This window comes from Azospirillum sp. TSH100, assembly GCF_004923295.1.
Classification (GTDB): Bacteria; Pseudomonadota; Alphaproteobacteria; order Azospirillales; family Azospirillaceae; genus Azospirillum.
The window spans coordinates 2511077-2568747 of record NZ_CP039634.1; the positions used below are offsets into that span (position 1 = coordinate 2511077).

Sequence of the window (57671 nt, forward strand, 5' to 3'; positions counted from 1 at the left end):
ATTATTTTGCTTTGCTTGAATCGTTTCTTTCCAACCACTGCGTTTGCACGCGAATGACCTTCTCCGTGGCGGAGAAGGCCTGCCGACGGGTGAGGACCAGGATGACGCCGCTGGTGGCGGCGATCAGGAAGAGCGGCCCGATGATCCAGGCCAGCGCCGCCAGTGCGAAATAATAGGCGCGCATTCCGCCGTTCAGCGCGGTGATCGCCAGGGTGAGCGCCTCGCCGATGGCCTGCGAGATCGCCTTGCGGTCGTCATCCGGCACCGGCGGCATCGGCGCCGAGCCGATCAGCGCACAGCAGTAATTGTACTGGCGCAGCGCCCAGGTGAACTTGAAGAAGCCGAAGGTGAAGATCGCCACCATCAGCAGCATCTTCATCTCGAACATCTGGTGCGAGGTCTGGACGGTGAAGGAGAGGTCGGAGACGACCTGCTGCGCCCGCTCGGCCGCGCCGAAGCTGCCGATCAGGCCGGCCAGCACCAGCATGTTGGTGGAGGCGAAGAAGGTGCAGCTGTGCATGGTGTGGCCGAACAGCTGCGCATCCATGATGCGGTTCTCGCGGTTCAGCATCCGCTCGATCCAATGGCGGCGCACGATCTTCAGATGCTGGTTCACCATGTTCCGGCCGGTCAGCAGATGATCCTGGATCACGGTGAAGCCGACCCAGGAGCCGACGAACCAGACGAAGGCGATGATGTCGAGCGTGGTGACGTCGGGCGGCATGGCGGCGGCATCTTGTCGGGTGGCGGAGGCCAGCAAGCGTGTACGCCGACAGCCGGCCGGTGTCCACCTGTGGCTATCCGCGGGATCCCGTCATTCCGCGCGTGTCTGCACCGCCTTCAGCACGTAGACGCGGATGGCGCTGGACAGGTTGCCGCTGCGGGTCTGGTCGATCTCCTCGATCAGGGCGTTGACCGACAGGCCGCGCGATTGCGCCACCGATTTCAGGGCATCCCAGAACTCTTCCTCCAGGGAAACGCTGGTGGGATGGCCGGCGATCAGGACCGAACGCTTCTTCATGGTCACTCGACGCATCGCAAGGGGGGATGGGGGTGGTCAGAGGAAGGCCGGAACGGCCGGGAAACTCACCCCCACCCTAACCCCAAGCTTAGCCGGGACCAACCATCCGTTCGGGGCGAACCCATTGATCGAATTGCTCATCCGTCAGGAGTCCGAGTTCACGCCCGGCCTCCTTTAGGCTTGTCCCTTCCTTGTGGGCTTTCTTGGCGATCTTCGCCGCATTGTCATAGCCGATGTGGGGGTTGAGCGCCGTCACCAGCATCAGGCTGTCCGACACCAGCCTGGCGATGCGCTCGCGGTTGGCCTCGATCCCCACCACGCAATTGTCGGTGAAGCTCATCGCCGCGTCGGCCAGCAGGCGGATCGATTGCAGGACGTTGAAGGCGATCACCGGCTTGAACACGTTCAGCTCGAAATGGCCGGTGGCGCCGGCGACGGTCACGGTGGTGTGGTTGCCCATCACCTGGGCGCAGACCATCGTCATCGCCTCCGACTGGGTCGGGTTGACCTTGCCGGGCATGATGGAGGAGCCGGGCTCGTTCTCCGGCAGCGACAGCTCGCCGATGCCCGACCGCGGGCCGGAGCCGAGCAGGCGGATGTCGTTGGCGATCTTCATCAGCGACACCGCCAGCGTGTTCAGGTGGCCGTGGACGTCGACCAGCGAATCGTGGGTGGCCAGCGCCTCGAACTTGTTCTCCGCGGTGACGAAGGGAAGGCCGGTGAAGGCGGCGACCTCCTCGGCGAAGGTCTCGGCGAAACCGGCCCTGGCGTTCAGGCCGGTGCCGACCGCGGTGCCGCCCTGGGCCAGCCGGTAGAGCTGCGGCAGCGCGCTCCTGACCCGGCCGATGCCGTAGGAGACCTGGGCGGCGTAACCGGAGAACTCCTGCCCCAGCGTCAGCGGGGTGGCGTCCTGGAGATGGGTACGGCCGATCTTGACGATGTCCTGGAAGGCATCGGCCTTGGCGTCCAGCGCGGTGCGCAGATGCTCCAATGCCGGGATCAGGCTGCGCACGATCTCGTCGGCGGCGGCGATGTGCATCGCGGTGGGGAAGCTGTCGTTGGAAGACTGCCCCATGTTGACGTGGTCGTTGGGGTGGATCGGCGTCTTCAACCCCATGACGCCGCCCAGCTTTTCGATGGCGCGGTTGGCGATCACCTCGTTGGCGTTCATGTTGGTCTGGGTACCGGAGCCGGTCTGCCAGACCACCAGCGGGAAATGCTCGGCCAGCCGGCCGTCGATCACCTCGTCTGCCGCCTCCATGATGGCGGCGCCCAGTTTCGGATCGAGCACACCCAGCTTCAGGTTCGCGGCGGCGGCGGCGCGTTTCTGGATGCCCAGCGCGCGCACCAGCGGCACCGGCATGCGTTCGCCGCCGATGCGGAAATTCTGCAGCGAGCGCTGGGTCTGCGCGCCCCAGTAACGGTCGGCCGGAACGTCAATCGGGCCGAAGCTGTCGGTTTCGGTGCGGACACCGCTCATGGTCTGACCTTTCCTGATGCCGCTGTTGGTCGCGGACGGGCCGGGTTGCAAACAGCCCCGTCCAGCCTGATCTTTGGGGTGGAGCCCGGAACGGCAAGGGCCGGTCACACGCAGGCCAGGGCTCCGTTCCAAGCGGGAGCTTGGGCGACTCGGCAGGGATCCTTGATCTTCCCTCGAATTTGTTCTTGTTGCGTTCGCTTTTCTTCCGTACGCTTTCCCGAGCGATCCGCCGCAGGGACGGCGGCCATCGACAGCGATTGGGGGAACAGGATGGACGATCTGGCACACGACCATATCCGCGCCTTCATTGCCCGGACGCGCGTCGCGGAGATGAAGAGCCGCGGCTGGCGGGTTCTCGGCCCCGGCGAGGAAGGCTCCCTGCTGATGGAAGGCCCGATGCTGGCGGGACGGGCCGCAGTCGTTGACGCTCCCATCGGCGGCCTGTTCGACGATCTGATCGCCCGCGCCCTGGAACGTGCCGATGCCCGCGACCGCGTCGCCGCCCGCCGTGCGGCGTGACCAACTTTTCCCGACCAACTTTTCCTGGCCAACTTTTCCTGGCCAACTTTTTCGGGAATAAGCATTTTCAGGGAGTTGCACTTGCCCAACCGGGTTGGCGGGACTGCACCCTTCGGTAGTCCCTCCCCCCAATTCCCTCGGGCGGTCTGAGCAACCGGACATAGCGGTGCGTGTTATCATGCTGCATGCTACCCGCCAGGGCATCCGACGATGGCCTGATGCGGCAGGGATCGGAAACGTCGCCCTAGACGTTGGAGGTAATCCGGTGGAGAGGCCGCAACCCGTGCGGCCATAGATCGGAAGTACCCCCGAAGATACCACCTGCCGCATAGTCGCGTTAGGAAGTCTTTAACTGGCCCGATGGCTTGATTGGTCTATCGGGAACGCTCAGGCCAAGGGAGATTTACATGATCGGCGCCGTCAACTCCAAGAAGATCAACGCTTCTTCAGCGGCCCATATCGCGCTTCTCGACCAATTCATTCGATTGACGCAAGACACCATCGTCGAACAGGACGATGCTTTTGTCCGCGACAGCCTGGTCGATCTTCTGTCCAACCTGCGAAACGAGCGTGCCGACTATGCCGAGATCATCGGCGCGTCCGCATTGAACCGCGCCGTCTGATCCATCGGCGGATCACGTCGTCCTACTCTTCCCCGGCACCGACTTCCGCCGCGAGATTGGACAGGGCGTCCCCGGTCAGCCGGTAGGGCAACCATTCCTTAATCTGGCGGAAGCCGACCCGGTCATAGAAGCCACGCGCCGGATTCCAATCCAGAACGCTCAGATCCACCCGGCGATAGCCGCGCTCCACCGCGCTCTTCGCCACCGCGGCCAGCAGCTTGCGGCCGACGCCGTAGCGGCGGGCGTCCGGCGTGACATAGAGGTCCTCGACATAAAGGCCCGGCCGCCCCTCCCAGGTCGAGAAGTTGCGGAAGGTCAGGGCGAATCCGACCGGCGCGCCGTCCAGTTCGGCGATCAGCGCCTCGAACACCGGCTGCGGCCCCCAGCCGTCGCGGCGGAAATCCTCCTCGGTCGCCTTGACCGCATCGGCCTCGCGCTCGAACTCCGCCAGTTCGCGGACGAAGCGCAGGATGGTGGAGCAATCCTCCTCGACGGCGGGGCGGATGGTGACGGTCGGCATCGGCGATGAGCTCCCTCGGCAAAGCAAAATCGGCAGGGCGAAATCGGCAGGGTGAAACGAAACGGGGAGCGGACCATAGCCCGCTCCCCGCACTTTCGCATCCCCGTTGAACGGATGCCGTCAGTCGTCGCCGCCGCCCTTCAGGTCGAGCAGGCTGCGCAGTTCCTGCACGCGGCGTTCGGCGCTGTGTTCGGCCAGCACCCGCTTGCGCGCCCGGCGACCGAGGTCGGTCAGGTGGTTGCGCGGCAGCATCATCGCCGTGGTCACGTCGTCGGTCTGGGCCGCCACCAGAATCTCGCGGCCGGGTTCAAAAAAGCTGTCCAGCCCCTCCCACTGGTCGGCGACGATGGCGGACCCGCAGGCGGCGGCCAGGAACAGGCGGTCGGACGGACACCAGCCGATTCTGCGTTCGTCGTCCCGGGCCAGCGTCAGCGCGAGGCTGGCCGAGGCAAGCACATCGGCATACCGCGCCGGGTCAAGGTCGGGGAAGGTCAGGATGTTGGGCGCGCGCGGCACGCCGTCCGGCAGATCGGCGCCGACCAGTGCGAAGCGGCGGCGGGTCAGCCGCTGGGCCGGGTCGATGAAGAAGCTGTCCAACCCCTCGCGGATGCCGTCGGGGCCACCGACGATGCAACAAAGGTCGGCGAGATACTCGCGCTTGAAGTCGCCGGGCTTGTCGACCTCCGGCACGACCCAGGGGTAGAGCGGCGCCACCGACTCGGCCCCGGCCTTGGCGCGGTAGCGGTCGAGCGCCGGCCCGCCGCAGGAGGCCAGCACCATGTCGAAACCGGCCAGCCCGTCGGCCGGCAGATGGGCCACCGCATCGCCCGCCTCCAGCGCGGTCAGGCTGACCGCGGCCTCCGGATCATAGAGCACGCGGCGCGGCGTTTTGGACTGGCGGACGAGGTCGGCGGCAAGGCGGGCGTCCGGCCCCTGCGCCACCACCAGCGCGACCCCGGCGTCGTCGGCCTGCGCCGCCGCCTCCACCGCCACATCGTCCCAGGCGCCGTAGGACAGCACGTCGCCGCCGGGAATGGTCCAGGGGATGACGGGGCCGGGGCCGGCCCGTTCGACCGCGACGACCCGATGGCCGCGGATCGCCAGCCCGTGGATCAGCGCACGCCAGCGCATGCTGTGCCTGCCCCCCTGGCGATACCCGTTGGTCAAGCCGAAGATCACGATTTTCATGGCGTCGGCACCCTTGGCGTTCCGTGGCGGGAGGCGGCCTCTTCAGCGAAGCGCCTCCAGATCAACGCGATTGAGGAAGACGGTGTTCCGGCTTTCAATCCCGTCCCGCCGGCCCCGCCGGGCATGCAGTCTGCGGGGACACGGTGCCGGAAAGCGGAGACCCGCCGGACGGGAATTGTGAAAGCGTTGCATTGGAATTTGATATGGACCGGCCGGACGGCCCTGCAAGCGTATGCCCGCCGCAATAGGGGTTTCCACCGCAGGGCTGCCCATTTGGCGCCAGGCCCGCCCATTTGCCGGTTGAGCCTTGCCGCCGGGCGCCTTAGGGTCACGGCCCGGCTTCCCTTCCGATCACGGTCGAGCGCATGCGAGTCCCGTTCCGTCATCCCGCCCGCCTCCTTCTCGCCACCCTGCTGATGGCCGGCTGCCAGAGCACCGGCGCCACCGCTCCGGTCGCCACCGGCGCCGCGGCCCCCGCCGCGTCGGCACCGCTCCAGCCCGTGGCGCAGCAGCCAGCCTCCTTACCCGAATGGCTGGCGGCACTGCGTGCCGAGGCGCTGAGCCAGGGCATCCGTCCGCAAACCTTCGACCGCGCCTTTCAGCGGGTGAAGCTGTCCGACCGCGTCGTCGAACTGGATGGCGCCCAGCCCGAGTTCACCCGGCAAGTGTGGCAGTATTTGGACAGCGCCGTGAATGAAAAGCGCGTCCAGGATGGCCGGCAGAAGTTGCAGGAGCATGCGGCGTTGCTTTCCCGCATCACCCGCCGCACCGGCGTTCCGGGAGAGATCCTGGTCGCCTTCTGGGGGGTGGAATCGGATTTCGGCAAGTCGACCGGCAACTTCTCGGTCATCGACGCGCTGACGACGCTGGCCTTCGAGGGCCGGCGCGCCGCCTATTTCCGCTCGGAGCTGCTGGCGGCCCTGCGCATCCTGGACTCCGGCGACATCCCGCCGGAGCGGATGACCGGCTCCTGGGCCGGCGCCATGGGCCAGACCCAGTTCATGCCGACCGTCTTCCTGCGCAACGCGGTGGACGAGGACGGCGACGGCCACCGCGACATCTGGGGCAGCATGCCCGACGTGCTGGCCTCCACAGCCAAGTTCGTGCTGGCCAATGGCTGGCGCCCCGGCGAGTCCTGGGGGCAGGAGGTGCGGCTGCCCGACGGCTTCCCCTATGATCAGGCGGAGCTGAGCATCACCAAGCCACTGTCGGACTGGCGCCGGCTGGGCGTGCGTCCGCTGGACGGCGGCGAACTGGGCGGAGAGGGGACGGCCTCGATCCTGGTGCTGGCCGGGCACCGCGGGCCGGCCTTCCTGGTGCGCGACAATTTCCGCGCGATCATGCGCTACAACCCGTCGACCAGCTATTCGCTGGCCGTCGCCATGCTGGCCGACCGCATGACCGGCAAGCCGGGCGTCCGCGGGTCCTGGCCGCGCGAGGAACAGGCGCTGAGCAAGCACGAGCGTGTCGACCTGCAACAGCGGCTGGCGTCGCTGGGGCTGGAGCCGGGTGCCGCCGACGGCATCGTCGGGGCGAACACCCGCAACGCGGTGCGGCGGTTCCAGGCGTCGGTCGGCGAAATCCCCGACGGCTTCGCCACCAAGGCGCTGCTGGAGCGGCTGCGGCAGCGGTCGTGAGGGTGAGACGAGCCGGGGCGGTGGCTGACACTACCGCCCGGCCATCCCCTCACCCCCGACACTGCCACGCAGCAACCCCCAGGCCGCCGGCAGCAGGACCGCCGCGATCCCGGCGCCGACCAGCGCGTCGGGTGCGCCGTCCAGCAGAAGCCAGCTCGCGCCCAGCCCGATCAGACCGGCGCCGAGCGGCAGCACGTCCTTCCGCGCACACAGCCAGATCGCCCGCAGGGTGAGCGTGCCGCGACGGCCGGCGAACAGCAGGGTCGCGGTCGCCACCGTCACGCCGATCGCCAGCAGCAGGGCGAGGCTGGCGAGCGACACGTCGGGGATCGCCATGCCGGCGATGCTGCGCCCCGCCGTCACCACCAGCGCCACCGACGCGGCGGCCAACGCCACCCCATGCAGCATCGACAGGCGGGTGCGCCGGTCCGGCCGGCGGCCCAGCCCGACCAGCGTCACCGCATGGCCGGCGGCGTGGTTCAGCACCAGCAGAGCGGCGGCCCACAGGGTGACAGCCTGCGTCGCATTGGCGGCGGCGAGCAGCAGGGTACCGAGAAGGCCATTCACCACCATCGCCATCCGCATGGTGTGCTTCAGATCCTCCGACCCGCCGGACGGACGCGACGCACCTCCGCCACAGGAGCCGCCGCCACAGGCTCCACCACCGCACCCGCCATCCATCGCACCGCCCCTCCCCATCGATCAGGGGAAATCATAGGGGCGGCAGGCGGGGGCGTCCACAGTCATCAGGATTTTCTGATATGCAAAGACCCCATCCCTGCCGCATCGAAAGAGGTGGGCCGCCGGGCGGGCTACCCTTTCGAACGGCGGCACGGCTAACCCGGCCCACCGAACGGTGCAGGGGCTGTCTCATTGGGCGCTTACCCGTCCCCCTCCATGAAAAGCGGACCGTCGAGGCGGATATCGGGACAGACACAGCCGCATCATCGGAACCACTCCATGACGAAGCGCCCCGCCTCCCCCCTCAAGATCCTGATTGTCGACGACAATCCGCTGTTGCAGCGGGCGTTGAAGGACATGCTGGGGCTGTGGGGCGTCGGCCAGATCACCGCGGTCGGCAGCGGGCAGGAGGCCAAGGACGCGCTGCGGCGCGAGGTCTTCGACCTGATGGTGACCGACTGGGTGATGGAGCCGGTGGGCGGCGCGCAGCTGATCCAATGGATCCGCCAATCGCCGGGCAGCCTGCGGCCCACCATGCCGATCATCGTGCTGACCGCCAACGCCGATCTCGCCACCGTGCGCAGCGCCTGGGATGCCGGCGCCGATTCCGTGCTGGCCAAGCCGGTGCCGGCCGCCACCCTGGCCCGCCGCATCGACGCGGTGCTGAACCGCCGCGACGGCGCCGTCCGCACCGGCGGTACGGAGCCCCGCGGCGACACCGCGCGTCCGGCCGCCAGCGGCGCAGCGCAGTTGCCGCCTCCGGCGCGCACCTCGATCATCCCGCCGACCGCGCTTCCGGCCTCCACCCTGCCGCCGGACCGCAACGCCGCCGCCATGCGCAGCGAGGATCCGAAACGGGTGCGTCTGCTGCTGGCGCTCGACAAGCTGGAAGCGGCGATCGACCGGCCGGACCCGATCGGCAGCCGGCTTCGCCACGCCCTGTCGGACCTGCAAGTCGCCACCGCGGGCGATTCCGCCGCCTCCTCCGTCGTCGCGTCGCTGTCCACCTGCGTCACCTGGGTGGAGCCGGACATCGAAGGCTATGTCGACGCGCTCCAGGCCCATGCCGCCGCCCTGCGCTGGCTGGCGGGATCGGACGGCGGCACCCAGTCGATGGCGGTGGCGCTGTGCCTGATCCGCACGCTGCGCGCCAGCGTCCGCACCCTCGCCGCCCGCGGACAATCCGACTTCGGCAATTGGCCGGAAGCCGGCAACCCGACTCCTCCGGGAAAATCCCCCCTCACCGGCCGCTGAGTCCGCCCCCATATCGTCTGGACAAGGTCTGGGCGAAAGGGGCACGGAGCGGGAATTTCCGCAAGGCAGGGCATTCCATACGCTCCGTTACGGAAGACCGGCGGTTGCCGCGCCGTTCCTTGCTTTTTGCAGGACGGCCCGCCGCAGCCGTTGCGATATAAGACAGCCTTCATTACCTTTTTGCCCAGCGAACAAATCGGCTCCCCAGCACTCCGCAACGGAGCTTGCCAGGCTGCCGACCGATGGGAGGGAAAGAAGAATGGCGGCCTCAACCGTATCGCTGGCAACTGTCTCGTTGGAAGACAAGTACGCGCTCGAACAGGGCCGTGTTTACCTCACCGGCACCCAGGCGCTGGTGCGCCTGCCGATGATGCAGCGCCAGCGCGACCTCGCCGCCGGGCTGAACACCGGCTGCTTCATTTCCGGCTATCGCGGTTCGCCGCTGGGCGGCTTCGACCAGAATCTGTGGAACGCCCGCAAGTTCCTGGAAAAGAACCACATCCGGTTCCAGCCCGGCGTGAACGAGGAGCTGGGCGCCACCGCCGTCTGGGGCAGCCAGCAGGTCGGCATGTTCAAGGGCGCCAAATATGACGGCGTCTTCGCCATGTGGTACGGCAAGGGCCCCGGCGTCGACCGCTCCGGCGACGTGTTCAAGCATGCCAACGCGGCGGGTACGTCGAAGCACGGCGGCGTGCTGGTGCTGACCGGCGACGACCACAACTGCAAGTCCTCCACCTTCCCGCACCAGTCCGAACACGCCTACATGCACGCGATGATCCCGGTGCTGAACCCGTCGGGGGTGCAGGAGATCCTGGATTACGGCCTGATCGGCTGGCAGATGAGCCGCTATTCCGGCTGCTGGATCGCCATGAAGACGATCGCGGAGACGGTGGACACCTCCGCGTCGGTCTACATCGATCCGCACCGCGTCTCCCCCGTCGTCCCGACCGATTTCGAGCTTCCGCCGGGCGGCCTGAACATCCGCTGGCCCGACCCGCCGCTGGAGCAGGAATACCGGCTGATGAAGCACAAGCTGTACGCCGCCCTGGCGTTCGCGCGTGCCAACAAGCTGGACCGGGTGGTGATGGAGAGCCCGCGACCGCGCTTCGGCATCGTCACCACCGGCAAGAGCTATCTCGACGTCCGGCAGGCCTTCGACGAACTGGGCATCACCGAGGAGATGGCCGCCGATTGGGGCATCACCGTCTACAAGGTCGGCATGCCCTGGCCGCTGGAGCGCGACGGCGTCCGCCACTTCGCCGAGGGTCTGGAAGAGATCGTCGTGGTCGAGGAGAAGCGCGCGGTCATCGAGAACCAGCTGAAGGAACAGCTCTACAACTGGAACCCCGACGTCCGCCCGAAGGTGGTCGGCAAGTTCGACGAGCAGGGCGAGTGGATCCTGCCGAGCGCCGGCGAACTGACCCCGGCGCAGATCGCCGTGGTGATCGGCCGCCGCCTGCAACGCTTCATCGAGAACGAGACCCTCGCCCGCCGCATCGCCTTCCTCGACGCGCAGGAGAAGCAGAAGGCCCATGTGGCGCGCGTGGTGCGCAAGCCGACCTTCTGTTCCGGCTGCCCGCACAACACCTCCACCGTCGTGCCGGAGGGCAGCCGGGCGCTGGGCGGCATCGGCTGCCATTACATGGCGACGTGGCTCGACCGCTCGACCGACACCTTCACCCAGATGGGCGGCGAAGGCGTACCGTGGGTCGGGCAAGCCGCCTTCACCGACGAGAAGCACATCTTCGCCAATCTGGGCGACGGCACCTATTTCCATTCCGGCGTGCTGGCGATCCGGCAGGCCATCGCCGCCAAGGTGAACATCACCTACAAAATCCTCTTCAACGACGCGGTCGCCATGACCGGCGGCCAGCCCTTCGACGGCTCGCTGACCGTGCAGTCCATTGCTCATGTCCTGCGGGCGGAGGGCGTGCAGCGCATCACCGTCGTCAGCGACGAGCCGGAGAAATACGGCATCGGCAACGGCCTGCCGCAATTCACCACCGTCGAGCATCGCGACGACCTCGACCGCGTGCAGAAGGAGATGCGCGAGGTTCCCGGCGTCAGCGTCCTGATCTATGACCAGACCTGCGCCACCGAGAAGCGCCGCCGCCGCAAGCGCGGCAAGATGGTCGACCCGGCCAAGCGCGTGGTGATCAACGAGCTGGTCTGCGAAGGCTGCGGCGACTGTTCCGCCAAGTCGTCCTGCGTGTCGGTGATCCCGCAGGAGACCGAGTTCGGCCGCAAGCGCCAGATCGACCAGTCGAGCTGCAACAAGGATTATTCCTGCACCAAGGGCTTCTGCCCCAGCTTCGTGACGGTCGAGGGTGGACAGCTGCGCAAGCCGAAGCCGGCGGCGGCGAAGTCGGCGGACGGCGCTGGGCTGCCCGCCCCCGCCATGCCCGCTTACGACAAGACCTGGAGCCTGTATGTCACCGGCGTCGGCGGCACCGGCGTCGTCACCATCGGCGCGCTGCTGGGTATGGCCGCCCACATCGAGGGCAAGGGCGTCGGCGTGCTCGACATGACCGGGCTGGCGCAGAAGGGCGGCGCCGTCACCAGCCACATCCGCATCGCCAACAAACCGGAGGATATCCACTCCGTCCGCATCGCCGCCGGCGGAGCCGACGCGGTGCTGGGTTGCGACCTGATCGTCGCGGCGGCGGGCGACGGGCTGTCGAAGATGACCGCCGGCCGCACCCGCGCGGTCATCAACACCCATGACAGCATCACCGCCGACTTCATCAAGAAGCCGGACATGGTGATCCCGGTCCGCGATCTGGTCGGGGACATCCGCAAGGCCTGCGGCGGCGAGGGCAATGTCGACGCCTTCGACGCGACCAAGCTCGCCACCGCTCTGCTCGGCGACAGCCTGTACGCCAACCCCTTCCTGATGGGCTATGCCTGGCAGAAGGGCCTGATCCCGCTGAGCGAGGAATCGATCCTCAAGGCGATCGAGCTGAACGGCGTGGCGGTGAAGCTGAACCTCGACGCCTTCCAGTGGGGCCGCCGCGCCGCCGTCGATCTGGCATCGGTGGAAGCCGCCGCGAAGCCGCAGGAGGTGGCGCCGACCGCCCAGTCGCTGCTGCTCGACCAGCGCCGCCCATCCGCCAGCCTGGACGAGGTGATCGAGCGCCGCCACCGCTTCCTGGTCGATTACCAGGACGCCGCCTATGCCGCCCGCTTCCACGCGCTGGTCGACTGGACCCGCCGGACGGAACAGCAGAAGGTCCCCGGCTCCACCGCGCTGACCGAAGCGGTCGCCCGCGCCCACTTCAAGCTGATGGCCTACAAGGACGAGTATGAGGTGGCGCGGCTCTACACCGACAGCGGCTTCGTCGAAAATGTCCAGCGGATGTTCGAGGGCGACTGGAAGCTGACCTTCCACATGGCCCCGCCGGTGATGGGCGAGACCGGCGAGGACGGGGCTGAGCCGAAGAAGAAGAGCTTCGGCCCGTGGATGCTGCCGGTCCTGCGCCTGCTGGCCAAGGGCAAGCGCCTGCGCGGCACCCGCCTCGACCCGTTCGGCCGCACCGCCGAGCGCCGCCAGGAGCGCGCCTTGATCGCCGAGTATGAGGCGGTGGTGGGCGAACTGCTGAACGGCCTGACGGCCGAGCGGCTGGAGCTTGCGGTGGAAATCGCGAAGCTGCCGATGGAGATGCGCGGCTACGGCCCGGTCAAGGCCCGCAACGTGTCGGTCGCGAAGGCGAAGGAAGCCAAGCTGCTGGAAGCCTTCCGCGCCCCGGTCGCCGCCCCGCAGCCGCTGGCGGCGGAGTGACGGCGTCGGGGTTGCCGATCAGGTGAGGCGATGCAGCGCAGCGCCCTCCCCGCCTTGTGTGGGGAGGGCGTTTTCGTTTCAGGGTCGCTTGGAACCGGCGGTCATCTTCCAGATCGCGACGAAGAACAGCGCGGTGCCGAGCAGAGCGGCATAGAGGACGACGGTCGGATGGAAGATGAAGCCAATCGGCAGGATCAGGAGCAGGACAGCCGCGCCGAGCAGCCCGAGCAGGAAAATGCCGGGGTTGAACCGTTCGTAGACCGGTGCGTTCAGGTCGATGTGGATGGCCATGATGCGCTCCATTCCGATGCCGCGATGCGCGGCCTTGAGTGAGGAATATGAGCGAAGGCTAATGTTTAGGGTTGTCGCCGGCATTGCGAATTCGCAACGGATTCGTCCTGCTCCCCGGCCTGCTTTCGGCCTGATCGCGGAAAGATCGGTCCGGCCGGACAAGGGCACGCCGATCTGCCGTATTTTTCCTATCGCATAGCCATATCGTTCGCTTGCCCACTGAGTTGCGCATGATAAGACAGGCAGGACCGAAGCGGGACGCCCGTCCGGCTGGCCGATGGAGAGACCGGGTGGCAGAGCAGCAGACGGCGCTGGATGTATCGGCGCAAAGCGAGGACCGCTATCGCGCCCTGTTCAACGCTCTCGAAGACGGGTTCTGCATCATCGAGTTCAGTGAGGATGCCGCCGGCAACCTTACCGATTACATTCACGTCGAGGCCAACGACGGCTACGAGCGGCAGACCGGCATCCGGAACATCGTCGGCATGGCGGTGCGCGATCTCGCCCCTAACGAGGCGGACGGCTGGATCGAGCTGTATGGCAACGTCCTGCGCACCGGTGAGCCGATCCGGTTCGAGCGCTATTTCGCACTGGTCGAACGCTATATCGAAGTGTCGGCCGCGAGGGTGGAACCGGTCGACCGGCGTCAGGTCTCCGTCCTGTTCCGCGACATCACCGCGCGGCGCCGGGCGGAAGAGGCTCTGCGGGTCAGCGAGGCGCTGGCGCGGGAGAATGTGCAGCGCGTCCAGCTGGCGCTGGCGGCCGGCGCCATCATCGGCACCTGGATTTGGGACCTGCCCAACAACCGCTTCACGGTCGATCAGGCTTTCGCCGAAGCCTTCGGCCTCGACCCGTCTCTCGGCCGCGATGGGCTGAGCCTGGAACAGGTGACAGCCAGCGTCCACCCGGACGACAAACCCGGCCTGATCGCCGCGATCCAGGAGGTCGTCGCCCGCGGCGGCGCCTATGCCCACCAGTATCGGGTGAAGCGGGCGGACGGAAACTATTACTGGCTGGAGGCGAACGGCCGGGTGGAGCTTGGCCCGGACGGCAAGGCGTCCAGCTTTCCCGGCGTGCTGCTGGATGTTCAGGAGCGCCGTGCGGTGGAGGCGGAGCGCGACCGGGCGGCGGCGGCGCTGCGCGCGCTGAACGAGACGCTGGAGCAGCGCGTCGCCGAGCGCACCGCCGAGCTGATGCGGGCCGAGGAGCAGCTGCGCCAGTCGCAGAAGATGGAGGCGGTCGGGCAGCTGACCGGCGGGCTGGCCCACGATTTCAACAATCTGCTCGCCGGCATCTCGGGCGCCCTGGAACGCATCGCCGCCCGCGTCGACCAGGGCCGCGTCAACGAGCTGGACAAGTTCATCATCGCCGCCCAGGGCGCGGTGCGGCGGGCGGCGGCGCTGACCCACCGGCTGCTCGCCTTCTCCCGCCAGCAGACGCTGGCGCCGAAGGCGGTCAACATGAACCGGCTGGTCGGCGGCATGCTGGAGCTGATCCAGCGCACGGTGGGGCCGGGCATCCAGGTGGAGATGGTCGGAATGTCCGGCCTGTGGGCGACGATGGTCGACCCCTCGCAGCTGGAGAATTCGCTGCTGAACCTGTGCATCAACGCCCGCGACGCCATGCCGGGCGGCGGGCGCATCACCATCGAGACCGGCAACCGCTGGATCGACCATGAGGGGGCGCGGCAGCAGGACATGCAGCCCGGCCAGTATGTCTCGCTCTGCGTGTCGGACAACGGCACCGGCATGACGCCGGATGTCATCGAGAAGGCGTTCGACCCCTTCTTCACCACCAAGCCGATCGGCCAGGGCACCGGGCTCGGCCTGTCGATGATCTACGGCTTCGCCAAGCAGTCGGGCGGGCATGTGAAGATCTATTCGGAGGTTGGCGCAGGCACCATGGTGTGCCTGTACCTGCCCCGCCACCGCGGCGAGGCCGAGGAGGAGGAACCCCGCGAGGAAACGGCGGTCAGCCCGCCGGCGCGGGTCGGCGAGACCGTTCTGGTGGTGGACGACGAGCCGAGCCTGCGGCTGATGGTGATGGATCTGCTGAGCGACCTGGGCTATGCGGCGATCGAGGCGGCGGACGGCGCCGCCGGCCTGCGGGTCCTGCAATCGGAGGCGCGGATCGATCTGGTGGTGACCGACGTCGGCCTGCCCGGCGGCATGAATGGCCGCCAGATGATCGATCTGGCCCGCGTCGGCCGTCCGAAGCTGAAGACGCTGTTCATCACGGGCTTCGCCGAAAACGCGCTACTGAACAACGGGCAGTTGGAACCGGGCATGTCGGTGCTGACCAAGCCCTTCGCCATGGACGTGCTGGCGGCACGGATCAGGGAGCTGATCGCGGGGTGAGCGGCGGTTTGCCGCCCGCCGGTCAGACCGGCAGGCCGCACCCCTCGCCGTGGACCGTACGGTTGCGGCCGCTGCCCTTGGCGCTGTAGAGCGCCTTGTCGGCGCGGCTCAGAATGTCGCTGACCGACGTGTGGCGTTCGTCCAGACAGGCGATGCCGATGCTGATCGTCACGGTTATCGAATGGCCGGCTCCAAGATCGATCAAGGTGTCCGCAACCGCCTGCCGCAGGCTTTCCGCGACCGCGAACGCGCCGTTTCCGTCGGTTTCCGGCAGGATGATGGCGAACTCCTCGCCACCGATGCGGGCGAAGGTATCGGTTTCCCGCAAGCGCCTCCGAATCAGCCGGGTGATGCCGATCAGCACGGCGTCGCCGGCATTGTGTCCGTGCGTGTCGTTGACCGTCTTGAAATGGTCGATGTCGAGGATGACGAGGCTGAAGTCGCGTCTGTAGCGGCGATGGCGCGCCAGTTCGGTCTCCGCCACCGAAATGAAACGGCGGCGGTTGGGAATCCGGCACAATGGATCCGTTTCGGCCAGAACGACCAGTTCCTCCTCCCGCCGCTTCAGCGCGCGATGAGCCTCCGCCAACTCCTCATGCGCGGTCTTGAGTTCCGCGTTCATCGTCTTGACGGTCGCGTATTCCCGGAAAACCGTGTGGATCGCGACGCGGGCCGCCAACGCGGCAAGAATCAGCAGGATGGTTCCGCCCAGGCCGATCAGGTATCCCAGCAGGGCAGCCGAATTGGAACGGGCGAACGCCGCCTCCTGTTCGACCATGGCCACGACGAACAGGCCATATTGCCGCAACTTCTGATAGCCAGCGATCCGATGAACACCGTCAATGTAGCTGGTCACCTCGAACACCCCGGACTCGGGGGCTTGCGGATCCATGTATGGACGCGGCTCCACAACCTTTCCAAGATATTGCTCGTCGTAATTTCCGCCGAGCACCCGGGACAGCAATGTCCGATCCTGGCGCAGAAGCGCGATCACGTCCTTCCCGGCCATGGAAATCGACTCCGAGAATCGTCCCAGGTAATAGGGATCGATCGAAAGAACGATCACCCCGTCGAACTCGCCACGGTCGTTGAAGATTTTGCGGGTGAACTGGATCGACCATTTCTGCGAGACCCGGCCAAGCAGAGGTCTGCTGATGAACAGGAAATCCCCATCCTGTTCGAGATGGACACGGAAATGTTCCCGGTCCGAAAGATCGACGCCGTTGGTGACTTTTTGCAGATTTGAAAAGACAAGGCGACCATCACGACCGATGACCGCCACTTGGAACAGAAGATCCGGGCTGAGTACCGAGAATATCTCCTGTGATTTTGATATAATTCCCGAATTCTCTCTGACATACTCGCGCCGCAGCATCTGTGCAGCCTGATCGATCTGGCGAATTGTTCTTATAAGATATTCGTGATAGGCCTTCGCCATCATCCTGGCGTTCGTTTCCGCAACCTGCCCATCCAGATCGCGATAGGTGCTGATGTTGTGGAAGACGAAGCTCCAAAGCACCATTGTCGAGACGACGAAGGTCGCCGTCAGAGCGCCAAGCCAGACATTTCGATGACGACGACCTCTCTCCACGGATTTCAAACCCTCAAAATTCACCAACGAGAATCGGAGAAGACTGTTGACCAATAAGACTTTCGATAATCGAACCAAGTCTATTGGTATTAGACAGAAAGCCGCGATTCAGTTTCACGATGGATACATTGTTTTTATATTTTGTAATTTTTAAATCCGTCTCTTATAGGAAAAAGCCAGATCCAGATCGTTCCGAATCTAAAGCAACGATGATTAATTCCAACTCTTTGCAATGAAGGATCGGGTCTTGCCTGGACTGCCGGGATGATTGGCTGAAATCCCGTGGGTCAGGACCAGAACGGTCGGACATGAACAATCAGGGGATGTGCCCCCCCCCCTGGAGGTTGACCGCGCGGACGCCCCACGCCGTCAGATCACCGATGTCATGCGTCGAGCCGCACCGGAAAGCGCAGCAGGAACCGCGCGCCCTTCTCCCTGCCGTCCTCCAGCGCGATGCTGCCGCGCATGGTGCCGGTCATGATGTTGGCACAGATGCTGAGCCCCAGCCCGCTGGCGCCCAGGCCGCGCTTCGTCGTGAAGAAGGGGTCGAAGATGCGGGACCGGATGTCGGCAGGAATGCCCTTGCCGTCGTCGGCATAGTGCATCTCGATCCAGCCGGCCGGTTCCTCGCGGGCGGACAGCAGGATGCGGCCGGTCTCGCCCTCGTCATAGGCGTGAACCAGCGCGTTGATGATCAGGTTCGACAGCACCTGTGCGAAGGATCCGGGATAGCCGTCGACGATCAGGCCGGCGGGGATGTCCAGTTCCACCGTCACCCCGGTGCCGCGCAGGCGGGGACGCAGGCTCAGCAGCACCTCGTCGACATAGGCGGCGAGGTCGAAGGGGCGGCGCTCGCCGCTCGCCTGATCGGAGGCGACCTGCTTGAAGCTCTGGATCAGGCCGGTGGCGCGCTCGATGTTCGACAGGATCATCCGCGTCGATTCCCAGGCGACGTTGAGGAATTCCTGGAAATCGCTGCGGCGGATCCGGTTCTCCTCGAACAGGGTGCGGATGCGGCCGACCTCCTCGCCCAGATGGGAAATGGCGGTCAGGGTGACGCCGATCGGGGTGTTCACCTCATGCGCGACACCGGCCACCAGCTGGGCAAGGGACGCCAGCTTCTCGGCCTGGATCAGGCTGGCCTGGGCGTCGCGCAGTTCGGCCTCCGCCCGCTTCCGCGCGGTGATGTCCAACGCCACGGTGACGATGTGGGTGACCTCGCCGCCCTCGTCGGTCAGCGGCATCTTGGTGGTCAGCCAGTCGCGCATCGCGCCGTCGCCATCGGGCGCGCGGTCTTCGTGAAAGGGGACGCCCTGGCCGCTGTCCACCACCAGCCGGTCGAAGGCGACGGCGCGGTCGGTCGCCGGTCCGGGCGGCGGCGCGGCGGCCGGACCATAGGTGTCGCGGTAGAAGCGGTTGGTCAGCCGCACCGTGCCGTCGCGGTCCTTGACGTCGATCAGCGCCGGAATGGCGTCGATGACGCCGGTCAGGATCTCGCGGCTCTGGCGCAGTGCCTCGTCGGCGATGACGCGGTCGGTGATGTCGGTGAAGGTCCGCACCTGCCCGCCGTCCGGCAGCGGCACCACCCGCACCTCGATGAAGCGGCCGTCGCCCTGCGGGCGGGCATAGACGAACTCGCGCTCCGGCCGGCCGATGCGGTCCATCAGGTAGCGGGTCTTGGCATCGAGATCGTCGCCCAGATCGGGGGCGCCGGCCGGAAGATCGACCAAGCCGCTGGCGATCTGGTGACGCACGACATCGGACAGCGCCGGGTTGCCGCGCATCACCTCCTCCGGCACGCCCAGGATGTCCAGCGAATTGCTGTTCCAGGCGATGTAGCGAAGGTCGCGGTCGAGCAGGACGATGCCCTGCCCCATATTCTCCAGCGTCAGGCGCAGCATATGGCGCTGAAGCGCAAGCTCGTCCTCCGCCCGCCTGCGCTCGGTCACGTCTGAGTAGGTGCGGACGAAGCCGCCGGCGGAGGTCAGGCGGGTCCGCACCTCCAGCACGCGGCCATCGGGGCGGCGGTGCTCATAGAGCGGCGGGTCGGCCCGGCGGGCCCGATCCAGATGGCGGTCGGCGATGGCGTCGGGGTCACCGGGGCCATACTCGCCGCGACGGGCGAGAAACTGGATGATGCGGGCATAGTTGGCACCGGGCATGTAGCCCTGCGGCACGTCGAACATCTCGTAGAGCCGGCTGTTGATGACGCGGACCGTAAGGTCGGCATCGACCAGCATCACGCCCTGGTCCATCTGCTCCAGCGCCAGCACCGCCAGATCGTCGCCGCTCAGTGGCTCCGGTCCGGGGGCGTCGGCCGGAGGGAGAGGGTTCGTCGGCAAGTCGGGGATCCGGGCTGGCAAGGTCGGCGCGCCATCCATCGTCAAGCGGGCATCATTCCGCAGTTCCGCAATCGCGTGCCCCACTGTAACAGCCCCAACCCCTCCTGCCGAGCCTTCGTCTGCGCCATGGAGTCGCAAGATCAGGACATTTGTGGGACATTTTAAGTATTTCGGAACCTTTGCCGCGCTACCCTCTTTCGAATCGTGGGAGGTTTGTGCAAGATCGTCCGATGAGCGATACTGTGCCCCCCTCCCCTTCCCTGGCTGTTCTGAGGTAACCGCCCCTTGTCCGGACTGGCCGCCCTTCCCGCACCGACCAGCGCGATGCCCAGCTCGGGCCTTGCGAAGCTGCGTCAGATGCTGGCAAGCGACGCCGCGGCGGTCCAGCCGATCCGCCGTGTCCCCGGCGAGGAGGAGCGCAAGCGCGGCAAGGACGGCACCGAGGCGACCGGCGACGCCCTGCAGGGCAGCGGACGCGCCGATGCCGAGTCGACGGCGACACGGACGAAATCGGCGGCGGGTTCGGCGGGCGGCTTCACGATCGGCGGTGCGGCGGAGGACGCCGGCCCGGTCATCGGCGGCCCGGTGCCGCTGACAGCATTGCCCAACGCCGGCTATGTCGCGCAGAGCATCCACCAGGAAGCGATGGGCAGCGGACTGACCATCGAGCCCTGGTCCGAAGCCATCGACGCCTACCGCCGCGCCGATGCCGGGGTGAACACGCCGCTGGTGACGCAGATCGCGGTCTGAGGTTCCCCCTCCCGGTACCGGAAGGGGGAAAATCCCCTATCGCTCAGTCGTCCCCACCCGCCGGCATCGGACCATGCGGAATATCCGCCTTGCGGCCGCGGAACAGGTTGCTCATGAAGTGGCCGAAATCCTCCATGTAGAGGTAGAGCGACGGCGTGATGTAGAGCGTCAGCACCTGCGACACGCACAGGCCGCCGACCACCGCGAGGCCCAGCGGCTGGCGCAGCTCCGCCGCGGCGCCATGGGCGATGGCGATCGGCAGGGTGCCCATGATCGCCGCCATCGTCGTCATGATGATCGGGCGGAAACGCAGCAGGCAGGCCTGCTCGATGGCCTCGCGCGCCGACGAGCCGTTGCGCCGGGCCTCCACCGCGAAGTCGATCATCATGATCGCGTTCTTCTTCACGATGCCGATCAGCATCAGGATGCCGATGATGGCGATGACGCTGAGTTCGACGTTGAACAGCATCAGCGTCGCCAGCGCCCCGATCGCCGCCGACGGCAGGCCGGACAGGATGGTCAGCGGGTGGATGAAGCTCTCATAGAGCACGCCCAGCACGATGTAGATCACCAGCACCGCCGCCGACAGCAGCAGGGCCTGACCGGCCTGGGCGTCCTGGAACACCTGGGCGGTGCCGGCGAAGCCGGTGGTGATGGTGGGCGGCAGGCCCATCTCCCGCTCCGACGCGCGGATCAGGTCGACCGCCTGCCCCAGCGAGGCGCCGGGCGCCAGGTTGAAGGACAGGGTGACCGCCGGAAGCTGGCCCTGGTGGTTGACCGCCAGCGGACCGGCGGTGCGCTCCACCCGCGCGAAGGCGTCGAGCGGCACCAGCTTGCCGGTGGTGGTGGAGCGGACATAGATGCGCGACAGCGAATTGTCGTCGCCCTGGTATTTCGGCTCCAGCTCGATCAGCACCTGATAATCGTTGCTGGGGGTATAGATGGTCGAGACCTGCCGCTGGCCGAAGGCGCTGTACAGGGTCGAACGGACCTGATCGACGCCGAGGCCCAGCGTCGCCGCCTTCTCGCGGTCGATGTGGACATAGGCCTGCGGGTTGTTCAGCTGAAGGTCGCTGGTCACGTCCTGCAGGATCGGGATGCCGCGCAGGCTCTGCTCCAGCCGGCCGGACCACTGGTACAGCTCGTCCAGATCGAGGCCCTGGATGGTGTACTGGTAGAGGCTCTTGGACGCGCGGCCGCCGATGCGGAGATTCTGCACGGGCTGCATGTAGACGGCCATGCCGGGGATGCCGTTCACCTGGCGGCGCAGCTGCTGGATGATCTCCGTCGCCGATGCGCGCTGGTCGCGCGGCTTCAGCGTGATGAACATGCGGCCCTGGTTGCCGGTGCTGCCGCCGACGCCGACGGAGGAGATGACGTCGACCACCGCCGGGTTGGCCTTCATGATGGCGGCGACCTGCTGCTGCCGCTCGGCCATCGACGGGAAGGCGATGTCGGCCCGCGCCTCCGTCGTCACCTGGATCTGGCCGATGTCCTCGGTCGGGAAGAAGCCCTTGGGAATCGCCTGATAGAACAGCGCGGTGCCAATGACGGTGGCGATCATCACCACGCCCATCAGCGGCCGGTGGCGCAGGGTCCAGCGCAGGGTGCGGGCATAGCCGTTCAGCAGGGCGGAGAACCCACCCTCCAGCATGCGGCCGAACCAGCCTTCCTTCTGGTCGTGGTTGTGGGTGAGAAAGCGCGAGCACATCATCGGCGTCAGCGTCAGCGACACGAAGGCCGAGGCGCCGATCGACATGGTGACGACCAGGGCGAATTCGTGGAACAGCCGCCCGACCACGCCGCCCATCAGCAGGATCGGGATGAAGACCGCAACCAGTGACAGGGTGATCGACAGGATGGTGAAGCCGATCTCGCGGGCGCCCTTGATCGCGGCCTCGAACGGCTTCATCCCCTCTTCGACATAGCGGACGATGTTCTCCATCATCACGATGGCGTCGTCGACGACGAGGCCGACCGCCAGCGTCAGCGCCATGAGCGAGATGTTGTCGACGGAGAAGCCCAGCAGATGCATGCCGCCGGCCGTCGCGATCAGCGAGATCGGCACCGCCAGCGCGGGGATCAGCGTGGCGGACAGCCGGCGCAGGAACAGGAAGATCACCAGCACGACCAGAACGATGGTCAGGCCCAGCGTGAACTGCACGTCCTCCACCGCCTGACGGATCGATTCGGACCGGTCGTTGACCACCTGGATGGCGGCGGCGGCGGGAAGCTGGGTCTGGAACACCGGCACCAGCTCGCGCACGCGGTCGACCACCTCCACCGTGTTGGCGTCGGGCTGGCGCTGGACCGCCAGCATGATGCTGCGGGTGCCGTTCAGCCAGCTGGCGGTGCGGTCGTTCTCCACGCTGTCCAGCACCTGCGCCACGTCGCCGAGACGGACCGGCGCGCTGTTGCGGTAGGCGACGATCAGCTGGCGGAAGGCGGCGGCGTCGGGAAGCTGCGGGTTGGCGGCAATCACCAGCTGCTGCTGCTGTCCGGTCAGGGTGCCGACCGGTGTGTTGGCGTTGGCGGCGGCCAGCGCCTTCTGCAACTCGTCGATGCCGATGCCGCGCAGCGCCAGGGCGTTGGGGTTGACCTGCACCCGCACCGCGTATTTCTGTGAACCGTAGATCTGCACCTGGGCGACGCCCGGCAGGGTGGCGACCTTCGGCTGGATCAGCGTTTCGGCGATGTCGTTCAGCTTCGCCAGCGGCAGGGTCGGCGAGTTCAGCGACAGGAACAGGATCGGCTGGTCGGCCGGATTGACCTTGCGGTAGCTGGGCGGGGTCGTCATCTCCGCCGGGAGCCGGCGCTGGGTGCGGGCGATGGCCGCCTGCACGTCGGCCGCCGCCGCGTCGATGTCGCGCTCCAGCACGAACTGGATGGTGATGCTGGTGTTGCCGAGCGTGCTGTTCGACGTGATGGTGTCGATGCCGGCGATGGTCGAGAACTCGCGCTCCAGCGGGCTGGCGACCGAGGCCGCCATCGTCTCGGGCGAGGCGCCCGGCAGGGTGGCGGTGACGCTGACCACCGGGAAATCAACCCGCGGCAGCGCCGCGGTGGGCAGCTGGCGGTAGGCCGCCAGACCGCTCAGCACCAGGGCCGCCGTCAGGAGAATGGTCATCACCGGACGGCGGATGCAGAGTTCGGAGAGGTTCACGTCGCACCCCCGGCACCGGAGCCCTGGGCGACGGCCCCCTGACCGGCGGCGGGCTTGCCGCCGGCCTTCTCGGTGATCTTGGCGCCGGGGAACAGGCGCGACTGGCCGTCGACAACCACCCGCTCGCCCGCCGTCAAGCCGGAGGCGACGACGCTGAGGCCGCCATGGCTGCGCTCGACAGTGACGGGGCGGACCTCCACCGTCTCGTCGGCCTTGACGACATAGACGAAGCGGCCCTTCTGGCCGGTCTGCACCGCCAGATCGGGGATGGTCAGGGCGTTCTGCTCGACCCGCAGGGTCAGGACGGTGTCGACGAACTGGCCGGGCCACAGGCGGGTGTCGGCGTTGGGAAACTCGCCCTTCACCAGGATGGTGCCGGTCTGCTGGTCGACCTGGCTGTCGACGAAGGACAGCTTGCCCTCCGCCTTGTCGCCCCCCGGATTTTGGCCATGGCCGCCGGCGATGGAGGCGGTGACCGGCAGCGATCCGCTGGCCATCGCGGCGCGGATCGCCGGCAGATGCTTTTCCGGGACGTTGAAGGAGACGTTGATCGGGCGCAGCTGGGTCAGGGTGACCAGCGGGTTGGCGTCGGCAGCGCGGACCATGGCACCCACCTTGGCGTTCACCGTGCCGGTGCGGCCATCCATAGGGGCGGTGATGCGGGTGAAGCTGAGCGAGACCTTCGCCGCCTCGATCGCCGCGAGGTCGGCCTTGACCGTGCCCTCCAGCGCATCGGCGGTGGCGACGGCGGCGTCGTAGGTGGTGCGCGAGATGGCGCTGGTCCGCACCAGCTCGGCATAGCGCTTCACGTCGCCCTTGGCCTTTTCCAGATTGGCACGGTCGCGCTCCAGATTTGCCTGGGCCTGACGCAGCTGGGCGTCGAGCGAGCGGCTGTCGAGGGTGAACAGCGTGTCGCCGGCCTTGACCTCCTGCCCTTCGGTGAAGGCCACCGTTTCGACCGCGCTGTCGACGCGCGGCTTGATGGCGATGGCGGCGATGGGCTGGACGCTGCCGATGGTGACGATCTGTTCCGGCACGGCCTGCGTCGCCACCGTCTGGGTCACCACGGGGACGGTGCGGCCGGCGCCGGCCGGTGCCTTGGGCGCTTCCGCCGAGGCCGTCTTGCTGCCCGCCCCGTCCTTGTGCGTCGCATACCAATAGTACCCGCCGCCGCCGATCAGGGCGGCAACCAGCAGGACCCAGAAAAACCGTCTCATCCTATGGGACTCCAAACGCCGGAGCCAGGGGCCGGCACAGGCTTAGATGAAGGGGGGCAGATTGGTGATGCCGGACATCAGGATGTCGATGACGGAGCGTTCCAGCGCCTCGCGCGGGCGGTCGCCCAGTTGCATGATGCCGCCACGGACCATGCCGATGATCAGCAGCGGAACGATCTCCAGGTCGATCTTGCGGAACTCGCCGGATTCCATGCCGTCGGCCAGCACCTGCTGGAAGGCGGTGGCGGTGCGCTGGCTGCGGCGGCGCAGGATGCGGCGGGTGCGGTCGGCCAGATCCGACTGGTCGCCTCCCAGAAGCTTCAGCGTCTGCAACTGCTCGCTCAGGGTCCCGACCAGGGCGGAGACCATGGCCGACAGGCGTATGGAGGCGGAAACCTGCTGCGGCGCCAGTTCGGCGTTCAGCTTGTGCTCCAAGCCGCCCAGCGCGCGTTCCAGCGATTCCAGATACAGCTCTTCCTTGGAGGGGAAGTAGCGATAGAGCGTGGCCTTGCCCACGCCGGCCCGCTTCGCCACCTCCTCCACCTGGACAGAGGCGTAATCACGGCCTGCGAACAGCTCCGCCGCGGCGGTGAGGATCACCTCGCGCCGCCGAGCGCGCCAGTCGGGTATCTCTTCCGCATCAAGGGGCATGAATGGAACTCACGGGTTTCAAAAACTGACGATAGTCGAGTTCCTTAGAGTGTCAAGGAACCAGTCGCCAATAAAAATGAATTCGGCGTCATCTGAGGAAAACCGCGGAGTTCCGGCGCGGTTTGGCCCCTGCGCGCCGGGAAAACGGCCTGCCCGGGTCAGTCGGCAGAATGGTTGCGGGCGGGCTCCGCCGTGACCGGAGCCCGCCCGCAACAACAATGCAACAATACTGCGCGCAATCCTTCAGTTCGTGACCGCCTTGCGCGCCTTCGGACGGTTGTTGGTGCGTTCCCAGGCGTCGGCAAGGTTGAGGAGATTGCGGAACGCCTCGCCGTCCGCCAGCAGGGAGGTCTTGAGCGCGGGGGCCAGCGGCTTGGGATCGTTGTAGTCGTCCACCGGCATCTTGCCGCTGCGCACCTCGTCCAGCACCGCGTCGATGCTGGTGGCGGCGTGCATCGGGGTTTGCAGCAAGGTCAGCTTGTTCATCTTGCGATGGCCTTCCGGCTGATGGCAGACCGTGCAGTCGGCGTTGCGGAAATTGATCGCCATCTTGCGATAGGCGGCGTCCAGCGCCGGCAGATGCGGGTTGTCGGCACTGTAGGCCTCGGAGAACAGCGTCACCACCGGCTGGGCCGTGCCCTTGTCATCGCGCCACATCCATTCGCCGACGAAGGTCGGACGATCGACATGGGTGTACGGACCGCGATTCTCTTCGGTGCCGGCGTTGGAGCGCGAGGCGTAATAGACCCGCCCGTCCTTGTCGAAGTAGAAGCGCAGCTCGTTGGCCGTCTCGTAGGCATCCCATTTGTCGTTGGCGTTGTTGTCGCCGTCGGTGTGCCAGAACGGGTACGGATAGCGGCCCGGCGGCAGTTCATTGCGGAAATAGGCCTGCACGGCGATCCCGCGGGAACCGTCGGGCGCGGTGAAGACGCTGGACTTGCCGGTGTACATGTACAGCGACATATAGAGATCCTGGTACAGGTCGCCACGGAAGACCGAGGTCTTCTTGTCCTTCATGCGCTTGCCGACCTGATCGCCGCCGAACTGGAACGTATAGTCACGCATGCTCGCCTCGGCCCCCTGGCCGATGGCCTTGCGGCAGGCCTCGTGCGCGGCGGTATCGGCCGGCGATGCCATCGGGCAGGCTTTCGCCAGCGAGGCGGCAAGCGCCGCGGCGTAGGTTTCAAGGCTGTCGGCGGCGAGCGCGGGGCCGGTGGCGGGACCAGAGGCGGAGGCGAGGACGAACAGGCCGGCGGCGCACAGGCGGCGCAGCGGAGCGACGGACGGCATGGGCAGAGCTTCCTTGGAGCGCGGGTCAGGCGGAAACGCCGGGGAGGCGGCGGCTTGGCATCATCGAGCGCAGCACGCCGTCGCGGCGGATGATCGCGTGGTAGCCGATCGCGGCGCCGGCATGGGCGACGATGAGCGCCAGCAGCCCGTAGGCGATCCAGCTCTTCCAGGCATAGACCATCCAGGCGAAGGTCCGGTCGTACAGCGCGAGCGCCGGCATCTTCATGCCGAACAGGCTCAGCTCCATGCCCTTGGCATCGACGAACAGCCAGCCGAGCAGCGGCGTCACCACCAGCAGCAGGTACAGGGCCGCATGCGCACCGGTCGCCGCGAGACGCAGAAACGCCGGATCGTTCCCGTTGTGGCGCGGCTGGCGCCCGGCGGTGAACCTCCAGACGAGACGCAACGGCACCAGGGCAAGCACCGTAAGCCCGAGCGACTTGTGCAGGGCGATCGAGCCCTTGACCAGGCCGGGGAACAGCGCCAGCACGAAGATCGCAAGAACCAGGATGACGGTAATCCAGTGGAAGGCAATACTTACCGGATCATAGGATTGATCGGTCGTTGAATGGGCATTCGACGGCATGCTTTCCTCCTCTTGAGGATACGGACAATCAAGGCTCGAAGTCATCCTGGGCAAGGAGCCGGTCATCACCGTTCCGGGTTGCCGGTCCGACGGCGCCGTCGTTCATTCTGAACGGATCGATTGCAGGCAGACTTTCGGTCAGCAAGAATAAGTCACTGACATGGAACCTCCTTTAGCCACGCAATCGATAGTGCGCAAGACAGTTCGTGCAAAAATGATTACCCCTTTGGTGGCGTGAACGCATCCGTCGAACACGAAAAAGGGCGCGAGGCCCGACCCTCTCAGGCGGATTTGCCTGGAAGGTCGGGCTTCGCGCCCCTTCAACGGAACCCGATGCCTTGCGGTCAGCTCCGCGTGCTGGAGGAACGGCCGATGCCGGTGGAGCCGGTCACGCCAGTGGTGGAACCGGCCATAGAGCCGGTGCCCGCCGACGCCCCGGCCGGGCCACCGCTGGCGCTGGTGCCGGTGCCGGTGTTGCTGCCGAGCCCGCTGGCGGTGGTATCGGACCCCTGATGGTCGCCAGTCGTCCCGCCCATCGACGCGGAGGGGGCGCTGCTGCCGGCACTCGCCATCGCCGACGCGCCGGCGCCGGTGGAACTGCCCCAGCCCGTATCGGCCCGGGTTCCGGTCTGGCTGCGGACCCGCAGGTTGTTCTGCACATGCGACACGCCGGAGACGGATTCGGCGACATCCTCGGCACGGCGCTTGGTGTGACGGTCGGCGACCATGCCGGTCAGCGTCACCTCGCCGCCGCTCACCGTCACCTCGATGTCGGAGGCGTCGATGTAGGCGTCGTCGGTCAGACGGTCACTGACATCCTCGCGCACGCGCTCGTCGGAGCGGCTGTAGCCGCGCGGGCCACGGCCGCGATGCTGGGAGGCGCGCATCTGGTCCTCGTGCCGGCGGCGCTCGGCATCGTCGTCACCAAACCAGGAGGCGATCTCGTCGCCGGCCTGTTCCCAGAAGCCGCGCTGATCGCCGCGGCCACGGTTTTCCTGCGAACGGTATTCCTGGCTGCGGTACAGGCCGCCGCGATCCTCGCCCCAGGAGCGGCCGCGATAATCGTCGCGCTCGTAGCCGCCGCCGTAACTGGTGGAGGAACTGCCGCCGAAATCGCGCCGGCTCATGCCAGCACGGCCCCAATCACCCCGGTCGCGGCCGGACTCGTAGCCACCACCATAACCGCCGCCTTGGCCCGCCCCCTGCGAGCCGTAGTCCCGCGCCGCGTAATCACGGTTGCGCTGGTCGCCACTTCCATAGCCGCGGTCGCCGTAGGGGCGCACTCCGTAATCACGGTCGCGGTAATCGGCGCTGCCGACATCGCGACTGGTGTAGTTGCCCTCGGTCCCGGCATTGCCGGCCCCGGCATAGCCGCCATAGCCGCTGGAGCCGGACCGCCCGCCATAGCCGGCGCCATAGCCGCCACGGTTCATGTCGCGCCCGCCACCGAAGCTGCGATCATAGACGCGCTCCATCTCACGGGAATTGTCGCGACGGTTGTCGTCGGAATAAGCATCGCGGCCATAGCCGCCCGACTCATTGCCGACGCGCCCGCCATAGCCGGACTCTCGCCAGTCGCGGCCCTGGTCGTCCTGATGACGGTGGGGCTGGCTGCGATACATGCTCTCGTGACGGCCGTCGTCCTGCTCGTAGACGCCGCTCCGCTGCGGAGCCTCGCCCCAGTCGCGGTGCCGGTTGGGTTCGCGGTCGTCATCGCGCCAGTCACGGCCTTCGCCCCGCCACCGATTTTCATATTGCGCCATCGTGGTCGGCTCCCTCTTTTCCGGATTCTTGGATTGGCGGGCAGCGTCACGCATGGTGTGGACACACCCGTATGTCCCGAACAACAGGGGCGGCCAAACGGCGTTCCGGAATTTTACCGGCCGGTCCCAGGGAAAATCAGGAGTTCTGGCACGGCGTTTGCGAGGTGAACCGCGGTTGGTTCCACGCATCACTTACGGCTTCGGCGCTTCATGCACCGAAGCCGTTTTCTTTTGCGCCCTATTATTGGGCAGAGACTTCGATCTGCTTAATTTGTCAGCGACTGGTCGAGCAGACGGGCGACCGCCGCCCCCAACTCTTCGTTGAGGAACGGCTTGTAGATGATCTCATCAGCATTGAACATGCGGGTCATCTTCAGCAGATAGCCGGCGGGCATGTTGGGCGCGCCGCCGGACATGGCGAGGATCTTCACGTCGGGCTGGGCGCTGCGCGCGGCCTTGATCAGTTCGATCCCGTCCACCTCCGGCATCAGCACGTCGGTCACGATCAGGTCGAAGCTGCGGCGGTCGAGCGCGCGGATCGCCGCACGGCCATTCTCCGCCTCGGTCACCTCGAAACCACGCCCCTCCAGATAACCGGCAACCGACAGCCGCACGGCTGGAGAATCCTCGACGACCAGGATGTTGGGCCGAATGGCACTTCCCATCATGCACCCGGCTCCTTTTGGGAACCGCCTTATCGAAAGGCCGGCCGCAGCCGGCGGAAGTCTGCTCGCCTGTGTCATCCCTCCAACGCCGCGACGGCCGCAGCCGCGTCGGCATGGATTTGGAACAGGGACGAAAAGCCGCTGACGTCGAACATCTCGCGGATATGCGGCGCCATCGCGGACAGGACGATCGAGCCCCGCTTTGCCCGGGCCGCCTTGGCGGCGACCAGCAGGGACCGAAGTCCGGCAGAACTGATGTAGGAAAGCTGGGCCATGTCGACAACGATCCGCGTACCATCCCCGCCGATGGCAGACATTAGAACGCTTTCAAATTCGCCTGTACTGCCGCTGTCGATGCGTCCCACCGGGTGCAACACGACGACACCATTTGATGCTTGCTCGGTAATGTGCATACCCAGCCTCGCCTATTCCTACCACGTTTGAGTTTATAGCATGCCGGCAGACGCCCGACGACGCATTCACGACGCGGCGGGAAAATGTCGTCAGCGGGTCTCGCGCCGACGGCCGCAGAGCGCATACCAGCGCAGCGTCGCCCCGTCCACCGCCCCGGCAGCGGCAGCGGTAGCGGTAGCGGTAGCGGCAGGGGTACCGGCCGCCACCGAGACACGGCCCCAGATCTGGCCGCGCCCGAACAGGTCCGGTCGGGCGGTCAGTTCCTCCACCGGCACCAGTTCGGCGGTGGCGGGGTCGAAGACCGGATCGGCGGCGAAATCGCGATGGACCAGCAGCCGCACCAGATCGCCGCCGACGCGGACCAACCGCTTGGGATAGAGCCCGTGCCTGGCGAGATGGCTCCAGCTTGCATGGTTGCGGGCGCTGACCGTGGTGACGAGATGCCGGCGGCCCAGCGCGTCCGCCACCTCGATCCGCCAGTCGATCAGCCGGTGGTGCAGGCCGCGCCCGCGCTCCGCCGGATCGACCATCGCCGACGACAGATGCGCCACCAGCGGCAGCTCCGCCTCCGGCAGGTCGAGGTCGCGGCCGCGGTTGGGATCCTCGGGGCCCGGCAGGCCGAGGGCGCCATAGGCGACCAGCGTCGTCCTGCGGAAGATGCCGGCGGCCAGCCCGCGGTCGCCCAGATGGTCGGCGACGAAGCTCCCGACCTCTCCCGCCATGCGGTAATAGTCGGGGTCCTCCAGCATCGCCACCACCCGCACGCGGAAGTCGGCGAGCAGGCCGGCGTCGTCCGGATCCAGCAGGCGGACGGTCAGCCCGGCCGGCAGGTCGGCCGCCATCGCCCGCAGGCGGACGGCGGCCACCGCGCGGGCGGCGGCGGCGCCCAGGGGAATGGCGCCGCAAGGGAGGGTGGCGGGGGGCGGAACACTCATGCGTCGCAGCTCAGGACCGGTTGGCCGTTCAAGACGGGGAACTCATGATTCGATGATTTCCGCGAAGTTCAGCAGTCCGATGGGCGGGTAATATTCCAGAGCCCGCACGGTTGCCATGTTGATGATGACCGAGAAGCGCTTCAGCGTTTCAACCGGGATATCGGCCGGATCGATCCCGTCGATCAGGATCTGCGCCGCCTTGAAACCGGTGAAGCGGCCGATGCCATAGGCGCTGCTCGCCAGCGCCAGCATCGCCTTGTCGGTGCGCACGATCAGCTCTGTCGCCGAGAAGGTCGGCAGCCGCAGGCGCAACGCCTCCGTGGCGACGACGGAGCGGTTGTGGAAGGCGATGAAGGTGTCGGGACCGATATACAGCACCTCCGCCCCGCGGGCGGCCACGCGGGCCAGCGTCTCGGGGACGGCGGCGGCGATCGGTTCGCCGCGGCCGTTCAGCGGCACCGGCTCCTCCACCAGTTCCAGCCCGCGCAAGGCGCTCTCCGCCCGCAGCCCTTCGATGGTGAGGATGGAGTTGCGTTCCTGCGGATTGTAGACGATGCCCAACCGCCTGATCGGCCGATAGGCCTGGATGGTGTTCAGCTGCACCGCGATGGGCGCGATGTGGATGGTGCCGGTGACGTTGCGCCCCGGCCGGTCGAGATCGGGCACGATCTTCGCGTCCACAGGTGCGGCGACGAAGGTGAAGACGACGGGAATGTCGGTGATGTGGCGGCGCGGGTCGGCATCGTCGAAGGGGCCGACGATGCCGCGGGTCTGCGGCGTGCCGAAGCTGTAGACCAGATCGGGCCGGGTGTCCCTGATCTCCTCGACGATGCCCGGCAGCCTTGCCGGATCGCCGCCGGTGTCGCGGATGGTGTAGTCGACCTTCAGGCCGCGGCGGGCCAGATAGTCCTTGAATCCCGCCTCGTTGTCGCTCTCGCCCCGGCCCAGCACCATGGTGATGCGGAAGGTCCGGGCCGACACCTCCCCTGGCACCGCCGCCGCGAGCGGAAGGGCCGGTGGCATCAGGCCGCCCAGCCCCCCGGCGGCGGCGAGGCCCAGCAGCGAACGGCGGCGGAGGCGAGGACCGAGGCGGGCACGGTGGAGATCGTCGTCGGAACCCGTCATGGTCATGCCTCCTGCGGCCGGACGGCTGGGGCGGCCGGCCGGCGGGTGCGGAAAAGGATCCAGAACAGCAACGCGCTCGCCCCGCACAGCAGGCCGATGCCGAGCATCGCCTCGCGGTAGGAGGTGGCGACCGCCACGCCCATGGCGGCGACGGGACCGAGCGCGCCGCCCAGCCGTTCGATCAGCCGGTACCAGCCGATCGCCGCCGTTTCCGGCAGGCCGCCGTCGCGGGCGATCTGCGAGACGAGCGTCAGCTGCGGCGCGCCGACCAGCGCCTGCGACAGGCCGAACAGCGATATCGCCAGAGGCGCGCCCCACGGCGCCTGGGTGACGAGAATGGGCAGGCAGCTGGCCAGCGTGCCGATGCCGCCGGCGGCGATGAAGCCGCGCCGCGCCTGCCAGCGGTCGGACAGGCCGGCCGCCAGCGGCGACACCAGGATGAAGGCGACGAAATACATCATCTGCACCCGGCCGATCTCCGCCTTGCTGGCGCCGTCGGCGGTCAGCATCAGCGGCACGAGGCAGAAGAGGAAGGCGGTCGCGGCGATCTTGGTCGGGATGGCGCTCAACACCATCAGGGCGGAAAAGCGGAGGTCGCGGAACAGCGGCAGGGCGCTGCCCAGCGCCGGACGCATGCCGGCACCGTCCGGCCGGCGTGCGGTGGACCGGCCGCGCAGAAGCAGCAGGCTGACCGACAGGCCGGCGCCCAGCGCCAGGACCGCGCCCAGCAGGAAGGTGGCGCGGAAGCCGATCCGGTCGGCGATGATGCCGCCGCCCACGGGTCCGCAGACGCCGGCGGCCAGCAGCGCGCCGATGAACATCGCCATGCCCGCCGCCTGGTTGCGCGGCGTGGTGTGGTCCACCACGATCCCCTGCGCGGTGATCAGCACCAGCCCATAGCCCAGCGCCGTCAGGCAGCGCCACAGCATCAGTTCGTAGAGGGAGCCGGCACCGGCGGTCAGCGCCAGACTGACCGCGCCCAGCAGGGCGCCGATGGTGAAGGAGCGCGCCCGGCCCCAGCGTTCGGAAAGGCGCGCTCCCCCCGGCTGCGATAGCGCCCAGACCAGCATGAACAGCGTGATCGGCAGGCTGACGACCATGTCGGGCGTCAGCCAGGGCAGCTCGCCGGCGAAGGACTTGGCATAGGCCGGCAGAAAGGGGCGCGACAGCTCCTCCGACAGGCAGAACAGGAAGACCGGCAGCCGCAGGAAGACGAGGTTCAGCGGCGGCGGTTCGGCGGCCCCCGCCTCGCGGAAACGGAAACGGCCGGCGAGTGCGGCCAGCCCGGCCTCCGCCCGGCCGACGCGGGGGTCGTCCGCCCCCAGCCGGCGGCGCAGTTCCGCCACCTGGGCGGCCAGCCCGGCATGGCGGTCGTTCACCCGGTCGAGCGCCGCCCGCAAGCCGCTTTCCACGGCGCGGTCGCCGGTGGTCTCCGCCGGATCGGACGCCTGCGGCAATGCGGCGCGGAAATCGCCCTCCTCCACCCGATCGGCCAGCAGCCGCAGGGTCAGGGCCCGCCGCATCGCGAGATTCACCACCAGTTGCAGAACCTCGAAGATCAGCAGCACGGAGACGATGACCACCGACAGCACGTCGAGCGCCAGATCGGTGGAGGCCTTGGCGAGAAAGGCGGCGTCGATGCCGAGATGCAGCATTCCGGCGCTGGCGCCCGGCCAGCCGCCCTGGCCACCACCCTGGCCACCGACTGCCAGCGGCTGCGCGACGTCGACGAACCCGCGCGCCAGCCGGCCGTCGGCAGGACCGCCCAGCCGTCCGGCCGGCACGGCCGCATGGCCGTCGAGACCGTCGAGGGGACTGCCAGCCGCCGCCACGATGCGGCCGTCGGGGTCGGTCACCGCGATGTAGGCGATATCGTCATGGCGGCCGACCTCCGCCGACAGCAGGGCGTCGAGGCCGGCCATCCGGTCGAGCGGGATGCCGACGCCGAGACCCCGGTCGATCTGCGCCACGATCAGGCCGCCGACCGTCTGCGCCTTGCGCGCCAGTTCCGGCTGGAACAACGGATCGAAGCTGCGCAGAGCCAGCCAGGACGCCGCCCCCGCCGCCAGAAGCAGGACCGCCACCGTGACGATGGTCAGCCGCAGCACCAGTGCGGTGATCGGATCGCGCCGCCGGTGGCGCCGACGGTGACGCCGACGGGCCGGGTCGTCCGGGCCACTCCGTCCGGCGCCGGTCATGACCGGGCGCCCTTCGGGGGAAGCATGGCGTCCAGTTCCCGCTCCAGTTCCTCCAGGGCGCGTTCGGCCTCGGCGATGCCCCTGGTCAGGCGGCCCCGCACAAGGGTCAGCGGGGCGGAGCCGGCGGCCAGATCGTGCCGGCCGCCAACACGCCTGCCGCCACCACGCCTGCCTTGGTGCCATAAGATGAGGAAGACGCCGGCGAGCGTCGCCAGCGCGGCGAGGCCAACCAGCGCCAATGTGCCGGCATAGAGCCCCTCCTCCACCACCGCCACCCGCGCCCGCAGGCCGGCGAGGGAGGAGCGCAGGACCACCTCGCCCACGGTCTGGCCGAAGCTGTTGCGCACGCCGCTGCCGATCACCAGCACGTCGCCGTCGATGCGCCGGCGCAGCGTGCCGCCGGACTCACCGCCCCAGCGGGCGAGGCCGGACTGGCCGACGGCAGTGCGGTCGGCGGCAAACAGCACGATGCCGCGGTCGTCCACCACCTCGACGCCAAGGATTTCCCCACCGGACGCCGCGCGTTCGGCCTGGGCCTGGAGATCGACGAGTTCCGACAGGTCAAGGCCCAGCGTCAGGCCGTATTCGACCCGGCGCCTCATCTCGTCGGCGACCACGGTCAGACGGGACGCGGCGACCTCGCGCAGCTTCTGTTCAAATTTCAGTTCGGAGAGGGCGACCGACAGAAGCACGGCGGTCGCCACCGTCGCGGCGATGACGGCGCCGGTGCGCAGGGCCAGCACGCCGCCCAGCCTCATGGCACCCCACAATGATGAAAGGCCGATGCATCAGCCACGGACCGCCCAATGCTCCATCATCATCTGTCGGGCGCACCTTCGGAGGCACACCTTCGGGGGTTGACCCGTCAGATGAATCGCGATTCCGCCGGGCCTTGCAAGCGGTTTTCCAGCTTCGGCCAATGCAGCGCAGGGCGGCGGGACTCAGGCCGGCGGCATCGCGCCGGCCTGCAGCTCCTGCATCGGGCGCCGCGCCGGCCGCCACCCCACCGTCTCGCCGTCATCCTCGGCAGTGGAGCAATCTGGGGAGCAATCCGGGGACCGGCCCGGAATGGTGGTCTGTCGCAGCTCGGCCAGCGCCACCAGCGCGTCGCGATCGCCGGCCGCCGCCGCGGCTTGCAGCCACAGGGCCGCTTCGGCCGGGTCGCGGGCCAGGCCGACGCCCTCGCGCAGGCACAGGCCGAGGCGGTATTGCGCGGCGGGATGACCCTGTTCAGCGGCGGCGCGCAGCCAGCGCACCGCCTCGGCCTCGTCCCGATCGATGCCGCGGCCGTCGAGCAGCAGCAGGGCGAGGTTGACCTGGGCGGGGGCGGAGTGCTGAAGCGCGGCCAGCCGATACCACAGCGCCGCCTTGGCCGGGTCGCAGGGCACGCCGGCACCATGCTCGTGCATATAGCCCAGATTGTTCTGCGCCCCGACATCGCCCTTGGCGGCGGCGCGGCGGTACCAGGACACCGCCCTGTGTGGATCGGCCTCCACGCCGATGCCGTTGGCCAACAGGAAAGCCAGCATGGTCTGGGCCGCGACATGGCCCTGGCGGGCGGCCCGGCGGTACCAGGGAACGGACGCGGCGACGTCGGCCGTCCGCAGGGCCTCCGCCAGCCGGTACTGCGCGTCGCTGTCGCCCAGTTCGGCCTTCATCCGGGTCCAGAGCGTGGGCGTGGCAAGCGTGGGCTTGAGCGTGGCCTTGGCAAGCATGGACATGGCGCCGGCACCTTCGTCGATTGTCCCCCGGGGTCTCCCTCCCACCAACGGCACGCGAACCGGCTTTATTCCGGTCGCCCTGGCGTTGCGGTCGATCCCCTGCGCCCGAGTCTGTCCCCCCGCAGCCACCCGTTCAACCTCCCCAGCCGGTGGTCGAGGAATTGTCACGCCGGCGCCATCGGTTAAGAATGACCATCCCTTCGCGCCCCGGGATAGCCGGACGCATAGGGGAAAAAGTGTGGCCGGGAGGTGGAGCGGATGGGCGGCACGGCGGCAAGGCGCCTGGAGATGGTCCTGCGCGGCGAGTTGTCCGAACTGGGCCGGCTGGCCGCCGCGGTGGACGATTTCGTCGCGCGCAACGGCCTGCCGCCCGAGCTGGCCTTCCGGTTCAATCTCTGCTTCGACGAACTCATCACCAACATCGTCTCGCATGGCACCGGCGATCACGAGGCCGGCGGGCCTGAAATCCGGGTGCGGCTGGCGATCGACGGGGAGGAACTGCGGGCCGAGGTGGAGGACGATGCCGACGCCTTCGATCCCTTCGCCAGCACCCCGCCGCCCGACCTGGACGGCGATCTGGACGGCCGCCGAGTCGGAGGGCTGGGGGTGTTCCTTGTAAGCAGGATGATGGACCACGCCAGCCATCGGCGCGAACGCGGACGCAATCTGATTCGGCTCGCCAGGCGCATCGGCTGACTGCCGGCGTGAAGGCTCAACCACGAAGGGCGCAAATCTCCTGAAAACAGGCGTCACAAAATCGTCTTGCCTGCCTTGTCAGGCCGCGATTTCGACCTCAGGGGCGCTGCGCCGGCCAAGTCCCTCAAGTCATCATGGTCATATCGAGGGGTGGGCCAACTTTGCGCGCTTTGCATAAAATATCGCCGAATTACCTCCCATGACAATCCGGCAAAGCAGAGCGTTTCGCTCTGCAACAAACCGACACATGACAAGGGAGAGGAATTCTTGCACTATTGTGGCTAGCCCTAAGTTGCAGGGCGGGGTCGGCCGGTCCGGCGCCCCGCCGCCGACCGGGGGCCAGAGTATGAAAGGCAAACGCTAACGTGTGGAGTCGACGCATCATGACCGGGACGCAGTGCCAAGAGGCACGTTTGCGGCTTGGCTGGTCGACACGGATGCTGGCGAACAAGGCTGGCGTTCCGTGGTACGCCGTGATGAACCTCGATTACGGCACGGGAGAAGTCGACCCGGCCATCGTGGACGCGCTCGCCCGCGCCTTCAAACAGGCGGGGCTGGAGTTTCGGTGACGGAAAAGCCTTCTCCCGCGATGGGAGAAGGCATCTTCCACGACCACACAAATTCTTCGTTCAACCCGTTTCGCCGGCCTTGCCCTTCTCCGCCGGGCGGTCGATGCGCTTGGCCGATTCGGTGTCGGGGGTGATCGGTTTGCCGGTGTCGGAAACCTGCCTGGCCGCCTCCAGCGGATCGGCGATGTCGCGGTCAGGCTCGTTCGACAGGAGGTTTTCGGACTTTCGGTCTGCCATGGGGCGGCTCCTTCGATCAGACGTTACCCGGCCACAACAGCCCGGCGCGGCGGATGTCCCTGATTGCCTCCCCGCTCCCAGCCTTTCCGATCTCAGGCGCCCTTCTGCGCCAGGACCAGGAAGATCTTCTCCTCCAACTGGTCGGGCGTGAAAGGTTTGGCGATGTAACCGCTGACCTGATGGGCCAGCGCCTTCTTCACCGCCTCCAGGGTCGCCAGGGCCGTCACCATCAGGAAAGGCAGATCGCCGCGCGCCGTGCGCACCTGCTTCAGCAGGTCGAGGCCGCTCAGCCGCGGCATCATCCAGTCGCAGACGATCAGGTCATAGGCGGCGCCGTCGGCCTGGAACCGCTCCAGCGCCTCCTGCCCGTCGGCGGCGGTGTCGACATGGCCGATGCCGAGCTCCTGAAGGATGGAGACGACGAGGGCACGCGGGCCCGATTCGTCATCCACCACCAGGACGCGCTGGGCGGCGAGGTCGATGAAAGGCACGCCGACCATGCCCAGTGACTGGCGCAGCCAGCTGGTGCGCGCCGCCCGCTCCTTCGGGCCCGGCGCGTTCAGCAGGACATGGCGGACGAAGCGCGGCCGGTGGCAGTGACGGTAGAGCACGCGGGCCACCGCCAGACGGCTCTTGCCGGTGCAGAACGCCCCCTCCCCCGCCAGCCGGACAATGTCGAGAACGCTGTCGGCCGGCGGGTCGTCCTTCGCCTGAATCAGCGGGGCCAGAACACGCTGGGTCCGCAGGAAGGCGTTCTGGATGTCGTCGAGCTGGCCGCCAAGGGACTCCCGCTCCTCATCGTCGAAGGCGCTGGACAGCACCATGCGTTGCACCTCGGCCAGCCCCTTCAGCTTCTCGTTCCGGTCCTTCCAGCAGTCCAGCAGCCGGCCGGCGAAGTCGCGGCTGTCGAAGAAGCTCTTCAGGTAATCGGTCACCGCCTTGGCCGCGGTGGGCGACAGCGGCATCTTCTGGAGCACGAACAGGATGCGCAGCTTCTGAACGAAATTGCGGCCGCGGGTGATCTCCGGGACCGTGTCCTCGTTGACCAGCAGCGCGGTGCGCCGTTGCAGCGCCGCCTCGGTCCGCGCGCCGCCGACATAGGCGCCCTCGCGGTCGCGCAGGCGGGCGGACAGATCGCTCAGCGCCAGGATCTCGCGCTGCACCGCCTCGATGCCGTACATGTCGCCGGCGCTGGCGATGGTGAAGCAGGCGGGTTTCGCCATCTCGCGGCGGAAGGCGGCGGCCAGCGCATCGCGCAGTCCGGTCATCGGCACCCGGCGCATCAGCACGTCCAGCCGGCGGAACACCGGCGGCGCGTCGTCCGGCATCGGCCGGTCGGCGGCGATCAGCGTCACGATCAGATCGATCAGCGTGGCGAAGGGCGCATCCCGCGCGCAGGAGGCGGTGCCGGCGTCGCTGAGCAGGATTTCGCCCAGCAGCCGCTCCACCGGCGCCAACGCGTCCGGATGCTCGGTGGTCCCGGCCAGCGCCAGCAACGCCTCCGCCTTTTCAGCGAAGCTGCGGCCGGCGGCGATGTGCTGGGTAACGGCGGCGTCGAGCAGGAAGCGGCCGAGGAAGCCGCCGACCGACAGCAGCTCCGCCGCCGCGCCGGGATAGGCATCGGGCAGAAAGTCCGGCGGCGGGCTCTCCTTCAGCCGCTCGCGCGTCAGCCGGGCGATCTCGTTGACCAGCGGGGTGATGCCGCCTTTCCGGTCCATCGCCCGCTCGACCTGGGTCAGGATGGCGACGAAGGTGGCGGTGTTGGACAGCGCGGTCTGGTGGCGCGGGTGGTGCAGCAGTTCCGTCGCGGTCAGCGCGTTCTCGTCGAGGAAGCGGCGGCAGAAGCGGCCGACGCCATCACGGCCGGCCGGGGTGTAGAAGTCGGCCGGCTCGCGGCAGGCGGCCGGGGCCGTCGCTTCCGCCTCGTCAGCGGCCGGTTCCGTTGCCGGAGAGTCGTGGCGGAATGCCTCCATCGCCGCGCTCACACCGCCAGCAGGTCGCGGAGCGCGCTCAGCAGCTGGTCCGGCGCCACCGGCTTCATCACGATCTGCCGCCCCTCCTGCGCCGTCAGCCCGGCCGCCGTCTCTCGCGAGGCGTAGCCGGTAAGGAACAGGATGGGCAGAAACCGGTTGCGGGTCTCCAGCGCGCGGGCCAGCTCCAGCCCGTTCATGCGCGGCATCGACACGTCGCTGACCACCGCGTCGAACAGGCCGCCGGCCTCGTCGTAGCGTTCCAGCGCCTCCTGCCCGTCGGATGCCTCCACCACCGTGCAGCCGGCCTCCTCCAGAACGAGGCGGAGATAACGGCGGACCGACTCCTCGTCATCGACCAGCAGGATGACCGCCGACTCCCCTTCCGCGACGGTCAGGGGATCGAGCCGGGCCGGCGCGGAAGGCGGTTCAACGGCGGGCAGATAGAGCGCGAAGGTGGCGCCATGGCCCTCCTCCCCCTCCAGTTCGACCGCACCGCCCGACTGCTGCGCCGTACCGTAGACCATCCACAGGCCGAGCCCGGTGCCCTTGCCCGGCTCCTTGGTGGTGAAGAACGGTTCCCAGATGCGGTCACGGATCCCGGCCGGCACGCCCGGTCCCTGGTCCGCGACACGGATCACGACATAACGGCCCGGTTTCAGTCCGCCATGGCGGGCGAAGAAGGCGCCGTCCGGGGTCTCCGCCGTCAGGGAGATGGTCAGGGTACCGCCATCGGGCATGGCGTCGCGCCCGTTCAACGCGAGGTTCAGCAGGGCCTGATTCAGCGTCACCGGATTGACGAGCGCATGGGCGGTGTCGTCGTCGGCCCGGATCGCCACGTCGATGCCGGCGCTGAGCAGCGGTTTCAGGAAGACGCGCAGGTCACGCACCAGCGGAGCGACGGCCACCACCTCGCGCTCGTCGGTGACGCGGCGGTGGGAGAAATCCAGAAGCTGGCCGGTCAGCGCCGCCGCCCGTTCGGACGCCTTGGCGATCTCCTGCACACAGGTCAGCACACGCTCGGGATCGGCCGGATTGCGCGCCGCCAGATGGGCGAAGCCGCCGATGGCGGTCAGCATGTTGTTGAATTCATGGGCGATGCCGCCGGCCATGCGGCCCACCGCCTCCATCTTCTGGGCGCGCTGAAGCTCGCCTTCCACCCGGCGGCGGTCGGTGATGTCGTTCAGCACCAGCAAAGCCGCCGGCCCGCCGGCATAGACGGCCGGGCTGGCGGCGACCTCCAGCCGGCGGCGCTCGCCGGTCGGACGCAGGGCATCGCATTCCAGCCGGCGCTCCTCGCCGTCGGCAGCCGCGGCGAGCGTTGTGGCCAGCGCCTCGCCACCCGCCCCGCCGTCCTCCAGGAATCCGGCAAGCGGCCGACCTTCCAGCGCGTCGGCCGCCACCCCCAGGATCGCAGCGGCGGCGCCATTGGCGAAACGGATGGCGGAACGGTCCCAGATGACGATGCCGTAAGGAGCCAGCTCCACCAGCTGGCGGTAGCGCAGCTCGCTCTCGCGCAGGGCGCCGACCGTCTGCTCCAGCCGGGCGGTCTGGCCGGCCAGCTCCTCCTCCCGCGTCTTCAGCTCGGTGATGTCCATCAGGATCTTCACCACGCCGCCGGTGCCGGTGGCATGCTCGCTGATGCGGTACCAACGCCCGTCGGACAGCCGGCCGTCGACCGGGGCGGAATGCTGGAGATGGCGGGTCAGCCGCTGCTCCACCCAGGCGCCGATGTCGCCCTCCCCCTCGTAGCCGCCGCGCTCGGCGGCGGCGCGCAGGATTTCCGCGAAGCTGCGGCCGGGGGTCAGCATGTCGGCGATGGTGGGATAGGCGCGGCGGTACTGCTCGTTGCAGATCAGCAGCTGCCCATCGGCGCTGAACAGCACGAAGCCTTCCGACACGCTGTCGATGGCGTCATGCACCACCGCCTGCATGAAGCGCGCCTCCACCAGGGCCAGCGTCTCGGCGGTGGCGTCGACTCCGCAGCCGCGATAGCCGCGGAAGCGGCCGTCGGAACCGCGCACCGGCACGGCGTTGAGCCGCAGCACGAGGTCGCGGCCGTCCACCCCCGCAAAGCTCACCTCCAGTTCCTGGAAGGGCCGGCCGGCCTCGATGTCGGCGCGGTATTCGGCCCAGGTCGCCTCGTCGGCGACCAGCAGCCCGAGATCGAGAAGCGAATCGCCGAACACCGTCCGCGGATCGCAGCCCAGCAGGGTGGTCAACCCGCCGGACAGCGACAGGTAACGGTGGTCCGACCCGGTTTCCCAGAACCAGCCGGGCGTCACGGCGGCGAAGTCGCGGGAGCGGACGCTCACCCCCTCCAGCTCGTCCTGCGCCTGCCGCAGGGCGGCGTCGGAGCGGGCCAGCGCGCCGGCGGCGGTCCCGGCGCGCCGGGCGCTCCACAGGGCGAGGCCGGAGGCGGCGGCCAGCGCGCCGGCGACCGGCCAGCCGGCCTGCCCGGTTGAGAACAGCCCCGCAAGGGTGCCGATGCCGGTCAGTCCGGCGAGAAGGCCTGGGAGCGAAGCGGAGAGGCGGGAGCGCCCCGACAGCGGTTGAGCGGCACCCGCCATGGTGCCCGCGGCGGCGGCCGCAGCAGCACCCGTGGTGCGAAGCGGTCGGTCGGTGCCTGCAACGCCCACAGGGCCTCCGTCGGTCCAAAAGGGTGCCGGAAGGGGTGATCGTCCGGCGCCATCAGCACCGGGACGTCCCGTCTTAGGCGGTCAGGCGTTAACAGTAGGTTTAGTAGCTAAGCTTTCGCACAGGTGCGACAGCCTGAAGCGGCGGCCGCGTGCGCCGGCAGATCCGGATCCTGCCGGCGCACGTAAGAACCGGTTGGCGCCCGTTTTCCGCAATGCCCGTTCGTGATCAGATAAGGATCCTGCCATGTCCGCCGACAAGAAAGCCGACGTGATCACCTGGAGCGACCTTCCGGCCCAGGCCACCGACGGGGTCGAGCGGCGCGGCTTTCCCGGCACGGGCGCGTCGCTGAAGCACATCATCATCAAGGCCGGCACGTCGGCCCCGCGCCACGACCATCCTCACGAACAGTTCGTCATCGTCGTGGAGGGCCGCGCCCTGCTGACCTGCGAAGCGGGCCCGGTGGACCTGCGGCCGGGCATGGTCATCCGTTTCGACCCCGGCGCCTGGCACAGCGCCGATTTCGTCGAGGATACGGTGCTGATCGAGGTGAACCTGAACCCGGCGGGATGATTGACGCCGGCCCTCTCCCGCCTCCGGGAGGGGCTTTCAGACGTCGATGTCGATGTCGATCTCGCCGTCGTCTTCCGGGGCACGGCCCAGCAGCAGGTCGGCGGCATCCAGCGTCAGCGCCTCCACCTCCTCGTTGCGGTCCTCGTCGGGCAGGCGCAGGGCATGCATCAGCTGGGTCGCCAGATGGATCAGCATGGCGCGGACGCAGTCGTCTTCCGGATACTCCAGCGCGACCACGTCCTTCAGGAAGGCGCCGAGCTGCTCCGGCGAGTTCCAGGGGTGGGTGACGACGGTCTCGAAGCCGCTGGTGCCGAGGAAGACGGAGTTGAGCGCGGTGGCCTGACGGTTGATGGCGTCGACCGCCTCGTCCTGGTCCAGCTTGCCCTGGAGCACCTGGTTGAAGGCGTCCAGGCTGAGGTCGATGAACTGGCGGACCAGCAGCCGCACCACGGATTCGTCGGACAGGTCGTTGCGGGCCTGGGGCTGGGTCAGCACCGGCAGCGGTTGCAGCAGCGCCGCGATGATCGGCTTTGCGGATTGGGATTCCATCGCGGGCAACTCCTGTCGGGATCGACCCCGGCATCTGCGGGGCAAAAGGTTCACGGTTCCCGATACTGCCAGACCCCGACGCAAAACGCAAAAAGGGCCGCCCCCTCGCGGGGGCGGCCCTTTCGGCAGGCCTGACGGAAGGTCAAGCCTGCGGGATCAGCCCACCAGCTCGATGCCGGCGAAGAAGAAGGCGATCTCCTGGGCGGCGGTCTCCGCGGCATCCGAACCGTGGACCGAGTTGGCCTCGATCGACTCGGCGAACTCCTTGCGGATGGTGCCCTCGGCGGCGTTGGCCGGGTTGGTGGCGCCCATGATCTCGCGGTTGCGGGCGATGGCGTTCTCGCCTTCCAGAACCTGCAGGACCACCGGGCCGGAGATCATGAAGGAGACCAGATCGTTGAAGAACGGACGCTCGCGGTGCACGCCGTAGAACTGCTCGGCCTGGGCCTTCGACAGCTGGACGCGCTTCTGGGCAACGATGCGCAGGCCGCCGTCTTCGAACTTGGCGTTGATCTTGCCGGTCAGGTTGCGGCGGGTGGCATCGGGCTTGATGATCGAGAGGGTCCGTTCGACGGCCATGGTGGTGACTCCTGCGGGAATGGGGCTTTTCGCCAATTGAAAAACACGCAGGCGCCGCCGGAAGACCGGGGCGCCGGATGGGCGGCTTTATAGAGGCGCTTTCGCGGCGCGGCAAGGCGTTCGTTGGGGCGGGCCGGCCTCTGCGAAAGGGGGCGCTCCAAAAAAATCCGGCCGTGACGGCATCCCGCCGCGGCCGGAGTCGAGGAGGCTGCTTGGAAAGGGGTGTCAGGTCATGACTTGGCCGCGCCCAGCTTGGCCTGCGCGGCGGCAAGACCATCCTTGCCGTCCAGCGTGGTGACGCCGGAAAGCCACGTCTTCAGGACGGCGGGATTCTTCTTCAGCCAGTCGGCCGCAACCGCTTCCGGCTTGCGGCCACCGTTCATGATGCCGTCCATCACCGAATTCTCCATGTCCACGGTGAAGACCAGATTGGACAGGAACCTGCCGATGTTCGGGCATTCGGCGGCGTAGCCCTTGCGCACGTTGGTGCTGACGGTGGCGCCGCCGAAATTCGGGCCGAACCAGTCGTCGCCGTCGGCCAGATAGGTGATGTCCATCGTCTTGTTCATCGGATGCGGCGCCCAGCCGAGGAAGGCGATCCACTTCTTGGCGCGGACCGCACGCTTGACCTCGGCCAGCATGCCGGCCTCGCTGGACTCCACCATCTTGAAGTCCTTCAGCCCGAAGGCGTCGGCCTTCAGCATCTTCTCGATGATCAGATTGCCGTCGTTGCCGGCCTCGATGCCGTAGATCTTGCCGTCCAGCTTGTCCTTGAACTTCGCCAGATCCTTGAAGCTCTTCAGCCCCGCCTCGGCGGCGTAGGTGGGAACGGCCAGCGTGTATTTGGCGCCCTCCAGGTTGACGCGCGTCACCTCGACCGAGCCGTCCTCCAGCACCGGCTTGATGAAGGTCTCCATGGTGGGCATCCAGTTGCCCAGGAACACGTCCAGCGACTTGGTCTTCAACCCGAGATAGACGACCGGCACCGACGAGACGCTGGTGGTCGGCTTGTAGCCCAGCGCCTCCAGCGTGACGGAGGCGAGCGCCGTCGTCGCCGCGATGTCGGTCCACCCCACGTCGCCGAACCGCACCGCCTTGCAGGATGCCGGATCGGCGGCCTGCGCCGTCCCCGCCGGCATGGCGGCGGTCCCGACCGCCAGCATCAGGCCGACGGCGAGGGTGGAGATTTTGGCGACGGAGAATTTACCGGCAGAGAATTTCCCGAATGTCTTGGCCATGTCCCTGTTCTCCTTGCTTGTGGTTGTCGTTGTCGTTCCCGCTGTGCGGGGGAGCGGGTCTGGACGCTCGGATCTCAGGCCCGCCGCCGCTGGTCCTTCTGCATCTCCTTCTGCGTCAGGGCCGCGTCGGCGACGTAATAGGGGACGTCGGCGCGCGGCAGCGGCGGACGGCCGCGCACCGCGTCGGCCAGCTTCTCCGCCATCATGATGGTGGGCGCGTTCAGATTGCCGGTGATGATGCGCGGCATGATCGAGGCGTCGATGACGCGCAACCCCTCCAGACCATGCACGCGGCCCTGGCCGTCGACCACGGCGCCGTCGTCGGTCCCCATCCGGCAGGTGCCACAGGGGTGGTAGGCGGTCTCGGCGTGGTGCCGGACGAAGGCGTCGAGGTCGGCGTCGGTGACGCAGTGTGCGCCGGGGCTGATCTCTTCCCCGCGGTAGGGGGCCAAGGCGCGCTGGCGCATGATGTCGCGGGTGATGCGGATGCCGGCGCGGAACTCCTGCCAATCCTGCGGATCGGCCATGTAGTTGAACAGGATGCTCGGCGCCTGTCCCGGATCGCGCGAGCGGGCATGGACGCGCCCCTTGCTGGGCGATCGCATCGAGCCGACATGGGCCTGGAAGCCGTGCGCCTCCACCGCGTTGGTGCCGTTGTAGCTGATGGCGACGGGAAGGAAGTGATACTGGATGTTGGGCCAGGGCACGTCGTCGCCGGTTCGGATGAAGCCGCCGGCCTCGAACTGGTTGCTGGCGCCGATGCCGGTGCCCAGGAACAGCCATTCGGCGCCGATCGCCGGCTGGTTCCACCATTTCAGCGCGGGATAGAGCGAGACCGGCTCGCGGCAGTGATACTGGATGTACATCTCCAGATGGTCCTGGAGATCGCCGCCGATCCCCGGCAGGTCGATCACCGTCTCCACCCCCAGTTCGCGCAGCAGCGGCGACGGTCCCACCCCCGACCGTTGCAGGATCGCCGGCGAGGCGATGGCCCCGGCGCACAGCAGCACCTCCCGCCGCGCCCGCGCCGTCACCGGCGTGCCGTTGCGCAGATAGGCGACGCCGACGGCGCGGCGCCCGTCGAACAGGATGCGGTCGGTCAGCGCATGGGTGGCGATGGTCAGCCCCGGCCGCTCCCGCGCCCGGTCGAGATAGCCTCGGGCGGTGCTGCACCGCCGCCCCCGCGCCGTCACCGTGCGGTCCATCGGGCCGAAGCCCTCCTGGCGGTAGCCGTTCAGATCGTCGGTGCGGCCATAGCCGGCCTGCGCCCCCGCCTCCACCATCGCCTCGTAGAGCGGATTGACGCCCGGCTTGGCGGTGGTGACGAACAGCGGGCCGTCGCCGCCGTGATAGGCGTTGGCGCCGGCGTCGCGCGTCTCGGACTTGCGGAAATAGGGCAGGCAGTCGAGATAGCTCCAGTCCTCCAGACCCGGCAACTCGGCCCAGCCGTCATAGTCCAGCGCATTGCCGCGGATGTAGCACATGCCGTTGATGAGCGACGAGCCGCCCAGACCCTTGCCGCGCCCGCACTCCATCCGGCGGTTGTCCATGTGCGGTTCGGGTTCGGTCTCGTAGGCCCAGTTGTAGCGGCGGCCCTGGAGCGGGAAGGCCAGCGCCGCCGGCATCTGGGTGCGGTAGTCCAGCCGGTGGTCGGGTCCACCGGCCTCCAGCAGCAGGACACTGACGCCGGCATCCTCGGTCAGGCGGCAGGCCAGCACGTTGCCCGCCGAGCCGGCGCCGACGATGATGTAGTCATACTCGCGAACCGCCTGGGCGATGGAAGGCATGGCGGTGCCGTTCTCCGGCGCAGCGGCACCGGAGGTCGGTTGATTCGACATCGAACACCCCTTCTTTGAAAAGCGGGCTTCCCTGAAAGACGGACTCAGAACACCGAGGCGTAGGGGCCCAACTCGACCTGGACCGACTTGAGGCGGGTATAGTGGTCGAGTGTCTCGACCCCGTTTTCGCGGCCGATGCCCGACTGCTTGTAGCCGCCGACCGGCATCTCCGGCGGCGATTCACCCCAGGCGTTGATCCAGCAGATGCCGGCTTCCAGCCGGTGGATCACCCGGTGAGCGCGGGCCAGATCGTCGGTGACCAGCCCGGCGGCGAGGCCGTAGCTGGTGGCGTTGGCGCGGGTCACGACCTCCTCCTCGTCGTCGAAGGTCAAGATCGACAGGACCGGGCCGAAGATCTCTTCGCGCACGATGGACATGCCGTCATGGCAATCGGTGAAGACGGTCGGCTCGACATAGGCGCCGCGCGCGAAGGCGGCCCCCTCCGGCACGCCGCCGCCGGCCAGCAGCCGCGCCCCCTCCGCCTTGCCGGCCTCGATGCAACGCAGCACCTTGTCGCGGTGGGGGAAGCTGGCGAGCGGACCGAAATTGGTGTCGGGATCGAGCGGATCGCCCATGCGGATGCGGCGCACGCGGGTCAGCAGACGCTCCTCGAAGGCCGCCGCGATGCTGCGGTGGACGAAGACGCGGGTGCCGTTGGTGCAGACCTGACCCGAGCTGTAGAAGTTCGCCATCATGGCGATGTCGGCGGCGCGGTCGAGGTCGGCATCGGCAAAAACGATCAGCGGCGATTTCCCGCCCAGCTCCATCGTCACGTCCTTCAGCGTCGAGCCGCCGGCCGCCGCCATCACCCGCTTGCCGGTCTCCACCCCGCCGGTGAAGGACAGCTTCTCGATGCCGGGATGGGCGGCGAGCATGGCGCCGACCCGGCCGTCGCCCTGGACGACGTTGAACACGCCGTCGGGCAGCCCGGCCTCGCTGTAGATCGCCGCCAGATGCAGGGCGGTCAGCGGCGTCACCTCGCTCGGCTTGAAGATCATGGCGTTGCCGGCGGCCAGCGCCGGAGCCGATTTCCACAGCGCGATCTGGATCGGGTAGTTCCAGGCGCCGATCCCGGCCACCACCCCCAGCGGCTCGCGCCGGGTGTAGACGAAGGAGGTCGGGCGCAGCGGGATCTGGCGGCCTTCCAGCGCGGGCGCGAGGCCGGCGTAATATTCCAGCACGTCGGCGCCGGTGGCGATGTCGACCGCGCGCGTCTCGCTCAGCGGCTTGCCGGTGTCGAGCGTTTCGATTTCCGCCAGGGCGTCGTTGCGCTCGCGCAGCAGCGATACTGCCCGGCGCAGCACCCGCGACCGCTCCATCGCCGTCATCGCCGCCCACACCGCCTGTCCGGCGCGGGCGCTGTCGACGGCGCGGTCCACATCGGCGGATGTCGCCTGCGCGACCTCGGCCAGCGTTTCGCCGGTCGCCGGATTGACGGTGGCGAAGCGCTCCGCCCCCTCGCCTTCAGCGGGACGACCGTTGATGTAATGGGCCTGCCGTCCGAACCGCGTCATGTCCCCTCTCCCTAGATTCCGGGTTCCGAGTGGATTGGAGTTCAGCAATTTCGCTTCAGTGACCCAGCTTCATTTTTATTGATTGGTCGTTCAATTAAAAAAAGCGGCGTGGCGGTTCCATTCTCCGAAATGGTCGTGTTCAAACAAACCGGGCGGGCTATGGCCGGCCGCAATGGCGGCATTCCAGCGGCATTCTGGCGGTCCCGCGCGGGACAAAGCCGTGCCATTCGCGGGCCATCCACCCTGCCCCGCTTCAAATCGGCGCCCCCGCGTGCTACATCCTCCGCGCTATGCTGCACATCAATGACCTGACCTTCCGCTTCGGCGGCCGAGTGTTGTTCGACCATGCGACCGCCGTCGTGCCCAAGGGGCACCGCGTGGCGCTGGTCGGACGCAACGGCACCGGGAAATCGACCCTGCTAAAGCTGATCGCGGGCCAGCTGCAGACCGATGCCGGCGCCGTCACCCTGCCGGCCGGCATGCGGATGGGCATGGTGGCGCAGGAGGCCCCCAGCGGCCCGACCACGCTGATCGACGCCGTGCTGGCCGCCGACACCGAACGTACCGCCCTGCTGGCGGAGGCCGAGACGGCGACCGATCCGATGCGCATCGGCGAAATCCATGCCCGCCTCGCCGACATCGAGGCGCATTCCGCCCCGTCGCGCGCCGCACAGGTGCTGTCGGGCCTGGGTTTCGATGCCGAAGCGCAACAGCGGCCCTGCTCGGATTTCTCCGGCGGCTGGCGCATGCGCGTCGCGCTGGCCGGCGTGCTGTTCTCCCGCCCCGACCTGCTGCTGCTGGACGAGCCGACCAACCATCTCGACCTCGAGGCGACCATCTGGCTCGAGGGCTATCTGAAGAACTACCCGCACACCATCCTGCTGGTCAGCCACGACCGCGAGCTGCTGAACGCGGTGCCGACGACGACGATCCACATCGACCAGGGCAAGCTCGTCACCTACAGCGGCAATTACGACCAGTTCCTGGCGCAGCGTCGCGCCAACCAGGAACGGCTGGCCTCGATGGCGGCCAAGCAGGACGCGCGGCGCAAGCACATGATGGCCTATGTCGACCGCTTCCGCTTCAAGGCCAGCAAGGCCCGTCAGGCGCAGAGCCGCCTGAAGCTGCTGGAGAAGATGGAGTCGATCACGCTGATGGAGGACGATCCGGAGGTCGTCTTCAACTTCCCGCATCCGGACGAGCTGCCGCCGCCGCTGATCGCGCTGGAAGGGGTCAGCATCGGCTATGGCGACAAGGTGATCCTGCGGCGCGTCAACCTGCGCATCGACATGGAGGACCGCATCGGCCTGCTGGGCGCCAACGGCAACGGCAAGTCGACGCTGGTCAAGCTGCTGGCCAACCGCTTGCAGCCGATGGCCGGCGAGATGCGGCGGCCGTCCAAGCTGCGCATCGGCTATTTCGCCCAGCACCAATCCGAGGAACTGGACCTGTCGCTGACGCCGATCCAGCAGACCCAGCGCATCATGCCGCTGGCGCTGGAGGAGAAGGTGCGCGCCCATCTCGGCCGCTTCGGCTTCCCCCAGGTCAAGGCGGAGACCAAGATCGCCAGCCTGTCGGGCGGCGAGAAGGCCCGGCTGCTGCTGGCGCTGATGAGCCGGGAAGTCCCGCACATCCTGATGCTCGACGAACCGACCAACCATCTGGACATCGACAGCCGCGAAGCCCTGATCGAGGCGATCAACGACTTTCCCGGCGCGGTCATCATCATCAGCCACGATCCCCACCTGATCGAAATGACGGTGGACCGGCTGCTGCTGGTCGCCGACGGCACGGTGCAGGCCTATGACGGCGATCTGGACGACTACCGCCGCTATCTGCTCGACCGCGCCAAGGCGGAACGGGCGGCAGCAAAAAACGATGGCGCCAAGGGCGGTACCGAGCGTGACGCCGGGCCGAACAAGAAGGACCAGCGCCGGGCCGCCGCCGAGGCGCGCACCGCTCTCGCCCCGCTGAAGCGCAAGGCGACCGACGCCGAGGCGCTGGTGACCAAGCTGAGCGAGGAGAAGCGCAAGATCGAGGCGAAGATGGCCGACCCGGCGCTCTACACCGGCCCGTCGGACAAGCTGACCAAGCTGCAGATCGACCTGGGCACGGTGGAGAAGAAGCTGGCGACCGCCGAGGAAACCTGGCTGGAGGCACTCGAACTCTACGAGAGCGCCGCGGCGGAGGCCGGCGTTTGAACGCCCGCCGGCACATCGACAGCTCCGGCGCCAACGGTCAGGCGGAGATGGAGCGGGCGGAAATGGAGCATGACGGGACCATCGCCCTGCCCGTTCCCTGCGACGCGGCGGAGGAGGAACGCACGTCCGACGTGCTGGCCCGCTTCCGCGCCAACCTGCCGTCCGGCCGGGTCACGCTGGGCGACCTGATCCGGGCGCTGGGCGACCGGTCGCTGGGTACCATCCTGCTGGCCCTGTCGCTGCCGACCATCGCGCCGGTGCCGCTCGGCGTGTCCTGCCTGTTCGACCTGCCGATCGTGCTCTACACCGCCCAGCTCGCCTTCGGCCGGCGCGGGGCGGGACTGCCGGACTGGCTGCTGCGGCGCTCCATCGGCACCCGGCTGGCGGCCCGCACGCTGGACGCCGCCATGCCGCGGCTGGTGTGGATCGAGCGCATGCTGAAGCCGCGCCTGCACCGCCTCGCCCGCATCGACCAGGAACGCTGGTTCGGACTGCTGCTGTTCATCCTGACGCTGACCTGCATCGTGCCGCTGCCGCTGACCGGCTGGCTGCCGGGCTTCGCGCTGGTGCTGATCTCGCTGGGGCTGATCGAGCGCGACGGCGGCGCCATCGGCATCGGACTGGGGCTGACCGCGGCGGCGCTGGTGTTTTTGACGCTGGTGGCGAGCAGCCTGTCATACGCAGGTCATCAACTTCTGGCAGCAACTCTGCAATAGGGGCAGCCGCCGGAACCCTCGGCGAGGGCTGGCCCGATCCAGGGAGGCTCCGCCAGTGACCGAATATACCGACGCTGCACCCGCCCCGCTTTCCGAATCCTGGCTGTTCTTCCGCCGCTGGCTGGCGGACCCCCGGGCGATGGGCTCCATCGCCCCATCCTCCCCCGCCCTGCGCCGGAGGATCACCCGCGAGATCCGCCGCGAGGCGGACGAGGTGGTGGTGGAGTTCGGCGGCGGCACCGGGCCGATCACCAAGGCGATGCTGGAGGCCGGCATTCCAGCCGACCGGCTCTACAGCTTCGAGATCGACCAGGACCTCGCCCGCCACCTGCGCGCGCGCTGCCCGGACGTCACCGTGATCGTCGACGACTGCCGCAAGGCGCCGGGGCTGCTGGGCGAGACACTGTGCGGCAAGGTCGGCACCGTGGTGATCGGCATCCCGATGATCACCTTCCCGCTGGAGTTCCAGCGCGAGGTGCTGGACGCCACCTTCCGCATCCTGCGGCCGGGCGGGCGCTTCCTGCTCTACAGCTTCATGCCGCACTCGCCGCTGAACCGCGAAGCGCTGGGGCTGAGCGGCGAGCGGTTGGGCTTCACGCTGCGAAATCTGCCGCCGGCATCGGTGTGGGGATATTGGCGGGGGTAGAACGCCTGAAGTCCCCTCTCCCCCCAGGGGAGAGGGGGATTTGGGGCGGGAGAGGGAGCGCCATTGCTCCGCCCGGACCGCCCCGCTTATGCTCCGCCCTTCCCGTCCACCATCGTGAGCATGCCGGTCTTGTCCTTCGTCCTGTCGAAGCTGCTATGGGGTATCTTCGCGCCCGGCAACGCGCTGGTCCTCGCGGTGGCGCTGGGCGCACTGCTGTGGCGGACGCGGCGCTGGCAGCGCGCCGGGCGGCGGCTGGTCACGCTGGCGGCGGTTCTGCTTCTGCTGATCATGTACACCGGGCTGGGCGCGCTGGTCGCCGTGCCGCTGGAGAACCGCTTCCCGCGGGTGGAGCCGGAAGGGCGGATCGACGGCATCATCATGCTGGGCGGCGCCGTCAATCCGCCGATCACCGTCGACCGCGGCGATCCCTCGCTGAACGAGGCGGCCGAGCGGATCCTGGGCTTCGCCGATCTCGTCCGCCGCCATCCGGAGGCCAAGGCCGTCTTCACCGGCGGGTCGGGCCGGCTGCTGGCGCCGGATCTGAAGGAGGATATCACCGCCCGCGCCGCCCTGGCCCAGGCCGGTATCCCCGCCGACCGCGTGCTCTACGAGGCCGAATCCCGCAACACCTGGGAGAACGCCGTCTTCAGCAAGGGAATGGTCAAGCCGCAACCGGGCGAACGCTGGATCCTCGTCACTTCGGCGATGCACATGCCGCGGTCGGTCGGCATCTTCCGCTCCATCGGGTGGGAGGTGATCCCCTACCCCGTCGATTACCGCACCAGGCACGACGCCACGCCCTGGCTGCGCTTCGAGTTCGGGCAGAATCTGGTGATCCTGGACGATGCGGTGCGGGAGTGGATCGGGCTGACCGCCTATCGGCTGATGGGCCGCACCGACAGCCTCTTCCCGGCTCCCTGATGCCGGACGTCACATCATCTTGATCATCAGCGCGATCTCGACGAGGGCGGGAAAGGCCGGGATGACGATGGCGATCCGGGCCGCCTGATGCCGGCCGGCGGCACGGAGAAGCCAGCAGGCGATGACCGATCCGACCGCCAGGACCGGAAACAAAATCAGGAACCCGCCAAGCATCACCGCGTCGGCGCCGCCGTTGCTGAAGCCGATGCCGAGGAAGCCGACCATGGCGAAGAAGAGGCCGGGAATGGCGAGCCCGATCCAGGCTATGCTGGCGATGACGACCGGGATTCTGTCCTGCGTCTGATCCATGGATCGGTCCTGTCGTCTGCGGTCTGCCCGCCAGTCCGGACGTGAGCTTAGCAGGATGGCACCCATGGGCGAAGGCGGTCGCCGGGGCGCGTACCGTGACCTTTTCGACCCGATCCGCTGCCGCCGCGTTCGAGGCATTGGCGCGGCGATGGCAACCCGCTAGAGTGCCGCCGCCCCGGTGGTGGGGCCGGGTCGGGAAAGAAGGAAATTGTCGGATGCGTCGCTGGCGCGGGGTGAGCAGGGTCGTCGTGCTGGTCGGCGTGGCAACGCTCGCCGCCTGTGCGCAGAAGCCCGCAGGCACCGGCTCGGGCCTGCCGACCAGCGGCATCTACAAGGTGGGAAAGCCCTATCAGATCAACGGCGTCTGGTATTATCCCAAGGAAGACTACAGCTACGACGAGACGGGCATCGCCTCGTGGTACGGCCCCGGCTTCCATGAGAAGAACACCGCCAACGGCGAAATCTACGACCAGAACGAGCTGACCGCCGCGCACAAGACCCTGCCGATGCCGAGTCTGGTGCGGGTCACCAACCTGGACAACGGCCGGTCGATCGTGGTGCGCGTCAACGACCGCGGCCCCTACGCCAACGGCCGCATCATCGACATGTCGCGCCGCGGCGCCCAGCTGCTGGGCTTCGACGGTCCCGGCACCGCCAAGGTGCGCGTGCAGATCCTGGCGGAGGAAAGCCGCGCCATCGCCGCCGCCGCGCGCCAGGGCACGCCCGCCCCGATGCTGGCCGAGATCGACGGCCCGCCGCCGAAGGCCGCGCCGCGCGGCCGCATCGAGGTGAGCGGACCATCGGGACCGGCGACGACGCTGGCGGCTGCCGTTGCTCCCTCCACCGGCGCCGCCCGCCCGGCGGTGGTCGGCACCCCGATCCCGCCGCCGACCACCGTCGCCGGCAGCATGGCGGAAGGCCGCTTCGTGCCCGCACCGGTGGTGGCGCAATTGCCGGTGAAGGCGCAGGAGGCCATCTATGTGCAGGTCGGCGCCTTCGGCAGCGAGGAGAATGTGGCGAAGGCCCGCGCCCGCCTGTCCTCCATCGGCCAGCGCGCCAGCGTCAGCCAGACGAGGTCGGCCGGCATGACCCTGCACCGCGTCCGCGTCGGACCGCTGGACAGCGTCGACCGTGCCGACAGCCTGCTGAACCAGATCATCCAGGCCGGCCTTACGGAGGCCAAAATCGTGGTGGATTGATCCGGCCACCCGACTTCTACCGCGACCGCTCTTCCCGAGCGCCAGTGACCCAATGCCTGTACCGAGTGCCCTTGGAGGATTGTTGCCATGAACGCTGTTGCCGTCCGTCTCTGCGCCGTTTTCGGCCGTTCCGTTGCTGTTGCGGCCGGAATCGCGATGGCCGGGGCCACGATTGGCGCCGGCTTCACCTCGGTCCCGGTCCAGGCCGCGACCCTCGACACCATCGCCAAGCAGGCAATCCTGGTCGATCTGACTTCCGACACCGTGCTGTTCGAGAAGAATGCCGACGAGCGGATGGCGCCCTCGTCGATGAGCAAGATCATGACCGCCTACATGGTGTTCGAGGCGATCAAGGGCGGCCGCCTGACGCTGGAGAGCACCCTGCCGGTCAGCGAACGGGCCTGGCGGATGCAGGGCTCCAAGATGTTCGTGGAGCTTCACAACAACATCAAGGTCGATGACCTGCTGAAGGGCATGATCGTCCAGTCCGGCAACGACGCCTGCATCGTGCTGGCAGAGGGGCTGGCCGGGTCGGAGCAGTCCTTCGCCGAACAGGCCACCAAGCGCGCGAAGGAGTTGGGGCTGAAGAACAGCAACTTCGCCAATGCGACCGGTTGGCCCGACCCCAACCACTACATGACCGCCCGCGATCTGGCGATCCTGGCGGAACGGCTGATCAAGGACTTCCCCGAATTCTACAAGTACGATTCGATCCGGGAGTTCAAGTATCACGGCATCACCCAGGGCAACCGCAACCCGCTGCTCTACCGCAACATGAACGTCGACGGGCTTAAGACCGGCCACACCGACGCCGGCGGTTACGGCCTGACCGCATCGGGCGAGCGCGAGGGGCGCCGGCTGCTGCTGGTGGTCAACGGCCTGCCCAGCATGCAGGCGCGCGCCGACGAATCGGCGCGGCTGATCGAATGGGGCTTCCGCGAATTCGCCTCCTACACCCTCTACAGGGGCGGCGAGACGATCGAGCAGGTGCCGGTGTGGTTGGGCGAGCAGGACATGGTTCCGGTCACCGTGCCGCAGAACCTGAGCGTCACGATGGCCCGTGCCGACCGCCCGGGCATGAAGGTGTCGCTGGTCAGCAGCGCCCCGGTCGCCGCGCCGATCAAGAAAGGCGACACCGTCGGCAAGCTGGTGATCTCCGCCCCCGGCTTCCCGGGCAAGGAGGTGCCGGTGGTGGCTGCGCAGGACGTGCCGAAGGCCGGCTTCGTCGGCCGCGCCTTCGCCGCCGCCAAGTATCTCGTCTTCGGCAACAGCCTGTGACCGTGACGACGATGCCGACCGCCTCCGCCCCTGCCGCTCGTGGCCGCTTCATCACGCTGGAAGGCGGCGAAGGGGCCGGCAAATCGACGCAGCTGCGCCGTCTGGCCGAGTCCCTGCGTGCCCGCGGCATCAAGGTGGAGACGACGCGCGAGCCGGGCGGGTCGCCGGGAGCCGAGGAAATCCGCGGCCTGCTGGTGACCGGCGAGACCGGCCGCTGGAGCCCGGTGACGGAAGCGCTGCTGCACACCGCCGCCCGCCGCGACCATCTGGAACGCACGGTGTGGCCGGCGCTGGAAGAGGGAAAGTGGGTGCTGTGCGACCGCTTCTTCGACAGCACCATGGCCTATCAGGGCTACGGGCTGGGGCTGGGGCGCGAGTTGGTGGAGACCTTGCAACGGGCGGCGCTGGGCGAGTTCCGGCCCGACCTGACGCTGATCCTCGACATCGACGTGAAGATGGGCCTGCGCCGTGCCGCGTCGCGTCATGGCGGTGAGGACCGCTATGAGCGGATGGACATCGGCTTTCACCAGCGGCTGCGCGACGGCTTCCTCGACATCGCCCGGCGGGAACCGGAGCGCTGCGCGGTGGTGGATGCCGACGCCGACCTCGATACCGTGCAGGCGCGCATCCGGGACGCCGTTGCCGGCCGGCTGGAACTGGCCCCGGGTCAGGCGTCGTGAGCAAGGCGCGCCCCCCTGCCCCGGCGGTTCCCGCCACGGAAGAAGCGCTGGCACCCAGGCGCAATCCCGACCTCGTCGGGCATGAGGAGGCGGAACGGCTGCTGCTGGAGGCCTGGAACTCCGGCCGGTTGCCGCATGCCTGGCTGATCGGCGGCACGCCGGGGATCGGCAAGGCGACGCTGGCCTTCCGCTTCGCCCGCTTCGTCCTGGCGCAGGACCCGCCGGGCGACAGCCTGTTCGGTGGAGCGGCTCCGGTCACGTCGCTGCACATCGGCCCCGACCATCCGGTGTTCCGCCGGGTGGCGTCGGGCGGCCATGCCGACCTGCTGACCATCGAACGCCAGCGCGACGAGAAGAAGGGCCGGCTGAAGCGCGACATCGCCGTCGATGACGTGCGCAGGATCGGCCCCTTCCTGCGCCGCACCTCGGCGGAAGGCGGCTGGCGCGTCGCGGTGATCGACGGCGCCGACCGCATGAACCTGAGCGGCCTGAACGCCATCCTGAAGATCCTGGAGGAGCCGCCGCCCGGCGCCCTGCTGCTGCTGGTCAGCGACAATCCCGGCGGCATGCTGCCGACCATCCGCTCGCGCTGCCGCAAGCTGACGCTGAAGCCGCTGGCGGAGGACACGGTGATCGACCTGCTGGGGCAGCACCGGCCCGACATCGCCGCCGACGACCGCCCGGCGCTGGCCCGGCTGTCGGAGGGCAGCGTCGGCCGCGCCATCGATCTGGCCGATGCCGGCGGTCTGGCGCTCTACCGTGAGATGATCGGGCTGCTGTCCGACCTGCCGCGCATCGACATCGTCGCGGCGCACGCCTTCGGCGACAAGCTGACCCGCAAACAGGACGACGGGATGTTCGAGACGGCGACCGAGCTGCTGGTCTGGTGGCTCGCCCGCTTCGCCCGCTCGCTCGCCCGCGGCTCCTGGCCGGCGGAGGTGGTGCCGGGCGAGGCCGCCCTGATGACCCGGTTGGCCAACGCCCGCGGTCTTGAACGTTGGGTGGAGGTGTGGGAAAAGGTTCAGCGTCTTTTCGCGCGCGCGGAATCCGCAAACCTGGACCGCAAGCAGGTGGTCCTGAACGCCCTGTCGGCGCTGGAAACGGCAGCCGCCTAGCGTTATTTCAGAACCTGCCGGTTGACCCTGACTTGAAAGAAAGTGCCGCAAATGGCCGGGCCGAAGACCTTCTACCTGACGACGCCGATCTATTACGTGAACGACGTGCCGCACATCGGCCACGCGTACACGACGCTTGCCTGCGACGTCCTCGCCCGGTTCATGCGCCTCGACGGCTATGACGTGAAGTTCCTGACCGGCACCGACGAGCACGGCCAGAAGGTTGAGAAGTCGGCGGAGAAGGCCGGAATCGCGCCGCAGGAATTTACCGACCGGGTGTCGCAGAACTTCCGCGATCTCGTCTCGCTGATGAACTATTCCAACGACGACTTCATCCGCACCACCGAGCCGCGCCACGTCAAGTCGGTGCAGGCGCTGTGGACGGTGCTGAAGGACAAGGGCGAGATTTACCTCGGATCCTACGCCGGCTGGTATTCGGTTCGCGA

At 68.0% G+C, this 57671-nt stretch carries 50 protein-coding genes (1 of these 50 cut by a window edge); 19 read left to right on the plus strand and 31 right to left on the minus strand.

The annotated features are described in order from the left end of the window. Window position 1 precedes the first annotated feature (1 nt). The 3 genes from E6C72_RS11915 to fumC form a co-directional block, all read right to left on the minus strand. Entirely contained in the window at window positions 2-724 is a 723-nt protein-coding gene (locus E6C72_RS11915) for a DUF599 domain-containing protein (protein ID WP_109442665.1), read from the minus strand. Window positions 725-814: 90 nt separating this feature from the next. Further along, a complete protein-coding gene (locus tag E6C72_RS11920; protein WP_109442666.1) occupies window positions 815-1021 on the minus strand; it encodes a ribbon-helix-helix domain-containing protein in 207 nt (68 codons plus the stop codon). An 88-nt stretch (window positions 1022-1109) separates the two neighbouring features. Then, the gene (gene fumC / locus E6C72_RS11925; RefSeq protein WP_109442667.1) at window positions 1110-2501 is read right to left on the minus strand and encodes a class II fumarate hydratase; all 1392 of its coding nucleotides are present in this window, start codon (window positions 2499-2501) and stop codon (window positions 1110-1112) included. Window positions 2502-2771: 270 nt separating this feature from the next. On the opposite strand from fumC, the gene E6C72_RS11930 reads away from it, so the two are divergent. Together E6C72_RS11930 and E6C72_RS11935 are read left to right on the plus strand one after the other, a co-directional pair. Beyond that, window positions 2772-3020, plus strand: a complete 249-nt coding sequence (locus tag E6C72_RS11930) for a hypothetical protein (protein WP_109442668.1) — start codon at window positions 2772-2774, stop codon at window positions 3018-3020. A gap of 407 nt (window positions 3021-3427) precedes the next feature. Continuing rightward, on the plus strand, window positions 3428-3643 hold the full coding sequence (locus E6C72_RS11935) for a hypothetical protein (protein WP_109442669.1): 216 nt from the start codon (window positions 3428-3430) through the stop codon (window positions 3641-3643). Between the two features lie 22 nt (window positions 3644-3665). Here E6C72_RS11935 and E6C72_RS11940 read toward each other — a convergent pair whose 3' ends face one another. After that, complete coding sequence (locus E6C72_RS11940; protein WP_109442670.1) at window positions 3666-4163, minus strand: GNAT family N-acetyltransferase; 498 nt, start codon at window positions 4161-4163, stop codon at window positions 3666-3668. Between the two features lie 120 nt (window positions 4164-4283). Next, window positions 4284-5351 carry a glycosyltransferase gene (locus E6C72_RS11945; RefSeq protein ID WP_109442671.1) on the minus strand — a complete coding sequence of 356 codons (1068 nt, stop codon included), beginning with the start codon at window positions 5349-5351 and terminating at the stop codon, window positions 4284-4286. Between the two features lie 365 nt (window positions 5352-5716). Between E6C72_RS11945 and E6C72_RS11950 the strand changes: the two genes are divergently transcribed. Next, entirely contained in the window at window positions 5717-6988 is a 1272-nt protein-coding gene (locus E6C72_RS11950; protein WP_109442672.1) for a lytic murein transglycosylase, read from the plus strand. 30 nt (window positions 6989-7018) lie between these two features. Here E6C72_RS11950 and E6C72_RS11955 read toward each other — a convergent pair whose 3' ends face one another. After that, a complete protein-coding gene (locus E6C72_RS11955; RefSeq protein WP_109442673.1) occupies window positions 7019-7669 on the minus strand; it encodes a hypothetical protein in 651 nt (216 codons plus the stop codon). A 279-nt stretch (window positions 7670-7948) separates the two neighbouring features. Here E6C72_RS11955 and E6C72_RS11960 point away from each other — a divergent pair, with 279 nt between their 5' ends. Together E6C72_RS11960 and E6C72_RS11965 are read left to right on the plus strand one after the other, a co-directional pair. Continuing rightward, complete coding sequence (locus E6C72_RS11960) at window positions 7949-8923, plus strand: response regulator (protein ID WP_109442674.1); 975 nt, start codon at window positions 7949-7951, stop codon at window positions 8921-8923. A gap of 259 nt (window positions 8924-9182) precedes the next feature. Then, window positions 9183-12701 carry an indolepyruvate ferredoxin oxidoreductase family protein gene (locus E6C72_RS11965; RefSeq protein WP_109442675.1) on the plus strand — a complete coding sequence of 1173 codons (3519 nt, stop codon included), beginning with the start codon at window positions 9183-9185 and terminating at the stop codon, window positions 12699-12701. Window positions 12702-12779: 78 nt separating this feature from the next. Here E6C72_RS11965 and E6C72_RS11970 read toward each other — a convergent pair whose 3' ends face one another. Beyond that, on the minus strand, window positions 12780-12992 hold the full coding sequence (locus tag E6C72_RS11970) for a hypothetical protein (RefSeq protein WP_136700731.1): 213 nt from the start codon (window positions 12990-12992) through the stop codon (window positions 12780-12782). A 290-nt stretch (window positions 12993-13282) separates the two neighbouring features. Here E6C72_RS11970 and E6C72_RS11975 point away from each other — a divergent pair, with 290 nt between their 5' ends. Next, a complete protein-coding gene (locus tag E6C72_RS11975) occupies window positions 13283-15349 on the plus strand; it encodes an ATP-binding protein (protein WP_247875898.1) in 2067 nt (688 codons plus the stop codon). 22 nt (window positions 15350-15371) lie between these two features. On the opposite strand, the gene E6C72_RS11980 is transcribed toward E6C72_RS11975, so the two are convergent. Together E6C72_RS11980 and E6C72_RS11985 are read right to left on the minus strand one after the other, a co-directional pair. Further along, window positions 15372-16964 (minus strand): sensor domain-containing diguanylate cyclase, encoded by a 1593-nt coding sequence (locus tag E6C72_RS11980; protein ID WP_136700733.1) that lies wholly within the window; start codon window positions 16962-16964, stop codon window positions 15372-15374. A gap of 359 nt (window positions 16965-17323) precedes the next feature. Further along, complete coding sequence (locus E6C72_RS11985) at window positions 17324-19282, minus strand: PAS-domain containing protein (RefSeq protein WP_247875899.1); 1959 nt, start codon at window positions 19280-19282, stop codon at window positions 17324-17326. A 357-nt stretch (window positions 19283-19639) separates the two neighbouring features. Here E6C72_RS11985 and E6C72_RS11990 point away from each other — a divergent pair, with 357 nt between their 5' ends. After that, complete coding sequence (locus E6C72_RS11990) at window positions 19640-20032, plus strand: hypothetical protein (protein WP_247875900.1); 393 nt, start codon at window positions 19640-19642, stop codon at window positions 20030-20032. A 43-nt stretch (window positions 20033-20075) separates the two neighbouring features. On the opposite strand, the gene E6C72_RS11995 is transcribed toward E6C72_RS11990, so the two are convergent. The 13 genes from E6C72_RS11995 to E6C72_RS12055 form a co-directional block, all read right to left on the minus strand. Continuing rightward, window positions 20076-23195: an efflux RND transporter permease subunit gene (locus tag E6C72_RS11995; protein WP_109442680.1), complete on the minus strand. Its 3120-nt coding sequence runs from the start codon at window positions 23193-23195 to the stop codon at window positions 20076-20078. Continuing rightward, a complete protein-coding gene (locus E6C72_RS12000) occupies window positions 23192-24412 on the minus strand; it encodes an efflux RND transporter periplasmic adaptor subunit (RefSeq protein ID WP_109442681.1) in 1221 nt (406 codons plus the stop codon). Before E6C72_RS12000 ends, E6C72_RS11995 begins: the two co-directional genes overlap by 4 nt. A 42-nt stretch (window positions 24413-24454) precedes the next feature. Then, window positions 24455-25063, minus strand: a complete 609-nt coding sequence (locus tag E6C72_RS12005) for a TetR/AcrR family transcriptional regulator (RefSeq protein ID WP_109442682.1) — start codon at window positions 25061-25063, stop codon at window positions 24455-24457. Window positions 25064-25306: 243 nt separating this feature from the next. Then, a complete protein-coding gene (locus tag E6C72_RS12010) occupies window positions 25307-26353 on the minus strand; it encodes a hypothetical protein (RefSeq protein ID WP_109442683.1) in 1047 nt (348 codons plus the stop codon). A gap of 25 nt (window positions 26354-26378) precedes the next feature. Continuing rightward, window positions 26379-26939: a cytochrome b gene (locus E6C72_RS12015; protein WP_158280206.1), complete on the minus strand. Its 561-nt coding sequence runs from the start codon at window positions 26937-26939 to the stop codon at window positions 26379-26381. A gap of 344 nt (window positions 26940-27283) precedes the next feature. Beyond that, window positions 27284-28702, minus strand: coding sequence for a BON domain-containing protein (locus E6C72_RS12020; RefSeq protein ID WP_109442685.1), 1419 nt, complete (start codon window positions 28700-28702; stop codon window positions 27284-27286). A 266-nt stretch (window positions 28703-28968) separates the two neighbouring features. Further along, on the minus strand, window positions 28969-29370 hold the full coding sequence (locus E6C72_RS12025; protein WP_109442686.1) for a response regulator: 402 nt from the start codon (window positions 29368-29370) through the stop codon (window positions 28969-28971). Window positions 29371-29441: 71 nt separating this feature from the next. Then, on the minus strand, window positions 29442-29780 hold the full coding sequence (locus E6C72_RS12030) for an STAS domain-containing protein (RefSeq protein ID WP_109442687.1): 339 nt from the start codon (window positions 29778-29780) through the stop codon (window positions 29442-29444). A gap of 90 nt (window positions 29781-29870) precedes the next feature. Beyond that, window positions 29871-30716 (minus strand): GNAT family N-acetyltransferase, encoded by an 846-nt coding sequence (locus E6C72_RS12035; RefSeq protein ID WP_109442688.1) that lies wholly within the window; start codon window positions 30714-30716, stop codon window positions 29871-29873. 42 nt (window positions 30717-30758) lie between these two features. Beyond that, complete coding sequence (locus E6C72_RS12040) at window positions 30759-31841, minus strand: ABC transporter substrate-binding protein (RefSeq protein ID WP_109442689.1); 1083 nt, start codon at window positions 31839-31841, stop codon at window positions 30759-30761. A gap of 2 nt (window positions 31842-31843) precedes the next feature. Then, the gene (locus E6C72_RS12045) at window positions 31844-34039 is read right to left on the minus strand and encodes an MFS transporter (RefSeq protein WP_109442690.1); all 2196 of its coding nucleotides are present in this window, start codon (window positions 34037-34039) and stop codon (window positions 31844-31846) included. Continuing rightward, window positions 34036-34797, minus strand: coding sequence for a hypothetical protein (locus tag E6C72_RS12050; RefSeq protein WP_109442691.1), 762 nt, complete (start codon window positions 34795-34797; stop codon window positions 34036-34038). Before E6C72_RS12050 ends, E6C72_RS12045 begins: the two co-directional genes overlap by 4 nt. Window positions 34798-34980: 183 nt before the next feature. Further along, window positions 34981-35760 (minus strand): tetratricopeptide repeat protein, encoded by a 780-nt coding sequence (locus E6C72_RS12055; RefSeq protein WP_247875901.1) that lies wholly within the window; start codon window positions 35758-35760, stop codon window positions 34981-34983. 258 nt (window positions 35761-36018) lie between these two features. Between E6C72_RS12055 and E6C72_RS12060 the strand changes: the two genes are divergently transcribed. After that, window positions 36019-36456 carry an ATP-binding protein gene (locus E6C72_RS12060; protein WP_109442692.1) on the plus strand — a complete coding sequence of 146 codons (438 nt, stop codon included), beginning with the start codon at window positions 36019-36021 and terminating at the stop codon, window positions 36454-36456. A gap of 383 nt (window positions 36457-36839) precedes the next feature. Next, window positions 36840-37025, plus strand: a complete 186-nt coding sequence (locus E6C72_RS12065) for a hypothetical protein (protein ID WP_109442693.1) — start codon at window positions 36840-36842, stop codon at window positions 37023-37025. A gap of 60 nt (window positions 37026-37085) precedes the next feature. Here E6C72_RS12065 and E6C72_RS31750 read toward each other — a convergent pair whose 3' ends face one another. The 3 genes from E6C72_RS31750 to E6C72_RS12075 all read right to left on the minus strand — a co-directional run bounded on the left by E6C72_RS31750 (window position 37086) and on the right by E6C72_RS12075 (window position 41871). Continuing rightward, a complete protein-coding gene (locus tag E6C72_RS31750; RefSeq protein WP_158280207.1) occupies window positions 37086-37262 on the minus strand; it encodes a hypothetical protein in 177 nt (58 codons plus the stop codon). A gap of 92 nt (window positions 37263-37354) precedes the next feature. Continuing rightward, a complete protein-coding gene (locus E6C72_RS12070) occupies window positions 37355-39235 on the minus strand; it encodes a response regulator (protein ID WP_109442694.1) in 1881 nt (626 codons plus the stop codon). Between the two features lie 8 nt (window positions 39236-39243). Continuing rightward, entirely contained in the window at window positions 39244-41871 is a 2628-nt protein-coding gene (locus tag E6C72_RS12075) for a response regulator (RefSeq protein WP_247882053.1), read from the minus strand. 244 nt (window positions 41872-42115) lie between these two features. On the opposite strand from E6C72_RS12075, the gene E6C72_RS12080 reads away from it, so the two are divergent. Continuing rightward, window positions 42116-42442 carry a cupin domain-containing protein gene (locus E6C72_RS12080; RefSeq protein ID WP_109086042.1) on the plus strand — a complete coding sequence of 109 codons (327 nt, stop codon included), beginning with the start codon at window positions 42116-42118 and terminating at the stop codon, window positions 42440-42442. Between the two features lie 36 nt (window positions 42443-42478). On the opposite strand, the gene E6C72_RS12085 is transcribed toward E6C72_RS12080, so the two are convergent. From E6C72_RS12085 to betB, 5 genes are all read right to left on the minus strand, one after another. Continuing rightward, the gene (locus E6C72_RS12085; RefSeq protein ID WP_109086043.1) at window positions 42479-42991 is read right to left on the minus strand and encodes a hypothetical protein; all 513 of its coding nucleotides are present in this window, start codon (window positions 42989-42991) and stop codon (window positions 42479-42481) included. 156 nt (window positions 42992-43147) lie between these two features. Further along, on the minus strand, window positions 43148-43570 hold the full coding sequence (gene ndk / locus E6C72_RS12090) for a nucleoside-diphosphate kinase (RefSeq protein ID WP_109086044.1): 423 nt from the start codon (window positions 43568-43570) through the stop codon (window positions 43148-43150). A gap of 230 nt (window positions 43571-43800) precedes the next feature. Then, window positions 43801-44808 carry a choline ABC transporter substrate-binding protein gene (locus E6C72_RS12095; RefSeq protein ID WP_109086045.1) on the minus strand — a complete coding sequence of 336 codons (1008 nt, stop codon included), beginning with the start codon at window positions 44806-44808 and terminating at the stop codon, window positions 43801-43803. 74 nt (window positions 44809-44882) lie between these two features. Next, window positions 44883-46595 (minus strand): choline dehydrogenase, encoded by a 1713-nt coding sequence (gene betA, locus E6C72_RS12100; RefSeq protein ID WP_109086275.1) that lies wholly within the window; start codon window positions 46593-46595, stop codon window positions 44883-44885. A gap of 95 nt (window positions 46596-46690) precedes the next feature. After that, window positions 46691-48160, minus strand: a complete 1470-nt coding sequence (betB, locus tag E6C72_RS12105; protein WP_109086046.1) for a betaine-aldehyde dehydrogenase — start codon at window positions 48158-48160, stop codon at window positions 46691-46693. Window positions 48161-48450: 290 nt separating this feature from the next. Between betB and E6C72_RS12110 the strand changes: the two genes are divergently transcribed. From E6C72_RS12110 to E6C72_RS12125, 4 genes are all read left to right on the plus strand, one after another. Further along, window positions 48451-50361, plus strand: a complete 1911-nt coding sequence (locus E6C72_RS12110; RefSeq protein ID WP_109086047.1) for an ABC-F family ATP-binding cassette domain-containing protein — start codon at window positions 48451-48453, stop codon at window positions 50359-50361. Beyond that, on the plus strand, window positions 50358-51077 hold the full coding sequence (locus tag E6C72_RS12115) for an exopolysaccharide biosynthesis protein (protein WP_247875728.1): 720 nt from the start codon (window positions 50358-50360) through the stop codon (window positions 51075-51077). The genes E6C72_RS12110 and E6C72_RS12115 overlap by 4 nt, the downstream gene beginning before the upstream one ends. A gap of 55 nt (window positions 51078-51132) precedes the next feature. Beyond that, the gene (locus E6C72_RS12120) at window positions 51133-51723 is read left to right on the plus strand and encodes a class I SAM-dependent methyltransferase (protein WP_109086048.1); all 591 of its coding nucleotides are present in this window, start codon (window positions 51133-51135) and stop codon (window positions 51721-51723) included. 120 nt (window positions 51724-51843) lie between these two features. Further along, the gene (locus E6C72_RS12125) at window positions 51844-52644 is read left to right on the plus strand and encodes a YdcF family protein (RefSeq protein ID WP_109086277.1); all 801 of its coding nucleotides are present in this window, start codon (window positions 51844-51846) and stop codon (window positions 52642-52644) included. Between the two features lie 9 nt (window positions 52645-52653). On the opposite strand, the gene E6C72_RS12130 is transcribed toward E6C72_RS12125, so the two are convergent. Then, window positions 52654-52953 (minus strand): hypothetical protein, encoded by a 300-nt coding sequence (locus tag E6C72_RS12130; protein WP_109086049.1) that lies wholly within the window; start codon window positions 52951-52953, stop codon window positions 52654-52656. Window positions 52954-53168: 215 nt separating this feature from the next. On the opposite strand from E6C72_RS12130, the gene E6C72_RS12135 reads away from it, so the two are divergent. The 5 genes from E6C72_RS12135 to metG form a co-directional block, all read left to right on the plus strand. Beyond that, window positions 53169-54152 carry a septal ring lytic transglycosylase RlpA family protein gene (locus E6C72_RS12135; protein ID WP_109086050.1) on the plus strand — a complete coding sequence of 328 codons (984 nt, stop codon included), beginning with the start codon at window positions 53169-53171 and terminating at the stop codon, window positions 54150-54152. 87 nt (window positions 54153-54239) lie between these two features. Next, a complete protein-coding gene (locus E6C72_RS12140; RefSeq protein ID WP_109086051.1) occupies window positions 54240-55430 on the plus strand; it encodes a D-alanyl-D-alanine carboxypeptidase family protein in 1191 nt (396 codons plus the stop codon). Window positions 55431-55441: 11 nt separating this feature from the next. Next, window positions 55442-56110: a dTMP kinase gene (gene tmk, locus E6C72_RS12145; protein WP_109086278.1), complete on the plus strand. Its 669-nt coding sequence runs from the start codon at window positions 55442-55444 to the stop codon at window positions 56108-56110. Next, window positions 56107-57225, plus strand: coding sequence for a DNA polymerase III subunit delta' (locus tag E6C72_RS12150; RefSeq protein ID WP_109086052.1), 1119 nt, complete (start codon window positions 56107-56109; stop codon window positions 57223-57225). Before tmk ends, E6C72_RS12150 begins: the two co-directional genes overlap by 4 nt. Window positions 57226-57276: 51 nt before the next feature. Further along, window positions 57277-57671, plus strand: partial view of a methionine--tRNA ligase gene (metG, locus tag E6C72_RS12155; protein ID WP_109086053.1) — the beginning only. 1156 nt of this gene lie beyond the right edge of the window; the window shows 395 of its 1551 coding nt (coding positions 1-395); the start codon lies at window positions 57277-57279; the stop codon falls past the right edge of the window.

Coding starts and splice junctions, on each gene's coding strand:
- E6C72_RS11915 (WP_109442665.1), bottom strand. CDS start 724: ATGCCGCCCGACGTCACCACGCTCGACATCATCGCCTTCGTCTGGTTC.
- E6C72_RS11920 (WP_109442666.1), bottom strand. CDS start 1,021: ATGAAGAAGCGTTCGGTCCTGATCGCCGGCCATCCCACCAGCGTTTCC.
- fumC (WP_109442667.1), bottom strand. CDS start 2,501: ATGAGCGGTGTCCGCACCGAAACCGACAGCTTCGGCCCGATTGACGTT.
- E6C72_RS11930 (WP_109442668.1), top strand. CDS start 2,772: ATGGACGATCTGGCACACGACCATATCCGCGCCTTCATTGCCCGGACG.
- E6C72_RS11935 (WP_109442669.1), top strand. CDS start 3,428: ATGATCGGCGCCGTCAACTCCAAGAAGATCAACGCTTCTTCAGCGGCC.
- E6C72_RS11940 (WP_109442670.1), bottom strand. CDS start 4,163: ATGCCGACCGTCACCATCCGCCCCGCCGTCGAGGAGGATTGCTCCACC.
- E6C72_RS11945 (WP_109442671.1), bottom strand. CDS start 5,351: ATGAAAATCGTGATCTTCGGCTTGACCAACGGGTATCGCCAGGGGGGC.
- E6C72_RS11950 (WP_109442672.1), top strand. CDS start 5,717: ATGCGAGTCCCGTTCCGTCATCCCGCCCGCCTCCTTCTCGCCACCCTG.
- E6C72_RS11955 (WP_109442673.1), bottom strand. CDS start 7,669: ATGGATGGCGGGTGCGGTGGTGGAGCCTGTGGCGGCGGCTCCTGTGGC.
- E6C72_RS11960 (WP_109442674.1), top strand. CDS start 7,949: ATGACGAAGCGCCCCGCCTCCCCCCTCAAGATCCTGATTGTCGACGAC.
- E6C72_RS11965 (WP_109442675.1), top strand. CDS start 9,183: ATGGCGGCCTCAACCGTATCGCTGGCAACTGTCTCGTTGGAAGACAAG.
- E6C72_RS11970 (WP_136700731.1), bottom strand. CDS start 12,992: ATGGCCATCCACATCGACCTGAACGCACCGGTCTACGAACGGTTCAAC.
- E6C72_RS11990 (WP_247875900.1), top strand. CDS start 19,640: ATGCTGGCAAGCGACGCCGCGGCGGTCCAGCCGATCCGCCGTGTCCCC.
- E6C72_RS12000 (WP_109442681.1), bottom strand. CDS start 24,412: ATGAGACGGTTTTTCTGGGTCCTGCTGGTTGCCGCCCTGATCGGCGGC.
- E6C72_RS12005 (WP_109442682.1), bottom strand. CDS start 25,063: ATGCCCCTTGATGCGGAAGAGATACCCGACTGGCGCGCTCGGCGGCGC.
- E6C72_RS12010 (WP_109442683.1), bottom strand. CDS start 26,353: ATGCCGTCCGTCGCTCCGCTGCGCCGCCTGTGCGCCGCCGGCCTGTTC.
- E6C72_RS12015 (WP_158280206.1), bottom strand. CDS start 26,939: ATGCCGTCGAATGCCCATTCAACGACCGATCAATCCTATGATCCGGTA.
- E6C72_RS12020 (WP_109442685.1), bottom strand. CDS start 28,702: ATGGCGCAATATGAAAATCGGTGGCGGGGCGAAGGCCGTGACTGGCGC.
- E6C72_RS12025 (WP_109442686.1), bottom strand. CDS start 29,370: ATGATGGGAAGTGCCATTCGGCCCAACATCCTGGTCGTCGAGGATTCT.
- E6C72_RS12030 (WP_109442687.1), bottom strand. CDS start 29,780: ATGCACATTACCGAGCAAGCATCAAATGGTGTCGTCGTGTTGCACCCG.
- E6C72_RS12035 (WP_109442688.1), bottom strand. CDS start 30,716: ATGAGTGTTCCGCCCCCCGCCACCCTCCCTTGCGGCGCCATTCCCCTG.
- E6C72_RS12040 (WP_109442689.1), bottom strand. CDS start 31,841: ATGACGGGTTCCGACGACGATCTCCACCGTGCCCGCCTCGGTCCTCGC.
- E6C72_RS12045 (WP_109442690.1), bottom strand. CDS start 34,039: ATGACCGGCGCCGGACGGAGTGGCCCGGACGACCCGGCCCGTCGGCGT.
- E6C72_RS12050 (WP_109442691.1), bottom strand. CDS start 34,797: ATGAGGCTGGGCGGCGTGCTGGCCCTGCGCACCGGCGCCGTCATCGCC.
- E6C72_RS12055 (WP_247875901.1), bottom strand. CDS start 35,760: ATGTCCATGCTTGCCAAGGCCACGCTCAAGCCCACGCTTGCCACGCCC.
- E6C72_RS12060 (WP_109442692.1), top strand. CDS start 36,019: ATGGGCGGCACGGCGGCAAGGCGCCTGGAGATGGTCCTGCGCGGCGAG.
- E6C72_RS12065 (WP_109442693.1), top strand. CDS start 36,840: ATGACCGGGACGCAGTGCCAAGAGGCACGTTTGCGGCTTGGCTGGTCG.
- E6C72_RS31750 (WP_158280207.1), bottom strand. CDS start 37,262: ATGGCAGACCGAAAGTCCGAAAACCTCCTGTCGAACGAGCCTGACCGC.
- E6C72_RS12070 (WP_109442694.1), bottom strand. CDS start 39,235: ATGGAGGCATTCCGCCACGACTCTCCGGCAACGGAACCGGCCGCTGAC.
- E6C72_RS12080 (WP_109086042.1), top strand. CDS start 42,116: ATGTCCGCCGACAAGAAAGCCGACGTGATCACCTGGAGCGACCTTCCG.
- E6C72_RS12085 (WP_109086043.1), bottom strand. CDS start 42,991: ATGGAATCCCAATCCGCAAAGCCGATCATCGCGGCGCTGCTGCAACCG.
- ndk (WP_109086044.1), bottom strand. CDS start 43,570: ATGGCCGTCGAACGGACCCTCTCGATCATCAAGCCCGATGCCACCCGC.
- E6C72_RS12095 (WP_109086045.1), bottom strand. CDS start 44,808: ATGGCCAAGACATTCGGGAAATTCTCTGCCGGTAAATTCTCCGTCGCC.
- betA (WP_109086275.1), bottom strand. CDS start 46,595: ATGCCTTCCATCGCCCAGGCGGTTCGCGAGTATGACTACATCATCGTC.
- betB (WP_109086046.1), bottom strand. CDS start 48,160: ATGACGCGGTTCGGACGGCAGGCCCATTACATCAACGGTCGTCCCGCT.
- E6C72_RS12110 (WP_109086047.1), top strand. CDS start 48,451: ATGCTGCACATCAATGACCTGACCTTCCGCTTCGGCGGCCGAGTGTTG.
- E6C72_RS12125 (WP_109086277.1), top strand. CDS start 51,844: ATGCCGGTCTTGTCCTTCGTCCTGTCGAAGCTGCTATGGGGTATCTTC.
- E6C72_RS12130 (WP_109086049.1), bottom strand. CDS start 52,953: ATGGATCAGACGCAGGACAGAATCCCGGTCGTCATCGCCAGCATAGCC.
- E6C72_RS12135 (WP_109086050.1), top strand. CDS start 53,169: ATGCGTCGCTGGCGCGGGGTGAGCAGGGTCGTCGTGCTGGTCGGCGTG.
- E6C72_RS12140 (WP_109086051.1), top strand. CDS start 54,240: ATGAACGCTGTTGCCGTCCGTCTCTGCGCCGTTTTCGGCCGTTCCGTT.
- tmk (WP_109086278.1), top strand. CDS start 55,442: ATGCCGACCGCCTCCGCCCCTGCCGCTCGTGGCCGCTTCATCACGCTG.